Below are 57,671 nucleotides of genomic sequence, written 5' to 3' on the forward strand. Positions count from 1 at the left end.
AGGGAAGGGTCTCTTCCTGGGTGTGCACGGACATTACTTTCCTCCTCCGAGTACGGGTGCCGAGGCAAGCAGCGGGCCGCCCCACTTCTGCTCCAGCAGGCCTTCGAGTGCCGCGCCGGCACGGTAGAGACGCACATCTTCGCGGGCCGGAGCCAGGAACTGGATGCCCACCGGCAGCCCGTCCGCCAGGCCGCCGGGGATGGAGATGCCGGGAACGCCGGCCATGTTGGCCGGGATGGTGGCGACGTCGTTCAGGTACATTGCCAGCGGATCGTCCAGCTTCTCCCCCAGCTTGAACGCGGTGTTCGGCGAGGTCGGGGAGATCAGCACGTCAGCCTGGGCGAACGCGGCGTTGAAGTCGCGCTGGATCAGGGTGCGGACCTTCTGGGCCGAGCCGTAGTAGGCGTCGTAGTAGCCGGCGGAGAGGGCGTAGGTGCCCAGGATGATGCGGCGCTTGACCTCGTCGCCGAAACCGGCGGCACGGGTGGCGCCCATGACGCGCTCGATGGTGAGCGGCGGGTCGGCGGGCAGGCGGCGCATGCCGTAACGGACGCCGTCGTACTTCGCCAGGTTGGAGGATGCCTCCGAGGGCATGATCAGGTAGTAGGCGCCCAGGGCGTACTTGAAGTTGGGGCAGGAAACCTCAACGATTTCAGCTCCCGCGTCCTTGAGCAGTTCCAGCGACTCGTCAAAGCGGGCCTGTACGCCGGGCTGGTAGCCCTCGCCCTGCAGTTCCCTGATGACGCCGATGCGCATGCCTGCGACGCTGCCGTTGCGGGCGGCTTCGGCAAGGTTGCCCACGGGATCGGTCAGCGAGGTGGAGTCGCGCGGGTCGTGTCCGCCGATGACTTCCTGGAGCAGCGCGGCATCCAGTACGGTCCGGGAGACCGGGCCGATCTGGTCCAGCGATGACGCCATGGCGATGGCACCGTAGCGCGAGACGCCGCCGTAGGTGGGCTTCACACCCACGGAACCGGTGACGGACGCGGGCTGGCGGATGGAACCGCCGGTATCCGTGCCGAGGGCCAGCGGTGCCTCGAACGCAGCGACGGCAGCAGCGGAACCGCCGCCGGAGCCGCCGGGAATGCGGTCCAGGTCCCACGGGTTGCGGGTGGGGCCGTAGGCGGAGTGCTCGGTGGAGGAGCCCATCGCGAATTCATCCAGGTTGGTCTTGCCGAGCATCGGCATGCGGGCTGCCCGGATCCGGGAGACCACGGTGGCGTCGTACGGGCTCATCCAGCCTTCGAGCATCCTGGATCCGGCGGTGGTGGGCTGGCCCACCGTGACAATCAGGTCCTTGACGGCGATGGGAACGCCGGCAAGGGTGTGCAGCTCTTCCCCGGCAGCGCGGGCTTTGTCCACACCGGCGGCAACTTCGAGTGCCTCGTCGGTATTGACGTGCAGGAAGGCGTTGATCTCGCCGTCCACTTCGGCAATGCGGTCCAGGTGGGCCTGGGTGACTTCGACGGCGGAAACCTCGCGTGCGGCGAGCTTCTCCGCCAAAACGGCAGCGGGAGAGGTAATCAGTTCACTCATGGAAGTATTTACTCCTCATCCAGGATGGCAGGGACCTTGAAGCGGCCTTCGGCGTTGTCCGGAGCGCCGGACAGGGCCTGCTCATTGGTCAGCGTCTGCCCCACGACGTCCTCGCGGAACACATTCACCAGCGGGATCGGGTGGGAGGTGGCCGGGATATCCTCACCGGCAACTTCGCTTACGGACTTGATCGAATCCACGATGACGTCAAGCTCGCCGGCCATCTTGTCCAGCTCGTCATCGGTCATCTCAATGTGGGCCAGCCGCGCCAAATGCGCCACGGCCTCACGATTGATCTCAGACATGAGTCTCCCATGCGTCTTATGCAGTATTTTCGGCCTTACGCCGGTATCCGTACCAGTCTACGGCGTTTGGCCCCTCGGTTCGGGTGGCCGGGACATCCAGGGCGCGGCTCCTTCACTGCGTGCGTGAAGGCAGGGTCCGACGCCGGTGCCTGGCTATGACCGCCCGCTAGAGTTCCAGCCGGAAGACCCACAGCACGTAGTCTTCGCCCGGAACGGTCCAGTCCCTCTCGGGCACGCGCTCGAAGCCCAGAGACAGGTACATGCTGTGCGCGCCTAGCATGCTGGTCATGCTGGTGAGCGAAACGGCGTGGATTCCGTCCAGGCTCCGAGCGTGCTCCACGATCGCGGTGACCAGGGCGCGGCCCACTCCCCCGCGCTGGACTGCAGGGTCAACGGCCAGCATGCGGAATTCGAGTTCACCGTCGACGGCGATGTCCGTGTAGGGCTGCCCGGCGAACGTGACGGCGGCGGATCCTGCCACGGCGCCGTCTTTCTCCGCCACCCAGAGCTCGGCGTGCTGATCCCGGTGTTCAACGTTCTCGAGTTCCTGGACGTAGGGATTGTCAGCGTCAATGAACCCCGCCTTGAGGTACGCCTCGCGGGTGATCCGCCGGATGTCTTCATAGTCAGCCGGTGTTGCCCGCCGGACGGTAATGCTCATGGGTATTACGAATCCTTACGTGGTGGTTGATTTCCACGGATGATTCTATCGGCGCACCCGCACCTCCGTGCGCCGGTGGTGACGGCGCGCACAGCGGTTCCGGCGGCGCCGGGCGGCAGGCGGCAGGCGGCAGGCGGCAGGCGGCAGGCGGGCGACCGTCAACGGCGCCGGGCGGCAGCGGCGCAGGCAACACAAAAGCGCGCCTCGGGACGGATCTCCAGCCGGGCCTCCGGAATGGGCTCTCCGCAGCGTTGGCAGATTCCGTAGGCGCCGTCGTCGAGCCTCGCCCTGGCATCCAGCAGCTCCACCAGGGAGGCTTCGAGAGCCGCGAGCATTGCCACTTCATTTGCCCTCTCCACCGTGACGGTGGTGCCTTCTGGATCATGCTCGTCATCCGCAGGCGTGTCCTTCGCGGCCGCAGTCACTTCCCGGATGTCCGCCAGCACGGCGTCGATCTTGGCGCGGGCTGAGTCGATGTGCTCGTCGAGAATCGCGGCGAAGCGGGCAGCGTCCAGATCTTTGGGCGTTTCGGGCTTCTGTTCCCGGACATGTGCGGTGACGACTGGTGCCAGCTTGCGCGATGCCGCTTGAACTTTACGTGGCATGGTGCGTCCTTCCGGGTCCATGGATCTCGCTAAGTTCCATCCATTATCCGCGCGGGTAAGCCAAATACCCGCCCCGGGAGGGGCCGCTTTCCTCACGGCTTAAACCTCAGCCGCTGCCCCGCGGCAAAAGGGTGCGGTGGAGCTCAAGCGGCCCTTAGCTCAAGATTTGCTCAAGGCCTGCACAGGAAACCCATAATTCTTCCCCCGAGCAGAAAACGGGCACGCCAGACCCGACTTTTCCCTGCATTCTTTGGCTAGTCTCACTTCACCGTTCCTGATTGGTCTCGTAACGGAGTTCTAGTACTGGGGGTAGACATGAAGCAGGAAATCCGGCTTGCTCCGGGCATGATCGTCAGCTGCCAAAAGGGCATCAGTTCCGTGAAGCTGCGTGTCATGGGGGCCAGCCGCTGCGACGGCTGCAGCACCATGGGCGTCATTGTCCAAGTCATGGAAGACGCCGTAGTGGACAACTTCCATTACTGGAAAGGGCACGTCATTGTGATGGACCGGAACAGGATCACGGTCGACTCGAAAACCTCCGTGCCGTCCTGGACCGGCTCCTACTGAGCGGCCGCAGAGTCCCCGTGTATCCGGCCCCGCCTGGTCCCGCTTAGGTCTTCGTCAAAAGACCCGGGCAGTGGTCACCGCGGCCAGCCGCTCGGCGTCGTCCATTCTGCGGTCCGGCGAACCGGGACGGCCGACCGTCAGTCCGGCTTCCTCGGCGATGAGCGCACCGGCTGCGAAGTCGTGCTCGTTCAGGCCCCGTTCCGCATAGGCATCCAGGGTTCCGTCAGCCACCATGCACAGGTCCAGTGCCGCGGAGCCGAGCCTGCGCAGGTCCGCAAATCCGTCCATCTGCTCCCCCAGCGCGGCGTACTGTTCGGAGCGGACCTCCGGCTCGTAGGAGAAGCCCGTGCCCAGCAGCCTCCCCGTCCGTTCGGGATCCGGGCCGTGAAGCCGCCGCAGGCTGCCTTGCTCTGCCAGCCAGGCGCCATGTCCCCGCGCAGCCCAGTAGACCCGCACCAGCGCCGGTGCGTGAACCACCCCGGCCAGCCACTCGCCGTCGGCGTTCACCGCGGCCACGGACGTGGCGTAAAAGGGAATATTGCGGATGAAGTTGGTGGTCCCGTCCAGCGGGTCCACGGACCAGCGGATACCGGAGGGATCCTCCGGAACGCTGGCCTCCAGTTCCTCACCGGTCACCGCGTCAAAGGGACGCAGCCGGTTGATGACCTCCCGGACCGCGTACTCGGCCTCGGTGTCATAGGCGGTGACCCAGTCGCCGGAGGCGCCCTTGTTCTCCACGTGCAGCCCCTCCTCCGACCGTTTGGCCAGCACGGCGGCCCCGGCGGCAGCTGCCTGCCGGGCGACGTCGAGCAGTTCCAGCGGATCGGGGGCGGGTGCTTTGGTCATGGCGTGGTTTCCTTGTCCTCTGCGTTGTCTCCTGCGTTGCCTGCCGAACCTGAGTCCACCGGTCCGTTCTCCAGCAATTGGCGGAACCCGTCCTCGTCCAGTACGGGAACTCCCAGCGACTCCGCCTTATCCAGCTTGGTGCCGGCGTTCTCGCCCGCCACCAGATAATCGGTTTTTTTGGAGACGGAGCCGGAGGCCTTGCCTCCGCGGGTGATGATCGCTTCCTTGGCCTCGTCCCGGCTGAAGTTCGGCAGGGTGCCGGTGACGACGACGGTGAGGCCCTCCAGCGTGCGGGGCTGGGAGTCGTCCCGCTCGTCGGCCATGCGGACACCGGCGCGGGCCCAGGAGTCGACGATTTCAACGTGCCAGTCTTCGGCGAACCATTCCTCCAGCGCCGCAGCGATGGTCGGGCCAACGCCGTCCACGTGGGCGAGCTGCTCTTCGGTGGCTGCCCGGATGTTCTCCATGGAGCCGAACGCAGTGGCGAGGGCGCGTGCCGCCGTCGGACCCACATGCCGGATGGACAGTGCCACCAATACGCGCCACAGCGGCTGGGACTTGGCTTTCTCAAGCTCCTCGAAGAGCTTGCGGGTGTTGGCCGACGGCTCGGAGGGCTTCTTCGCGGTGCCCTTGGTATAGAAGTAGGGAACCAGTTCGGTACCCACTACTACGCCCTTGGAACGCTTGGGCCGTTCGATCCGCACCTCGGCCAGGTCTTCGATTTTCAGGTCGAATAGTCCTGCCTCGCTGGTCAGCGGCGTAGTCTCCGGTTCCGCGGGCGAGGTCAGCGCGATGGCAGCTTCCCAGCCCAGCGCTTCAATGTCGAACGCGCCGCGGCCAGCCAGGTGGAACACCCGTTCGCGCAGCTGGGACGGGCAGGACCGGGCGTTGGGGCAGCGGATGTCCACGTCCCCTTCCTTGGCCGGTTTCAGCTCGGTGCCGCAGGAGGGGCAGTGCGTGGGCATCACGAAGTCGCGTTCGCTGCCGTCGCGGAGGGCGGTCACGGGGCCGACGATTTCCGGGATGACGTCGCCTGCCTTGCGCAGGACGACGGTGTCGCCGATCTTGACGCCCTTGGCCTTCACCACGTCCTGGTTGTGCAGCGTAGCCATCTCCACGGTGGACCCGGCCACCTTGACCGGCTCCATCATGCCGAACGGGGTGACGCGCCCGGTGCGGCCCACGTTGACGCGGATGTCCAGCAGTTTGGTGTTCACTTCCTCCGGCGGGTACTTGTACGCGACGGACCAGCGCGGCACCCGGGAGGTGTGGCCGAGCGCGCGCTGCAGCGCGAAGTCATCCACCTTGACCACGATGCCGTCGATTTCGTGGGCCAGGCTGTGCCGCTGCTCGCCGTTCGCAGCGATGAACTCCAGCACCTCGTCATAGGTGTCCAGCACTTTGTAATAGGGCGAGGTGGGCAGTCCCCAGGTCTTGAGCAGCTCGTAGGTATCGGACTGGCTGGCTGCTCCCAGGCCTTCCCGGGCGCCGATGCCGTGCACGTACATGCTCAGTGGGCGCTCCGCGGTGACCTTCGGGTCCTTTTGCCGCAGCGAACCGGCAGCTGCGTTGCGCGGATTCGCGAACGGCGCCTTCCCGGCGTCGACCATTTTCTCGTTGAGCCGCGTGAACTCCCTGGAAGGAATGAACACCTCGCCGCGGATCTCGACCTCGGCGGGAAGGTTCTCCCCCTGGAGGCGGCGCGGGATGGAGGCAATCGTGAGCACGTTGTGGGTGATGTCCTCGCCGGTGGTGCCGTCGCCCCGGGTTGCCGCGCGGACCAGTTCCCCGTTGCGGTACAGCAGGTTCACCGCCAGGCCGTCGATCTTCAGTTCGGTCAGCCAGCGGACCTTCGACCCGGGTGCGATAGAGGCAATGGACGCTTCGGCTCGCTTGACCCAGGCGTCGAGTTCATCCAGCGAGAAGACATCTTCCAGGCTGTACATCCGGGACAGGTGTTCCACCGGGGCGAACGCCGCGGACACTTCGCCGCCGACTTCCTGAGTGGGGGAATCGTTGGTCACCAGTTCCGGATGGAGTGCCTCGAGTTTCTCGAGCCGGCGGTACAGCTCGTCGAACTCGGCGTCGGAGACCAGCGGGGCGTCCTCGTTGTAGTACGCGAAGCGGTACTTCCGGACCTGGTCAGAGAGAGTCTCATACTCTTCGCGCAGGCTGTCGCTGGGCGGGGTGTCCGTGCTGACGGCGTCGGCGGCTTCTTCGGGGGAGGTCTTGGCTGTGCTCACCTACCCAATCTTGCCGTATGTACGACGGCGGCGGGAGCTTTGCGGGGCCTGCCGGCTGCCGCGCGTCCCGGGCTGCCGAGGTGCTCCCCACAGGAACAACTCCGGACAGGCCGTCTGCTCCCCTGCTTTCCCTGTGATCGGTTCTTGCCCTTTCAGCGGAACACACACGGCGGGAGAGAACGCATGGACATGTTTCAGGACTTTCCCGAGTTGGTCAGGGACCACTACAGCACGTATTGGATGGGCGGAGGCCTCAGTTATTCCGGAGACTACTTGGGTAAGGACCGGCATGAACCGTTTCCGATCTACGTGTCGGCTTATCAGAGTGGAGACAGATCACAGCGGGCTTCGGATGGCGGAGAGGGAACTGGTAAACCAGCACCTTCCGGAGGGGTACGTGCTCTATCGACCTGCCCCCACTCTTGGGGTCGCAGCTCCCAATCAGTTCCCACGCCGTACGTCGATCGGTCGGCGCGCTCTGAACAAAACAATTTCTCCGCGGCTGTCGATATCCATGCAGCCCGTTCGACGGCATAGTAGGAGCAGCACGGAGCGCTCCCTCTAGAGGTCAGGAGAATGCCATGAAGTACATGATGATTATGCGGACCACCGATTCGGCCGTTGAAGCGTCCAAGGACATGCCGTTTGAAGAAATCATCAACGCCATGGGCGCCTACAACGAGTCGATGATCAACGCCGGTGTGCTGCTGGCCGGCGAAGGACTGGCCGAGGCAACGGAGGATGCCAACTTCCTGGTGGACTTTTCCGAAGACCCGCCGCTGATCACCGACGGCCCGTACGGCGAGACCCACGAGCTCTTCAACGGATTCTGGATTATCCAGGCTTCCTCAAAGGATGAGGCTGTGGAGTGGGCCAGCCGGTGCCCGCTTGGCCCCGGCGCGAAGCTGGAAGTCCGGCGGGTTACCGATGCCTCTGACTTTGAGGACTTCGCGGACAACGAGTACATCCAGAAGGAAGAAGGATGGCGGGAGCAGGCAGAGAAGCTGCGCGCGGAGAACCCCTAGCGCCATGGCGGATGCAGGCAGCGGGGTCCCCCCGGGTGAGGAGACGGCTGGTGCGGACGCTGCGGCCGCAGTCCGCCACCGGATAGACGCCGTTTGGCGGATTGACGGTGCCGGGATTGTCGCGGCCTTGGCCCGTGCCACCGGGGATCTGGGTCTGGCGGAGGACGTTGCCCAGGAAGCGGTGGCTGAGGCGCTGGCCTCCTGGCCGGCTGGGGGCGTGCCGCGGAACCCGGCTGCGTGGTTGACCTCCGTCGCCAAGCGCCGCGCGATTGATGCCTGGCGGCGGGCGGAGCGTCTCGAGGAGCATTACGCGGATCTCGGCAGGGAGCTCCGCGACGAAGCCGCCCCGGCGTGGGATCCGCTGCCAGACGACGTCCTGAAGCTGATTTTTGTGGCCTGTCATCCGGTGCTGTCCCGTGAAGCGCAGGTGGCGTTGACCCTGCGGATTGTGGGCGGACTGTCCACCAGGGAGATCGCGCGGCTGTTCCTGCTACCGGTGGCCGCGGTGCAGCAGCGGATTGTCCGGGCAAAGAAGACCCTGGCCGCCGCCCGGGTTCCTTTCGGCGTACCGGAACCGAATGAGTGGCGGGACCGGCTCGGCGGAGTGCTCGCGGTGATCTACCTCCTGTTCACGGAGGGGTACGCTGCCTCCGCAGGGCAATCGTGGTTGCGCCAGGACCTGGCGTTGGAGGCTTTGAGGTTGGGCCGGCTCTTGTCCCGCCTTGTTCCGCGGGAGCCGGAGGCGTTCGCCTTGGTGGCGCTGATGGAGTTCCAGGCATCCAGGTTCCGTGCCAGGACCCGTGTGGATGGATCACCCGTGCTGCTGACCGACCAGGACCGCACGCTGTGGGACCGCGCCCAGATTGAGCGCGGACGGGCTGCCCTGGCTCAAGCTGATGCTCTGGGGCGCGGCCGGGGAAACTACGCCTTGCAGGCCGCGATCGCGCAGTGCCATACGGTTGCGCCGAGTGTGGAGGGTACGAACTGGCAGCGGATCGTGCTGCTGTATGAGGCTTTGGGCCGGCTGGCACCGTCTCCTGTGGTGGAGCTAAACCGCGCCGTTGCGGTTTCCATGGCGACCGGTCCGGCAACGGCTCTGGAGATGGTGGACCGGCTTGCTGCCTCGGGTGCGCTCCGCGGCTCGCATCTGCTGCCCAGCGTACGGGCTGAACTGCTGTCCCGCCTCGGCCGGATCGAAGAGGCACGGACTGAATTCAGTACTGCTGCTGCGCTGGCGCGCAATGACCGGGAGCGGGAGGTTCTGAAGGGCCGCGCTGCAGGAATGCCTTAACGCGTCAGCAGATCGTGCTCGGTCAGCACGACGTCGCTGAGGTCTTCCCAGCGGAACGCTCCGTGATACTCGCCCCGTCCGGCAATAGTGATCTCAGGGATTTCTCCGCGGCGAATCTCACCTGGTCACCCCCGGAACGCCAGGGACGGCAACCGATTCTGGACCACCTGAACATCCTGCACCTGGGAGGCCGGCACCACCGTCCAATACACCCCGGCATCAGCCTTATTCAGCCCCAACGCCTCAGCCCGGTCAGCGTTATGCCCCGTATAGAACAACCGGTACAGCTGCCCGTCCTCACCCTGGGCTACATCCGTAATCCGGAACGGTTCACCCTGCCACGAACACGTCGCCAGCAGCTCATAGAAGTCCTGGATCTCCCCCAGCCCCACCGTCCGGCGCCAAACCCCCTTCGGGGTCCGCTCAAAACCCTCCACCCCGGGATCCGACGCAGCCGCCACTTCAACGGAACGGCCCTCGTTCACCAAATCAGCACGGAACACCTGCCCCTGCCACACCGCGGACCAGCCCATAATGTGCGACGGGCTATGCGCACCAGGCCGGGAAATCCCCGAGGCATCGGACACACCCCAGCCGGTCGCCACCTCAAAATAGACGGCAATCAGTTCCTCGGGCTGCCCGGCCCGGATACGCCACAGCTCGGCTCCCGGCGGAATGGCACATTCATCCAGGAAATACGACGGCACCACACCACCGGACCACGCCGCGAAACCCGTCCCCGTGAACGGCGGACGGTCCACAAACTCCGGATCCGCCGCATCGTGCACATACACGGACAACGGCACCTGGAACCGCAGCACATCAACGTACCCGGCGCCCCGGTCCCACGGCGACCCCGGGAAATCCAGGCCATGAACAGCAAACAAGTCCTCCGGCGTCCGCGCATTCACAGCATCCCCGGCGTTCACCACAAACCCCGAAACCGTATCCCGGTTACCACCTACCAGGAACTCAACCTGCGCCGGACTCAACGCCTTCTGCAAAAAAGTCATTACTACCCTTCGGTAGGTCAATCAGTCAGTGCCATATGGAATAGTTTCTACTCTGATATCCCGAACTCGGTCTGCGGGAAGCCAGCCACCGACAAATACGTGTTCCAACGGTTCATTCTCGCTAAACGGCTTGAAATTGTGGTTGTTGATGAGTTGGCGCTTGTACTGCGCAGCCATCGGGTCAATGCTTTCCACAGCCAGATTCCCATCATCATCTTCCGCGATGAGCACAAAGTTACGTCCCGGACCCATATTCCCCGTCACCTCGACGCTGTGTCGGTTGGTAACTTCGTCTGCCGGGACATCCAAGCTGTGGGCAAGGGGCGTTTTTGCAACTCGGTTCGGAAAGGTTGCAGTGTGCCATTCCGGTCCTGGCGAATCGCCGCCGTTCTGCACCAAGGTCAGATACCCTTCATATGGCTTCAGCGACCACAGCTCAAATTCTCGCCCCTTCCATGTCCCGTAATTTCCTGTGAGTTTTGTCCCGTCTTTTCTCCACATAATTACGGGCTCATCCATCCAGTTTTTTGATTAAAGACTCCCACTAATACTTCGTTTCCGTCCCTGTCGATCCGCCACATTTCCGCACCCGATTCCATTATTACACCCCTGTCGACCTTGAGTTCCGGCACCACAGGCAAAGCTTCAACCCTGCTGCTCGTGAGGCCATGACCGGTGTTCGGCCATTCCGCGCGGTCAGCAAGTGTTTCTGCTCCCCCTTCGGTATTCGCGTGTTCCCGGTAGGTTGCGACATCCTGCTCCATGAGCCGAATATCTTCGGGCGTGAGGGCTCCGTTGGCCTCTCTGACCTGCTCTGCGACCCGGTCACGGCGCAGCTCCTCGACGCGGAGATGGTTGGAATAGTCCGGGATGTGTATGGGGGCTGCGTTCTGCGCGTGGAAACGCACCGCGTACACGGCTTCGGTTTCTCCCACCTTGTAGGGCATTCCGCCGTTGTTCGGAAGGGCGTAATCCAGCCTTAGGCCGAGAATGATCTCGTCCACGGTCCGCAGTATTGCCGTGTCCGACGCCTGCGAGATGAACCCGCCCATACTGCCTGCATAGCGGTCCTGATTGGCCAGGACTATGCGGGCATCCTCAGCCCCCATGATTTTCTGGAACGGTTGGCTGATGTCCCCGCTGCCCAGCAGATGCCGGACGTCGTGGACCAGGATCGCCTGCGCATCGGTCAGGTCGTAGTAGTAGCGGGTCGGGATTCCGCGCAGTGCGTTCTCCAGCGGGCCGGCACCGGGGCGAACAGGTCCGCGGGTCTCGCCGTCGAAAGCCTTCTCCAACAGATCAGCGACCTGCGTCTCCACCACATTCGGCGGCAGCTTACCGTCCGGGCCGCGCAGCCCCTCCAGGGCCTGGAACTCCGCCGACGGAAGATGGGTCGCAAGGAAATCGTCGGTGTTCTTCCACGTCGCAGGATCCAGGGAACGCTGCAGCTGCGCAATCTGGTCGTTCCGCGTTGACACAGTATGCGTGCGGTCCCCGAGGTCCACCCTCTCTACCCGGCCCTCAGCGTCGTAGTGCACAACGGGCTTGGGCGCTGGTGCATTCGGCGCATCCGGCGCGTCCGGCGCGTCAGCTGACGCTGGCGCATCAGCGTCACCGTTCCGTGGTCCGCCGGCAGCATCGTCAACCGCTGCAGCACCAGGGCGCACATCGTCGGGATCGCCCTTCGCACCCGGTCGTGCGTCGTCGACGTCAACGTGCGCCGCTGGAGCAGAAGTATCCGTTGTCTTTCCTGACGGCGTGCGGTCCTCCGGCACGGCATGCCCGGGCCTGCCTGACGGCGGCTCAGCACCAGTTCCGTTGCCGCGCACCGGGGCATCCGGTGCAGATGACCGGCCGTTGCCGGAGGGCTCAGGAACGTTCGTACGCACCGGGGCATCCGGCGTCGTCGTGGAATGCGGGACCGTGGAGCCGGTACCCGAACCGCCGCCGGTACGGGCCGGCGGAGTATCCGGGGTGAAGGCCACGACGCGGGGGCCTGCCCCGCCGGCACCGACGGGCGCAGGCGTGCCAAAGCGGCCGTGGCCGGCGTTGGCCAGCGCGGCATCCACCTTGTTCACAGCCGCCCGGCCCGAGTCGATCAGGAACTGATCCGCTGCCTGCCACGCAGCGCCGACCTTCCCCACGGTCACGCGGGAGGTATCCACCACCGTGGTGATCGCATTGATCTTGAACGCCTGTGCGGCGTCGGTAACCTTCACCGTCACCCCGGCTACCTTCCCGATACCGGCGGCATTCACCACGGCCGAGACCTTGCCGGAGGCATTGGCTACATCGCCGATCTTCCCCGCCACGGAACCGACCTTCGCCGTGGCACCTGCACCGGCCGTCAGCAGGATCGTAGCCAGGTCGAACGACGTCGCTCCGGCGGCGTACGCGGGATCGGTCTGCCACTCATCCCAGTGGATGGCGGCCTTGCCAACCGCCAGCAGTTCATCCCGCGCCTGCTGAACACGGTCACTGTTGCCGCTGGCGTGCAGGGCAACCTGGACTACGGGGCTGGTCATGATGGCGACATTCACCGCCAGGTTCCCCAGTCCCTTCCAGGTTTGTTCGAAGGCCTCCGCGCCGCCGAGACCAACCATGTTGCCGAGCCCGGTGACGGTGCCGGTGACACCGCTCCAAACACCCTTTCCAAAGGAGGCCACGCCGTCCCAGGCGTCCCGGTACCAGGGTTTGTCCCATTCGGTGGGCTGCCCCCAGGGAACGTTGCCTTCCACCGCAGCGGCATCGAGCTGTTCTCCGCTGAAGCCGAACTCCACTTCGCCTGTTCCGGCGCCTTCTTCAGTGGTCCGCACATACTTCGGGCCGCCGTAGATGGCACTGATCGCGTTGGCGCAGACGCGCTGGGCTTCCTGAAGGTCCGAGTACAGCCGGTTCAGGTCGCCGATTATGTTCTGCTCGGCTTGGATTAGTCCTTCGTCGTCGTCCCAGTCGTCCTGGCTGCGTCCACGGATCCGGGAGAAAAAGTTGGCGGCGTCTGCCTTCACCGCGTCCAGCCGCACTTTCAGGGCATCCACGGTATCCGCGTAGGCCAGCACCGCTTTGTCGACGGTACCGACGTCCGCATCGAGATCGGCGGCGGAGGACGTAACCGGCCGGAAGGCGTTGAACACCACCTCGGAACCGGCAATGTCATACACGTCCGGTGACTGCAGGTGTCCCCACGCAGCGGCGGACTCCTCAGCGGTTCCTACGACGTCGCCGACCGCGCTGACCAGCGCGGCAGCCGCGGCGCGGATCACTTCCGGATCCGGCAGCACAGCCTCGAACGCTGCGATGTCGATGCTCAATGGTTTCCCCCGGGTTTGAACTGGATACGAGTGCTGGTTGGGCCTGCGGCCGGCTTAGAGGGGCTGCGGTCCCGGCCCGTAGTGGGCGGCAGGTTCAGGAGCCGGAGGCGGATCGTCCGCCGCGGACTGGGCGGCACGCATGGACGCTTCGCGGGCATCACTGGCCATCTGCCCGTCTGATTCGAGCAGGATAGCCAAGACGTTGTTGACCGCGTTCACAGCGTTCGAGGAGCGTCCGGCAATGTTGGTGAAAGCCGGGTTGATCAGCTTCTCGGTGAGGGAACCCAGTTCGGTTGCCACCGGCTCAGCCATGCAGGCCGTGGCCAGCTCGCTGATCTTCTCCCCCACGGCAGCAAATTCGGTACCGTATTCCTCCAGCAGGGGTGCCACCTGCTGGAGGACTCCGGACACGGCGCCGGGGTTGACGTTGTAGCTCACCGGCTAGCCAATGTTCTGGACAGCGCTCCTGGCACGGGAGCCCGCGCTGGACGCCGTCTGGTCATTCAGGTTAAGCGTCTGCTTGACCAGTGCGATGATGTTGCGGGTCTCGTTGGCGGCATTGCGGAAGCGGTTCTCCACCGCCTGGTACTCCTCGGAGACGCCGTCCGCCTGGAAGTCGGACATAGCCGCGTTCACGGCTTTCTCGCGTTCGCCGATCAGGGACTCAAGCCGGGCAACAATGGCCTGGATGTCTCCCTGCACGGCAGCGGAAGTATCGGTGTCATAGCTCAAACGGTCCTGGGACATGGCAATTCCTTCTCTAAGACTGTGGAAAGGGGGACGGAGTTAGCGCGAGGAGCCAAAGCGTGCGGCGTCAAAGCTGGCCGCGCCCTGCTGCTGGGCTGCGTTGTCCGCGGACTCCTGGTCGCCCATCTGGAAGGAACGGTCCATTTCCGACTGGCCCATGAGAATCGCCGACAGGGAGCTGTTGAGCTCATTGGCGATCTCATCGGTGCGGGCCTTGAACTCATCGAAGCGCACCCGGCCCTGGCCGTTGAACTTGCCCTGGAGCGGGGTGACGGCGTCCATAAGGTTGCGGACCAGCTGGCCCAGGTCCTCATTGGAGTGTCCCGTCTGCTGCGTCAGTGTGCCCAGGGTCGAGGACCCCATATCAAATTTCATTCGTCTACCACCTCCGGCACCTGCGTGCCATTCGTCCGGTCATTCCCCCCGCTGCCGGTGCTCCGGCCGTCCAGGCCACACAGAGTGGCCTGGCTTCCGCGCGGTACCCCCTCATACAAGCCGCACTTCCTCCGACCCGCAATGGGGAGAACTACCCATGTGGATAACCGCCCGGCCGCGCCGGTAATCGGCCCGGGGCATGTAAGGATATGTAGCGTACTTGTGATTGAGGGGACATGCATCATGGCAAGCGACTACGACAACCAGCTCATTGAGTCTGTTGCCGTCCGCCGAAACCGGCTGCTTACAGCCCTGCTCTACGGGGGAAACCCCAACGAACGCCGCTGGGCGGACACCGTGAAGCTGTTCCTCTTCAGCGTTGCCGTGGCCGCCCTTATTGCAGCCGTCTGCGTAGGCTACTCGTTCGTCACGAACCTGCTTGAGCAGAACCGCGCCAAGCAGGAACAGCAGCAGCAAAGCACCGCAGCAGGTCCATGGCACGACGGCGGAAGTGCAGCGGGACCGGCCGCCGGCGGTTCGGGACCCCAAGACACACGCAATGAACACCTGAGCCACGAGACAGGAGCCTGGCAGCCATGGCGCATGCCTACACACGGGTAACGCTGGTAGGCCGGCAGCGCCATCTGGATCTGCTGCTGCCCTCGGACCAGCCGGTTGCGGCTCTCCTGCCGCAGGTACTGGATCTCCTGGGCGACGAGCCTGCCGAGGACGTAGCCGCCAAGGTCCTCGTCACCCCGGACGGCTCCGAACTCACTCCCACAGACACCCTTGCCCAGGCCGAGGTGCTGGATGGCACTGCACTTGCGCTGTGCAATGCGTCCGAAGCCCCGCCAGCGCCGGTCGTCTACGACGTCACTGACCTGGTGGTCGCCGAAACCGAGGCAGTTCGCGGACGATGGACCAGGACCTGGAAAAACACCACCGCCGGTGTGTTCGCAGCAGGCGGTCTCTGGGCCGGTGCCGAACTAATCATCGCAGCGACCGCTCCGGAGGCGGCCTGGTGGCTGCTCGCCGCCCTCGCCGTTCTGGCTGCCGGAGCAGGAATCCTGGTCTGCCGGCGCAGCCCCTCATCTCCAGCCGGACCCGCCGCCCTCGGAGCCGGCTGGCTGGTCGGGCTGGGAGCCTCCCTCCACGCAGCGGGATTCATCGGCGGGGCCGACGGCGACTACGCGCGCGCCGGTCTGCTTCTTGCCGGGTCCACCGCGGCAACACTCCTGGCCCTCGGCGCAGCAAACCACCGCCCCAGGGCCATGTACAGCGGCGCGCTGGTAACGGCTCTGACCGCAGCATTCTGGAGTGCCTCGGTGGTCCTCACCGGTACCGCCGTCCAGGCTGCTGCCCTCGCCGGGATCGCCAGCGTACTGCTGCTCGGCCTGCTTCCGGGCCTGGCTCTGGCCGCCTCCGGACTGGCGGCACTGGATGACCGCCGGGCCAAGGGCGGCCAGGTGGGACGCCCCGACGCCCTCGAGGCCATCGCTTCGGCGCACGGCGGACTGGTGGCCGGCACCGCAGCCGCCGCCGCTTCCGCTGCCCTCGCGCTGTGGATCCTCGGTACGGATACAACCCAGCAGGCCTGGTCGCTGCCGCTGCTCGCGGTGCTGACGCTGGCGGTGTTCCTGCGGGCCCGGGCCTTCCCGCTGGCGCCGGAACGGCTGGCACTCTACGCCGCCACCGCCGTCGGGCTGGCCGCACTCGCGGCCGGGGGCAGCCGTTGGTTCACGGACCAGCCCTGGGCAACCGGGGTCATTGTGCTGGTGCTCGCCGCCGCCGTTTGGGTCGCGTTGTCCCTGGACCTTCCGGACCATGCCCAGGCGAGGTTCCGGCTGGCCGCAAAGCGGCTGGAGACCCTCGCAATCCTCGCGTCCGTCCCGCTCGCGGCCGGAATGTTCGGTATCTTCGCGCAACTGCTGGAGAGCTTCTAGATGACACAGATAACTCCCGGGAACGGTTTCGGGGCGCCTGCCACCGCCCAGGGCGACGGCTTCGAATCCACGCCCCAGCGCCTCCGGCGCACGCTGCGCACCCGCCCGGCGGAAGGGCCAGCACGCCGCCTGCTGCAGCAGACTGCGGACATGTTCCGCGGAGACGACTATCCTCAGTCCCTGGCAGAAGCCGCCGCGGGCGTGCAGCGTCCTGTGACAACCGGCCGGCGGATCGCGGTGACGGGTTTCCGCGGGGGTGCCGGGCGGAGCACGGCCGCTGCCCTGCTGGCACGAACCTACTCCTCCCTGCGCGCCGACGCCGCTGCCGCTGTTGACCTCTCCGAAGCCGGAACGCTCGCGCTGCGCCTCGCAGCGCCGGATGCACCTTCCCTGGACGCCGCCGCATCCAGGCTGGCACGCACCATCCCGGGTTCGCTCGCCGAAGTGCGGAACATCGTGGCATCCCCCGGTCCGGAAAACCTGCTGGTCACCGGGCGGCGGTCTGCGGCGGGAGCCGGGAAAGCCACGCACGACGACGCCACCCACCTCTCCCGGGTACTGTCCCGGTACTGCCCGGTCACACTCTTCGACTGCCCGGCGGGCCTCGGATCCGACGCCGTGCAGTGGGCCCTGGCCGACTCCCACCTGGCCCTTTTCGTCACCCCGGCCAGCGTGGCCGGAATCGACGATGCGGTGCAGGCCGCGGAGCTTTGGCGCAGGAACCCGGCACTGGGACAGGTGCCGCTGCTGGTGCTGCTCACCCGTCCCGCCCGCAGCCCGTTCAAACCCGCCGCCGAGGCCCGCAGGCTGGCCCGTTCCGGGATAGACGCCGCAGTGCTGGACTATGACGCCCACCTGGCCGCAGGCGTGGAGATCCAGCCCCGCCTGCTGTCCCGCGCCGCCCGGCTGCAGGCCGCCGAACTGGCCGCCCGGGTACTCGCGGCTGCATCTTCCGCGCCCGGCCGGCCCGGAAAGCCAGCCGCAGCCAGGCAAGCGGAGAACAGTTCCGGGAGGAGGGCCCGGGTATGAGCGTGAAACTGCTGCACCGCCCCGCCCGCACTACCCCGCCGGCACGCAGCATGGAAGCATTCACCCTGGACGCGCCGCCGCAGATCGAGGGCGGAAAAGGCGGCATGAATATGATGTCGCTGGTGCCGCTGCTCGGTGCCGGCGTCTCCATGACCGTGATGATGCTCTTCCGCGGCTCGCCGCTCGCCGCCGTCGGTGCGCTCATGATGATCGTGACCATCCTCGCCTCGATCGTGATGATGGTCAGCCAGCGCGGAAAACAGGGACGCGCCCGCCGGGAACAGCGGGAAAACTACCTCGAGTACCTTGAGCGCTGCCGCACCACTCTGCGGGTCCAGGAACAGGAGGCAGCAGCCGTCGCGCGCGCAGCCAATCCGCCGCCCGAGGCGCTGTTCGACATCATCCGCAACCACCGCCGGGTCTGGGAACGCCGCCGGCACAACGAAGATTTCCTCCGCACCAGGATTGGCACCGGCACCCGGAACAACCGGCAGATCACGGTGATGGATTCGGGGTCTGCGCTTGCCCGCGACGACACTTTCATGACCGCAGAACTGCAGATCCTCAAGAGGCGCTATGAGGCCAGTCCCGACCTGCCGGTAACGGTTCCGCTGGACGGCGCCGGATCGGTGAGCGTGGTGGGCTCCCGGGAATTCGTGCTCCGGGTCGCGCGCCTGCTGGTACTCCAGTCTGCGGCGTTCTCCTCACCCGAAGACCTGCACCTGGCAGTGGTCTCCCCTGAGCAGACGCGCGCGGACTGGGAGTGGGCATCCTGGCTGCCTCACCTGGCGGACCAGGACAGAACCCACCCCACCGGTCCCGTCCGCCGGATCGCGCCCAGCATGGATTCGCTGGCCGACCTGGTCCAGGACGACCTTTCCCGCCGCTCCAACCTGGCCGCCGAGGCCCGGAAGAATTTCCTGCGCGGCGGAATCGGCTCAGCTCTTCCGCGCCTGCTGGTGGTTTCGGACAGTTACGGCGTGCTGCCGTCCGAACTGACGTTGCCGGACCGGCAGGCCGCTCCGGGCCAGCTGGGCATCACTACCCTCTACCTTGCAGCGGACCGAGGGCAGGAGCCGGGCGAGGTGGCTGTCCGCATTTCCGAAACCGACTCGGGGTTCCTGCTGGAGAACTACCGCGAGGATCCGGTCCAGCCGCGCCTGGACAGCGGCACGCTGGACTCCCTTCCCGTGGAGCTCGCCGAATCCCTCGCCCGGAGCCTGGCTCCGCTGCGGCTCTCCCCCGATTCCCTGGAACATGAGAGCACCGGCAGCTCCGAAGGGTTCCTGGACATGCTCGGCCTCTCTCCACGGCTGGATGAGGCAGATATCCGCAGGCTCTGGCAGCCGCGCAGCGAGGTGGACTTCCTCCGGGTACCGCTCGGGGCTGACGACCGCGGCCGTCCGGCGCTGCTTGACCTCAAGGAATCAGCACAGTTTGGCCATGGCCCGCACGGCCTTTGCGTTGGCGCCACCGGATCCGGCAAGTCCGAAATGCTGCGCTCCCTGGTGGTCGGCCTGCTGGCCACGCATCCGCCGGAACTGCTGGCCATGGTCCTGGTGGACTATAAGGGCGGAGCCACCTTCGCACCGTTCGCCGACGCGCCGCAGGTCACCGGCGTCATCACCAACCTTTCCGATGACGTCAGCCTGATCGAACGCGTCTATGCCAGCCTGTCCGGCGAAATCCAGCGCCGCCAGGAAGTGCTCAAGGACGCCGGCAACCTGGCTAACATCACCGATTACCAGCTGCACCGCAAACACCGCCAGGGCCAGGGCGAGGACCTCCCGCCGCTCCCTCATCTGGTGGTCATCATCGACGAATTCGGTGAACTGCTCACCGCACGCCCCGATTTCATTGAGCTCTTCCTTTCCATTGGCCGCATCGGGCGGTCCATCGGCGTGCACCTGCTGCTCTCCAGCCAGCGGATCGAGGGCGGCAAACTGCGCGGCCTGGACACGTACCTCTCCTACCGGATCGGCCTGCGGACCCTCTCCGAATCCGAGTCCAGAACTGTCCTGGACACGCCGGATGCCTTCCACCTTCCGCCCGTGCCGGGCTTCGGCTACCTCAAGGTGGACACCACCACCTATACCCGTTTCAAGGCCGGATATGTCTCCGGCCCGCTGGAAGACGCAGCTGCCCCCGCAGAAGAGGAGGCGGATGAACAGCCGCCGGTCCTCGAAGTTCCCCGCTACGCGGCTTCGCTGGAGTCTCCCGGGGACCGCGGCGCTCCCGCGCCTGCCTCGGCGTCGTCAGCCAAACGCACCACCGGGCCTACCGTGCTCTCCACCCTCATGGACACCCTGGCCCGTTTCCCGCGCGCCGTGGACCCCATCTGGCTGCCGCCGCTGCCCCGCGGCCTGGCGCTGGACACCGCTGCCGGCGGAGTGCTCACCACCAGCCAGGGGCTGCGGCTGAACGCCGGCGGTAACCTGTCCATCCCGATCGGCCTGCTGGATGACCCGGCCAAGCAGTGGCAGGGCATCTGGAGCCTGGACCTGGCCGCCAACGGCGGGAACGCCGCCATAGTGGGCGGGCCTTCCACCGGCAAGAGCACCGCCCTGCGCACTCTTGCGGCGTCGCTCGCCCTGACCCACACACCGTCCGAAGCGGGGATCTATGCGGTGGACCTGCTCGGCAGTTCACTGCTCCCGCTGGAAGGACTCCCCCACGTAGGCGGCGTGGCAGTGCGCACCAACCGGGAAGTCGTCCGCCGGACCGTGGACGAGGTACTGGGTATGTTGAACCAGCGCGAGCGGATCTTCGAGAAGTACCAGATCGATTCGCTCGGCACGCTCCGAACCCTGCATGCCCAGGGCAGGATTCCCGAGCTTTCCAGCGCGGACATCGTGCTGCTGGTCGACGGATACGGACAACTGTCAGACGAGTTCGAGGATATTGAAAAGTCCGTCCATGCCCTGATCTCCCGCGGCGGCGGCTACGGCATCCACGTGGTGGTCACCTGCTCGCGCATGAATGAAATCCGGATTGCTCAGCAGAGCTTCTTTGGCAACCGGATCGAGCTGCGACTGGCCGATCCCGGCGAGTCCGCGCACGGCCGCAAGCTGGCCGAAGCCCTGAGCCCCGGCACCCCGGGCCGGGCACTGACAGACCGCAAACTGCAGGGCCACATCGCCCTGCCGCGCATTGACGGGAACCCGGATGACGGGTCCGCAATCCAGGGAACGCGGGACCTGGTGGCTGCCGTCGCCGCGTCCACCGACGGCCGGGCGATGGCGGTCCGTGTGCTGCCTGCCGTGGCACCGGCGGATCCCGCAGCGGTGCCGTCCGTGCCGGGCCTGGTGCCGCTGGGACTGCGGGAAACCGATCTGGGGACCGAGAACCTGGACTTCCAGGGCCGTGAGCACCACCTGGTGGTCATGGGCGATGATGCCTCGGGCAAATCCAACGTGCTTCGGAGCGTGGTCCGAACCCTCGCCGCCCAGCACACCGCCGAGAACATCGTCTTTGCTGTCTTCGATCCCCGCCGGGCACTCGCCGGCGAGGTGCAGGAGGACTATCTGGGCGGCTACGCAACCAGCGCGGCGCTGGCCGAGAAGCTGGCGGCCGCCGTCGGATCCGAGCTCGAGAAACGCGTGGGTGCCTCCCCCGAGGAAATCGCGGCAGCCCCCCGTGTGGTCCTGGTGATCGACGACTATGACGTGCTGACGGCCGGCGGTTCCTCACCGCTCGCACGCCTCACGCCGTACCTTCCGCTGGCACCGGAGATCGGACTGCACGCAGTGCTCTCGCGCAGGGTGCGGGGCGCCAGCCGCGGCATGTATGAATCCTTTTTCACCGCTCTGCGGGACTCCGGCAGCGCGGCCCTCATCCTCTCCGGCGACCGGACCGAGGGAGGCCTGATCAACGGTGTCCGGGCCCGTACGCTGCCTCCCGGACGCGCCCAGCTGATCCAGCCCGGACGTCCGGTGCAGATGATCCAGCTGTTCCTCAATGATCCGGCCGGCGACGTGGCACCCGTGGGTGGCCAGTGAGTGCGCGGTGGGTGGTGGTCAGCACCGGCGAACCGGACCGCCGAACCGTGGTCCAGGCCTTCGCCGAGACCATGCCGGAGAAGAGCATGCGCGAAGCCGCGGCCGGTCAGGTCCTGGAAATACTGGACGCAGACAGTGTCCCCCTGGTCCTGGAGCTCCCCCGCCTCATCCGGCTGCCGGGCGAAGTGCTGCGGCTGCACTCCGGCGCAGACGTCAGCGCACCGGCAGGATCCGCGGTTCCGGAGTTCTTCACCGCCGAGGGCACCGGGTCCGCGGCACCGTTGTGGTGGCTCGAGATTCATGCCACCGGCGGGGTGCCCGACGGCGGCAGGCTGGCTGACGCGCTCAGCCACACATTGGCGCGGCTAACCGGCGGCGTGGTCCTCCTCCCTGACGGGGCGCGTTCCTGATGCACGATTCTGCGTACGACTTCCTCACCGCGTCCACTGCGATGGTCTTCTGCGACCAGCCGGTGGCCGGCCTGAGTCCCTGGCTCGCCCGGGCCCACGCCGGAGCGGTGGAGTCCGGCCGCCGGTTCGTGCTGCTGACTCCCTCCGCGTCCGCCCTCACGCTTCCGCTGTCCGCCCTGTTCAACGGCGACAGCGCGTCCTGGATGGCCACCGGTTCCGACGGCGGGTTCTTCGACGCCGTGACAGGCCGGGCCCAGACCTGGGACGGCGGCGCCCTGCAGCCCGCCGGCACCGTGGCGGACGATTTCCTCGCCGCGGAACGGAGCCCCAGCGCCTACTTCCACGTCCGCGCGGCCGTGGTGCACCCGGCGTCGCTCTCCACCCGGGCCGGAACGTTCACCGAACGCGTCTTTGAAGCCGTCACCGGATCATCGCCCGTGGGCTGGGGACTGTACGAGCCGGCGAGCGAAACGTGGGACGCCGCTGCCTTCTCCGACTACTGCTACGGCCGGGCCCCGCTGCCCAGCCGGCTGGTGGTCCTTGGTTCCGCCCCGGGTTCGGTGTCCGGTCCGGGGGAAGCTGCCGGCTCGATTGCCGTGGTCACCGTGGAGCGGACCCGCACCGGTGTAGTGGAGAGCGTCGAGCTGCTGGCCGGTGCCCGGGCTCCGCTGGATGACGCCGGGCTGGATGAATTCCTGTGGGCCATGCACAGCGCCCGGGCACGCACTGCCGTGCTGGCTTACGGCCTCGGATACCGCGATCTGCTGCGGCCTGCCCGGTTCACCGGTACGGCCGTTCCCGGTGCAGCCCTCTTCGGTCCGGAGGCCCTTGCCGGTCGGCCGGCATCGTCCGCGCTGGCCTCCGCGGGCCCTCGTGCGGACCTTATTGGCACGGCCCCCGCCCAGTCCCTGGGTGTGCGCTACGCCTCCGAACAGGTTCCGGGAGAACCCCATCCGCTGGAGGCCTACGCCTGCTTGGCGGCGGAGCTGGCTCCCGAGCCGCGCCCCTGACGGGATTGGTGGGCTGACTGCAAAGGGGCGGCGAAATGCCCCGCCGAAGGTCTAGCCGACGGTAAAGTGGCGGTCGCCAAAGTAGACCGTACTGCCCGACGGCGCGAGCACGGGACTGTGCGGCGCCAAGGCCTCGTGCCGGCCGTCCGGAGCCACGATCGAGCTGCCGTTGGTGGACCCGCGGTCAGTAATCCAGAGCCCGGTTGAACCGTCCGACTGCAGATGCAGGTGGGTTTTGGACACGGAACGGCCCATGTCCGCGAAGTCGATCAGCTGATTCACTGTCTCGCCGATGGCCGCCGCGGGGTTCCGGCCCAGCAGGGCGGTGCCGGTGACCCGGACGGCGGCGCCGTCGTCGAACACCAACCGGCATCCGGCCCCCTGCCCGCGGGACACGATGCGGGTCAGCTCAACGTCCTCTTCCTCCTCCAGTTCCACGGCAGGGATGCCCACAGCGGTCTGCGTTGCGGCCGCGGCTGCTTCAGTCGTGCCGCGGGCCCCGGGTACGCTGCTGATTGGCTCAGCCGGCCCGGCCGGCGCCGCGGGCGGCGGCGCCGAAGGCCCCGGCGTCGTCGAAGGCTCCGGCACCCACCCGGTGGCCGGTGCGGCGGCGGGGACCGGCCCCGGCGCTGCGGCCCCGGCCCAGCGTCCGCCGGTCAGGAGCGGGTCCCGGCCGGCCCGGATATCGACAACGAGGGTACGGGCCGCCTTGTCATGCCAGCCCTGGCGGCGGGTGGGATGGTCCCACAGGTTGGAGACGGTCATGATCCAGGGGCCGGCCACGGTAACGGCTGAGACAGTCAGGAGCAGGTTGCGGACCAGGACAGCGGTAAAGCCCGGAGCCAGGCCGTCTTCGTTAACCGTACGCAGCCCCAGGACCCGGTTGCCTGGAGTCTGTCCGCTGCGTGCTTCCCACAGCCAGGTCCAGGCCAGGTAACCGGCAGCGGCGGCAGCGCTCAGGAAGAGGGCCGGCTGGCCCGGAACGAGCGCTGCGACCAGCACAAGAACCACCAGGGGCACGCTGTCCACCGCGCGGGCGGCCAGTCTCTGGCCCGCCGTGGCGTTCACAAGATTCGGGTTGGTCACCATTGCCTCTTCGTTCCTAGCGTCATTTCTCTCCGCGTGCCCGGGTGGGAACAGCTTCCGTCCTAGCCCTCCGCGTCAGCGGAGACCTGGTCCAGCAGGACGAGGTCCGCCGACGTCACCAGCTGCGAGGTCACGGCGTGCTCCACCAGGCGTGCCCTGCGGTTCACCGCCAGTTTTCCAGGCCCGCCGCGCAGCCCGGCGACTCCCACCCGGTCCAGCTTGTCGCACACGTTGTCCAGCTTGCGGTTGAACCGGGTCTGGGACCACCCCAGCCGTGCCGCAGCGTCCGCCGAGGTAGGCAGTGCACTGTAGCCGGTGCCGTCGCGGCGCAGCATTGGTTCGGCAAGCGCTACGATCACGGCGCGCTGCGACTCGGTGAACATTACCGGGCCGATCGTGGTCTCCCCCGATCCGGATCCATCCAGCGGGTCCGGCCGGAATGACGGTGTTTTGAGGTGGACATCGAACTCATAGGTGGTGGGACCGGCGGTAAAGATGACCCGGGTCTGCTCGAACACCAGTGGTATCCGGGCGCCCGGCGACACCCAGGCCTGCATGCCGCCCTTCGAATCGGAGATCGTCGCTGAAATCCGGCTTCCAATATTTGTCAGCCACCAGATGCCGTGTTCCTGCGAAATCGTGAGGAACTGCCGGTGCAGGTACGGGTTGTCATCGACGGCGAGGTCCCCCTCGCGTCCGATCCGGAACACAGCCCCGTCACCGGGCTCGTGCCACTCCCCGCTAAAATCGATCGCCAGATCCCCCAAGATCCCTCTCCTTCGTAGCGGCCCCGGCGCATGTCCTGCTGCGGAAGCCTTGCCTGGGCCGCACGGTGTTGGCGCTCCCCAACGGCTTATTATGTCCTATCTGCGGCCCATCCTGGCGCCGCTGCTCCCGGCGCACGGTATGTGCGCTAGCCGGTGCACACCGCTGCAGGCTCCGAGGCGCGGCCGTTGGCCCGGGCCACCTGGACCTCAATGCAGGTTTGAGCCGTGGTCGCCGGGATCTCGGCCCCGGCCTCGGAGGTGCGGACGAGCTCGCCCTTGCTCGTGGCGGTGACGGTTCGCCAAAGGTAGATGTCCCCTTCCTGCGGGTCGGGGTTATCCCAGCGGAACACCGCGCTGTCCGCCTCCCGTACACCGGTGAGGTCCGACGGCGGCGCCACCGAACCTTCCAGCCCGCCCAGTGCGTTCGACGGCGGCTGGGACGGCTGCGCAGCCTCCGGGCGTGGTTCCGGGTCCGGGGCCAGTACTGCTGCTGCCGCGACGGCAGCCACCAGCGCAGCTCCGGCAAGTCCGGCGATCAGGCGTCCCCGCAGAGCACGTTTCCGGGCAGCCGTTTGGCCTGCGTCGGGATCCTGCGGGACGGGCCGACCCGCAGCTGCGCGGGACGGTGTGCTGTCCGTTCCTGAGCGCGGCTGGGTTCCTCCCGGCACCGCCGCCCCGGGCGGGGCTGCGGTCTGTGTTCCGCCCGCGTCCACGCCGGCGTTCCCCGGCTGCGTGCCGGCAGGCAGCACGGCCGGGGCGCGGAGGACGGTTCCGTCGGCGGTGTCCTCGTTCGTTGCCGGAGCCAGGCTCGTGCGGCCCCGCAAGGTCGGCGGGAACGTGGTTGCCGCCGGATCGATCGATACGACCCGGCGCACCCGGGTGCGTTCGCCGTCGTCCTGTGCAGGTTCCTGGCGGCCGGCTTCGTCCAGCACCGCGAACTCCGTGACGGACAGGTTAAGTTCCGCCTGGATCCGCTGCAGCGCCAGGGCGAAGGCGTAGGCGGATGAATACCGGGATTCGGGGCTCTTCGCCATGGCTGTGGCGAGCGCCAGTTCCAGGGATTCCGGCACGTCGCTGCGGCCGGTGGGGGTCAGCTGCTCGGAAATGATCCGGTCCACCAGATCCCGCGGTGCGTTGCTCCGCCCGGGGCGCAGGTACGGTGATCTGCCGGCCAGCAGTGTGTACAGGGTGGCGCCAAGGGAATACACGTCGGCGCGAATGCCGTCCACGCGGGCGCCGGACAGGGCTTCCGGAGGCGACCAGGGAATGGACATTCCAACATCGCCGTCCTCATCGCCGTCCATCGTCCCGGATATGCCGAAGTCCGTCAGCGCGGGCCGGTTGTAGTCCGTGGTGAGGATGTTCGCCGGTTTGATGTCACGGTGCGCGATTCCTGCCCGGTGCGCGGTCTCAACGGCCGATGCCACCTGCACACCGACGGCCAGGACCTCAGCCAGCGGGAGCCCGCCCTGGCGGTATCTGGCATCGAGGCTTGGGCGGGAACAGTATTCCATGGCCAGGTAGGAACGGCCTTCGGCGGTTGTGTCCGCCTCGTAGATCGTGACGATGTACGGATGGGAGGAGAGCTGCGCCATAAGGTTCGCCTCTGCCTCGAACCCTGCCCGTGCGGAGTCGCCCCGCAGGTCGGACAGCAGGACCTTGACGGCCACTCGGCGGCGCGGGCGGTCCTGTTCGTACAGGTAGACGTCGGCAAAGCCGCCCGATCCCAGGTGTTCCAGGAAACGGAAACCGTGGATGGCGGGCGGCGGCGCGGGCGGCCGCTTTTTCATGCGAGCCCTTCGAAGCGGAGCGTGACGCCGTCACCCAGCTCGGCGACGTCGCCGTCCAGCAGGATCGCCGTTTCACCCTGCGCCAGGCGCCGGGGCAACGCACCTTCCCGGATCAGCACCGTCCCGTTCGTCGAGAACAGGTCCCGGAGCATCACGTGCCAGCCTTCCAGCCGGACCTCGGCGTGGGAGCGGGAAATATCTCCGCTGTCGCTGGGCACCTGCACCATCCGCGGCAGCTGTGCTCCGGCTACGCGCGACGCCGACGGCTGGCGTCCGATGATGATGTTCCGGTCCAGCTCGTACACGGCACCGGTGGACAGACGCATGAGTCCAAGGCTGGGACGGGCCTCGGGCTGCGGATCCCCGGACAGCTCCGCTCCGCAGAAACGGCAGGCGGCAGCGGTTGGGGGGTTCACGTGGCCCTGGCTGCAGGTACGGGCCAGCACGGTGGGTCCAGTGTCCGGGCCGGGCGCCGTTCCTGCCGACGCGCTGGCTGGCCGCGGCCCCGCCGGAGCGGAACGGATGGTCTCGTCGTCGTACTCCTCAGGCGCTTCCGCGGCTTCCGCGGTTCCAGGATCCGGGGAAGGCGTGCCGGGCAGCGGTGTGCCGGGTACCGCCGTGCCGGGCTGGGGCCTGAACCCCATGACCGTGTTGCCGTCATGGTCCATGGGGGGAAGGGTTTCCGTGGGTTCCCCGCCGTCCGGAGCGGCTTCGGTTTCCTGGGTCAGCGCGGCGGCGTCCGGGGACAGGGGAGGCGGCGTGAGGTTCAGCCAGGGAACAGCGGCACTGAGGTCGGGGCCTGCTGCGGGGGCAGGTTCGGCCGGCTCGGGTTCGGCTGTATCAGGTTCGGCTGCGTCGGGCTCAGCCGGGACCGGTGCCGGTCCAGCCGCGGCAGGCAGTTCGGCGGGTACAGGTTCGGAGGGAGCGGGCGGCGGCTCCGCCGGGACGGGCGGAATATCCACGGAAGCCGCGTCTCCGTGGCCTGCGGCGGCAGGCCGGGACGATGCGGGGGCCGGGGCAGGCGCCAGGTCGATTTCGATGCCCTGCACTGGCGCCATACCCTCACGCAGCTGCAGTAGCGGCGACGCCGGTTCCTGTCCCTGGCTCCCGGCCGGGCGCAGCACCAGCCTGCCGGAAGCGGGAAAGACCTGCTCGCTCCAGGTACGGAGGTTGCTGCCGGAGGCGGCCGGTACACCGTCGATGTCCAGCTCCAGCGGGCCGCGCAGCAGGACGGTCACCTGGCTGTCCACCGAGACCAGCCCGAAGGATGGCAGCCTGCTCAGTGAACCCGCCAGTCCGCCTGTGACGGCGTCGAAGACTTCCTCCACCGGCGCGCTGCCCTGCAGCGACGCCCATACTCCATCCAGCCTTTCCTGGCTGGTCTCCGCCGGCAGCAACACCACACGGGTGCCGCGCACCAGCACCAGCCAGGCCGCGCCGGGGTGCTGCCGATACCGCAGTCCGTCCATCAGCTAATCACTGCCTGTTTTCTGCCGGCTCCGCCGCATGGGATGCCGGTGTGCTGTCCGCCGGGGCCGGTGCTGCGAGACCGGGCAGCGTGATCGCCCCTGAATCGGGGTTCGACGCTCCGGAGTGCGCATCGATAACCAGTACGGTGATGTTGTCCCGGCCACCGGCCCTCAGGGCTGCCTGCACCAGCGCCGCGCAGGCGTCCTGGGGATTGCTCACGGAGGAAAGGATTTGGAAGATATGCCCGTCGCTGACTTCACCGGTGAGTCCGTCGGAGCAGACCATCAGCCGGTCCCCCGGCTCAACCGGAATCAGCCAGAAATCGGCGTTTGTGTCGTTGCCCGTTCCCAGAGCACGCGTGACGACGTGCCGGCGTGGATGAACCAGCGCCTCGTCCGGGGTGATCTGTCCAAGGTCTACCAGTTCCTGCACTTCACTGTGGTCAACGGTGACCTGTTCCAGCGCACCGTTGGAGAGCCGGTAGGTGCGGGAGTCCCCAACATTGAAGACCAGCCAGTACGGACGGGATTCTTCCTGTACCAGCACGGCACCGGAAAGCGTGGTTCCTGCACGGCCTCCGGTGGCCTCGCGGATCTGGCGGTCTGCCTTGGCCAGCAGCTCCTCGATCTCCGCAGCCGGGACCTCGGGCAGGTGCTCTCCCACCAGCCGCGAATCCCCCAGGGTGCGGACACAGATGCTGCTGGCGATCTCGCCGGCTTCATGCCCGCCCATGCCGTCTGCCACGGCAAACACCGGATCTGCCGCGATCAGCGAGTCTTCGTTCAGCTCCCGCCGCAGTCCGCGGTCTGAGGCATAGCCAAAGACCGCTTCTAGTTCCAGGGGCTCAGATGTCTTTTCGTTGGAGTTCATTCATGCCCTATCCGGAAGCGCTCACTGTAGTGATCTGTCTTACCTGTTCTCTCCATTACCCTAACGGACCCCGGGGATCTTGAGCAGCGCCGGTGCGGCGGGTCACCGTCGATGCTCCTCCCCGCAGCCGCCGAAGCAATCCTCTGAGCCGTTCCCGGCCCGCGCCGGAACGGGACGCCAGCTCGGATTCAAGCCGGAGGGAACGCAGCGAAAAGCGGGCACGCTGGCGCTGCCAAAAGCCTGCGGTGCCGGTCAGGGACGCACGGACCTTTTCGACGTCCTGCCAGTAGGCCCCCACCTCTTCCTCAGTGGGGTCACCCGGACCGAAGACGCCGGCGTCGGCCCGCCGGGCCAGTGCGGCAGTCGTTTCCGCGCCGAGCGGGAAGGCCCGGCCCAGGGCAGCGGCGTCCTGCCGGCGGGTACGCCGGCCGCTGACCATGACGCCCAGGTCCGCTGCGGCACCCAGCACTTCCCGCCAGCCTCCGGCGACCCGCTGGGCGGTGCCTCCCCTAGTTCGGCGCCTGATGCGCAGCCTGCGCTTGACCGCCCAGATCAGCAGCAGCGGGCCGAACAGGATAACCAGGGGCAGGGATGCCAATGCCAGGATGCGCAGGAACCCTGAAACGCTCTGCCAGAGATCCTCCTCCTTCTCATCGGCGTCCTGCGGGTCCGCTGCCGTGTCCGGCGGCAGTTCAGCGGGTTCCTGCGGCGGGGGCGGCGGCTGCAGAACCTGCGGCTTGGGCGTGGACTTGGGCTGCTGCTGCGGCGGGACGGGTTCATTGTCCTCATCCGGGGTGGGGAAAAACGGCACCCAGCCCACCCGCTCGAATTCAACTTCCACCCAGGCATGGACGTCATCACCGGTGATCTCGATGCTCTCCGGTGTTCCTTCGAGCTCTTCCCAGTCCGGATAGAAACCCATGACCACGCGCGCCGGAATTCCCAGCTTCCGGGCCATCAGGGCCATGGCAACCGCGTACTGCTCGTCGTCCCCGACCATCTGCTCGGCGTCGAGCAGGCTGACCATTCGGGCGGCACCGTGTCCCGGCAGTGAGGGAGTCTGTCCGTCCTTGCCGTTGCTGAAGTATCCCTCGGTGGCAAGGATCTGCTGCAGCTGCCGGACCCGCTGAACGGGCGTGGTTTCCTCGCCGGCGAACTCCGCTGCCTTGGCCCCGATAATCGGCGGGTCCTGCTGCAGCCGCGGCAGCGCGGTCTGGGCAAAACCGTACTGGGTCAGCTGCGCGTCGTCGTATTCCTCAGGGAACACCACGGCCGTCTCGTAGCTGTCTCCGGACTGGACGCCGGCGGTGGCGAGCATCGTGCCGGTCCCGGCGTCGTAATACAGTCCGGCAGCGATGTCCCGCGCGCGGTCGCCGCCGGGGCGCAGGGCCCGGATGTCTCCGCCTGAGGGAAGCCAGGCGCCGTTGTAGTCACGGATTTCGAACTGCAGGGTTGCCGCTTCGCCGTCCTCGGCGCCGCCGCCAAGCGTGCCTGCGTCGCCCACGCGGGCGAAACCGCCTGCCGCCTGGCCGCTGACGTTGTACACCACGCCGTCGTAGGCATCCATCGCCGCGAGACGGACCCGCTGGCCTTCCGGAAGGCCCTGGACGGTGAACAGCGTGGTTTCCGCGTTGTCCTTTACATAGCGCCGGAAGTCGGTCAGAGGGCTGGGGAAATTGAACAGGTCGACCGGAGGTTCCACCGTGTCGCGGAGGACTTTACGGTCCAGCTCCGTCCCGAGCAGCGGTGCCGCTGCCAGCGACAGCGCGGCCGCTGCGGCTAGGACTGCGGCCCCGTATACCCTGCGGCGCAGCCGGGCAGCACGTGCCGGCGCCGAACTCAGGGCAGCCTTCGGTGCTGCGGAAACGGATTGCGCGCGGGCGCGGCGGTAGGACATGAAAACCAGCAGACCGGCAGCCAGCAGGAGTGCCCGCAGGCCCGGCAGCGGAACATCCTTGGTGCCAAAGGCAATGCCGGCGGCGAAGAGGGCCAGGATGGGAACGGCGGGCCAGTACGCGCCGCGGAGGCGCCACGTGAGCAGCCCGGCGGCAAGTGCGGCCAGGAGGCTGAGCAGGAACGGGACCACCAGCATGCCGCCTGCCGTTCCTACCGGCGGAGCGACGGTCAGCAGGTCCTTCCAGGCGAAGACCAGGCCGAGCATCAGCACCCGCAGCGATCCGGGGGTTGGCAGCACTCCGGCGGCTGCTTCGACCGGTGCCGCCAGGGCGGACCCAAAGATGAGGTAGGTTCCGCCGGCAGCTCCGGCGATGGCCCATCCGCCCCACCGGCGGGCAGCGGCAGCTGCGGCCAGGCCAAGCCCGAGCGCTGCTCCGCCCAGTCCGGCAACGAGGTAGCGGGCGTCCCCGCCGAAGCTCGGGCCGAAACCCAGCAAGCCGGCGGTCAGCAGCAGCGCCAGCGCAGCCGCTTCGAGGCTCCGCCGCCTTGCCTCGGGGCTGGGCAGTTGCTTGCCGGCCGCCCGGCCGGGGCTCGGCCGGTTGCGTTCGCGGGGCCGCAGGGGTGTTTCGGTGCTCACGCCGTACCCTTCCGAATCAGCGCCGGAAGATCATCCAGGTTGCCGCACGCCAGCACCGTGAGGTCGGCGATGTCCCGCCGGCCCGGCGCTTCGCCCTCGGCACACCGGACCACAAGGGTACGGATACCCGGAGGGATGGCAGTCGACGCGGACCGCAGTTCTGCGGCGCCCGGAACTGAACCGGTCACCAGGATGACCACTGAAGCGTTGGGCACGGCGTCGGCCGTGAGGCCGGCCAGTTCCCGGGTTCCCTCCCGGCGGTCGGTGCTTTCAAGACGGGTCAGGCCGTCCAGGAGGATTGTTCCGCTGCCGCTGCGCATCAACCCGTCCTGGGTCAGCACGCTCAGGTCACGCTGCTCGCGCAGTGCCTGCAGGCCCAGCGATCCGGCCACTGACACCGCCAGCTCGAATTCGTCCTCGCTGCCGTAGTCCGAGCGGCGGCCGGAGAGCGCTACCGCCAGGTGGGACCGCCGGGTCTCCTCGAACTGGCGGACCATCAGCGTGCCGGTGCGTGCCGTGGTTTTCCAGTGAATGTGCCGGCGGTCGTCTCCCGGCACGTATTCCCGCAGCGCATGGAAAGACACGTCGGCGGTGCTGAGGATCCGCGTTGGCAGGCCCTCCAGGTCCTTGATGAATCCCGTGGCCGAGCCCTGCAGGTTCACGGTCCGCGGATGCACAAACAGGTCCACCGGGTCCGTCCAGCGCAGCCGGCGGCCCAGCAGGCCGAACGGGTCCCGCCGCACCGATTCCACCGGCCCCACCACAATCACTGCCCGCTTCTGCGTGGGGATCCGGAACAGTTCCTCGTGTTCGGCTCCCGGGGCCATGCGCGGCAGTTCGAAGACGGCGGTTGCTGCCCCCACGGGAAGTTCCAGCAGTGCCGGCAGCAGCAGCCGCGCACCGGGGTTGCCAACGGTCAGGGAGCCGACGGCGTCATCCCCCACGGCTACCCGGGTGCGGGTGAGGTCCAGGCGCACCGAATAGGCCTGCCGCCCCAGGACGAAGGCGAGACCTGCGGCAAGCACCAGCGACAGTGCCAGGGCAGCGATCAGTGCCTCGCGCCAGCCCAGCAGTCCGCCGGCCAGCCAGCACGCCGCGGCGAGGGCGGCAACGGTCCACCCCAGTGCCGTGACGCTGGAGAAGACAGCCTTCGGCGCGCGGAGGACGGATGCGGGAGTCCGGGGGAAACTGGGCACTTGGGCGGTCCTAGGCGTTGACGCGCTGCTGCGGCGCGGCAGTGGATGCAAGAACCTGGTCCAGCACGGCGGAGGCTGTGGCGCCGGCGAACTCTGCTTCGGGATCCATGACCAGGCGGTGGGTAAAGACGCTGGGTGCGAGCTTCAGCACGTCGTCGGGCAGTACATAGTTCCGGCCTTCGGCCGCGGCCCAGACCTTCGCGGCCCGGACCATGGCCAGGGCGCCGCGGACGCTGACACCGAGGCGGGTTTCGGGAGCATCGCGGGTGGCTGCAGCCAGGTGGGCGATGTATTCAAGCACGGAGGTGTCGGTGTGCACGGACGCGGCAAGGTCTGCCATATCCCGCACTGCGGCGGAGGTGATGACGGCGGTCAGCGCGGCCGAGCGGTCGCGGGTGGCGGACCCGGCCAGCAGCTCAACGGTGGCCGCATGATCCGGATATCCCATGGACGTCTTGATCAGGAACCGGTCCAGCTGCGCCTCCGGCAGGCGGTAGGTGCCGGCCTGCTCGATCGGGTTCTGCGTCGCGATCACCATGAAGGGGCGCTCCTGCGTGTACGTGGTGCCGTCCACGGTGACACGTGATTCTTCCATGACCTCCAGCAGTGCCGACTGGGTCTTGGGCGAGGCACGGTTGATTTCGTCCGCCAGGACCACGTTCGCGAAGATCGGGCCGCGGTGGAACTCGAAGGCCTGGGTCTTCTGGTCGTAGATGGTGATGCCGGTGACGTCGGACGGCAGCAGGTCCGGGGTGAACTGGATGCGGGACGTGGTTCCCTGCACGGTGGCGGCCAGCGCGCGGGCGAGCATGGTCTTGCCGGTGCCGGGGGCGTCTTCGAGCAGCACGTGTCCTTCAGCCAGCATGGACGTGAGGATCAGCCGCACGGCCTGCGGCTTGCCCAGCACTGCCTGGCCAACGTTGGTGACCAGTTTGGCGAAGGTCTCCGCGAACCAGGCGGCCTGTTCTTCGGTCATGGACATGGTGGTGTTCCCCTAGGTGGTGCGGATTGGGTGTGGAAAAGCCGGTTCAGCATCGGCCCATCCCGCCGGGCGGATTGTAGCCAAAGCTGGTGTGGATGCCCTTGATGTGCAGGCCATTGTTGCTGGCGTTCGGACCGCCGTGCTGGCGGTACCAGGTCTCGCCGCTGCTGCGTACGATGTAGCAGCGGGTCTCGATGCGGTCTCCGATGTAGGCCCAGTGGTTGTCCAGGCAGCGTCCGTCGCTGGTGTAGTTGGTGCTGCCCACGGGGTCCATGCAGGTGCGCCGGTCCCCGCTGTCAAGCTGGTTGCCCACGGTAAGGGTCCAGGTGGCAGGCGGCGGCTCGCTGCCGGTGCGGGCCGAGGCCTCCGCGGTTCCGCCGGCTGTTCCCTGCGAGTTCAGTACCCGCACCCGGATGCTCACCGTCTGGTCGTATCCGTTGCCGACGTCGCGGCTGCCGGAGACGCCAACGTTCTCCCACCCGCCGCCGTTGACCGAGATCTGGACCTGCGCGACATCGCGCGCGTTCTGGTTGGGCGGGGCCCAGGACAGCCTGGCCGTGCGGCTGCCCTGCCCGCCGTTTGAGCCCGACGCCGACGGAGTGCCCGGGCTGCCGAAGACCTTCACACCGGCGGAAGCTGCCGAGGCGGCGCTGTCGTAGGAAGAACCGTCAGAATTCACGACGGCGGTCAGCCGCGCAGTGATCGTGGCACCGTTGCTGAAGCCGGTGATTTCCTGGCCGCTGCTCACCGTCATTGAACGGCCGTCGCTGAAGCTTGCCCGGTAGCTGATTTCCTCTGCGCGTGCGCCGTTGCGGGCGCCCTGGGCCAGCGGAGTGAAGGTAATGGTGACCGCCCGGCCTTCGGCTCCGGTACGCGAAGCTGCCAGTGCGGGCGCGGCAGGCGCATCCGGAACTCCGACGGCACGGCGCGGCGCGGAGGTTGGGCCCCACTCGCTCCAGCCCGCCTTGTTGTAGGCGCGGGCGGAGTACGAATAGTTCTGCTCGGAGTTGTCCACCCGGACCGTCATGGCGGACGCAGCGCCGGCTTCCAGGGTCCGCACCAGGGTTGAGCCGCGGTATTCGCGCAGCTCATAGGCGGTGACGTCCGCTCCGTTGGGGGCGGCGTCGGACCAGTCGACGGTGAGCTGGCTCTGCACGCCCACCGAGTTGGCCTTGGCCGTGGTGGGTGTTCCGGGAGCGGAAGGCACTCCGGCAGGGATCTCCGGAGAGGAATATTCGCTGAACCCTGACGGCTCCGGGGCAGCGTTGCGTGCCTGGACCCGCACCCGGTAGCTGGTGCCGTTGGCCAGGCCCGTCCAGGTGGTGCGGGTCATGGATGCGGGAACGGTTTTCTGTGCCGTGCCGCCGGGCGGTGCCGGAGAGATCTGCAGGTCATAGCTCTCGATGGGAGAGCCGTCGTTTGCCGGTGCCGTCCAGGAGATATCCAGCTGCCGGTCGCCGAATGCCAGGACCGGCGGGGCAGGCTGGGCGGGCTGGGTGTCCGGCCGGGCCGCAGCCGACTGCGGGGACGGGTCCGAGGTGCCGTTGGCGTTCGTTGCCGTCACGGCGAACGTGTACTCGACATTGTTCGTCAGGCCGGCCAGGGTGCAGGTGGTGGCCGGGCAGGCCTGGCTGAAACCGCTGCTCCCGGTGACCGTGTAGCCGGTGATCGGTGAACCGTTGGCTGCCGGCGGGTCCCAGGAAAGGACAACCGTGCGGCTGCGGGTACTTTCCACTACGGGCGTGGACGGCGAGTCAGGGCGTCCCTGCACTGAAAGCCGGATCTGCGCGGAAGCCTGCCGGTCTGCCTGCCGGGTCTTGTCCTCCACCCGGTACTGCACGCTCATGCTGCCAACGAAGTCCGGGTTGGGCGTCACCACAATCGAGTCGCCGCTGACCTGCGCCGTGCCGTTGCCGTCGGCTGTCGTCTCCAGGATCCGCAGCGGCGTGTCCGGGAACGGATTGTCATCATTGGCCAGCACGTCCACCGTGACGGGTTTGCCCTGCACTGCGTCCTCCACTGAATCGTCTGCTGCAACCGGCAGCGGCCGGGTGGAAGCGAGCACTGCCAGGTCAACGCGTCCGGGCGCCGGGTCGCTGCGTCCGTCCGTCACGGAAACTGCAAGCTGGCCCAGTGTTCCTACGGCGGCGCTGTCAGCAGCGGCGACCTCCAGGATGGTGCCTCGAAGCGTCGCTTCGAAGCCCTCCGGCACCGGGCCGGCCAGGGCGAACTCGAGGCGGTCAGCGTCCTCGGGGTTGGGATCTGACGCCAGCGGTGCCAGGTCCAGCCTGACCGGTTCCTCCCCCTTGGCCGCTTCCAGCGACCCGGGGTTCATCACCGGCGGGAGGTTCTGCTCCGGCAGCGGGATCACGTTGATCAGGACGGTGAGCGTGGCCTTCAGGCCTTCCGGATCGTCCGGGCCGGAGCCGTCAGTTACTTCGAAGGTGATCGCACCCAGCCCGGCGTAGTCCTCGTCCGCAGTGTAGGCAAGGGTGTCCTCGTCTGTGACCCACGTGTCCCGGTTGGAGGATCCGATAGCGCTGACCTTGGCGGTCTCGGTGATGCGGGGCGTCCTGTCATCGCGGACCTCCACGAGATCCCCCAGCTCGAGGTCGAGGGTGTCCCCCGCCTGCACCTCCTGGACCGCGGAGGTGCGCAGCGTCGGATACTGCGCGCTCAGGCCCGGCACCCAAATCACCGCTGCTGCCGTCCCGCCGTCCATGTCCTGGACCGTGTACGGGATGGCCTGCGCTTCTTCTGTCAGTTCCACCCGCACCTTGTCGCCCACTACCGAGGCGGTAGTGCGCAGGGGGTCCACCGAAACTTCAAGGTCCTCGGCAACGCCGTCGGGGTCCTCGTCATTCTCAAGCACCGCCACGTCAACCGCGGTGCGGCCCCGGATCTCGGCGACCTCCACCCGGTCATCGCGGGCGATCGGTGCCAGCAGTTCGGCGTTGGGGTCCGAGACAACGGCAACATTGCCGTTCGCTGAACCACCGCGATTGTCCTCCACGGCGTAGCGGACGTTGTAGGTTCCGGGCTCGTCCGGGACAGTGAAGCGCACCCGGGGACCGTCGGCGCGGGCGTCCATGGACGGTTCCTGGGCGCTCACGCCGTCAGGGTCCAGCGAGATTGGATCGCCGTCGGGGTCTGAATCGTTGGCGAGGACCGGAACGGCAACCTCACGTCCCGGACGCACGGTGACGGCGTCGTTCACGGCCACCGGCTTCTGGTTCGCTTCCGCCGCCGGAGCAATACCCACCCGCACGGTGCCGGAGTTCACCAGGCCCAGGCGGTCCCGCACGGTGTACGTGAACGAATCGGTTCCGCGTCCGGACGCGGAGGCGGTGTAGTCGATGTAGTCAGGTCCCGGAACTGCGGCACCGAGTGCCGGGGCGGCGGCTATGCCGTCCAGGTAGACCGAGTCGCCGTCGGCGTCCAGCCCGTTGAGCGGAACCGGTATCCGCACCGTGGTCCCGGCAATCGCCCGGCCCTCCAGGTTGCGGGGAACCGGCGGGGTGTTCTTTTCGTCGTCCCGCGGCAGGATGTTGATGCGTACCTGGGCCGAATCGCTCTGCCCGCTGGAGTCGCGGACCTCATAGATCGCGTAAACGGTCTTGGCCGTGTCTCCCGCAACGAAGCGCAGGATATTTTCGGAGACGAACAGCTGCCCGTCTGCAGGGTCGACGCCCTGCGGGAGCACCGGGTTAAGGGTGAGTTCGTCGCCGGTGGGTGAAGTGTCGTTTTCAAGCACCGGAATGTCCACCACGTCACCTACGCGGACGGTGGCGGTGTCAGCGGACGCGGCGGGCGGGAGCAGGGTGTCCGGCGGTTCCACCGGAAGCACGCTCACCTCGCCGCTGGCGCTGGCCGAACCGTTGGACACCGTGTAGCGGAGAACCCCCTGTTCCTGCATGCCCCGCACGTCATGGATCTGAAGGATGTTGTGGTCCAGTACCTCCACGTCAAGAGGGGAACTGGCGCCGGTGTTGACCGACTGGACTACCAGCACTCCCCCGGTGGGATCGGTGTCATTGCCCAGCACGTCCACCAGCACGCTTCCGCCCCGGGGCAGCAGCGCGACGTCGCGGACTGCCACCGGCGCTCCCTGCCGTCCGGATTCCTGCGCATCCACGCGGATCAGGCCGGCAGCGCTCTGCGGCCCGTTGGTCACCAGGTACTCGAGGTAATAGGTCGACGCCGACGCGGGGGTGAAGGAAACAGCGCCCGTCTCATAGTTCGGCACCAGTGCGGAGCCGTCTTCCTGCTCCTGCTCCACCCGGGCCAGGCTGAGCTGGCCGCCGGCAGGGTCCAGGTCATTCTGCAGCGGGTAGAGGGTGACGGCCTCGCCGACGGTCGCGGTGAAGTGGTCGAAATTGGTCACCGGCGGAAGCACTCCCGCCGGGCGGACGTCGAAGGTGACGGTGCCGGTGGAGGTTTCGGTGCCGTCCGAAACGGTGACGGCAACGTCCTTGACGCCCTGTGTCTTGCCGATGTCACGGAAAGTCAGCAGGCCGTCGGAGCGGGTGCGCACCTGGTCGCCGTCAGCGGTTGGTTCCGCGGCGAGCAGGACCAGGTCGTCCCCGTCCGGGTCCATCCAGTCGTTCAGGATGTTCTGGCTGACGGATTTGCCCTGTTCCACCAGGATGCGGGTGGAGCGCCTGGGTTCGGGCGGAGCGTTCTCCCCCGCACCGCGGACCTGGACCGTAGCCGTGGCCGAAGCGGTTCCGCCCCGCCCGTCGCTGACTTCATACGTGAACGTGCTCGTGCCCGAGGCATCGGCCGGCACCACGATCTGCAGGCCAGCGCCGTTGTAGATTTCCTGGACGACCCCGGCGGCGGGCTGGTCCCCCGTCAGCCTGACGGTCAGCAGGTCGCCGTCCGGATCGGTGTCGTTGTCCAGGACGTTCAGGATGGTGGTCCGGCCGGCCCGCACGCCGAAGCGGTCGTCGGAGGCGACCGGCGGCCGGTTCTCCCCGGTTCGGTCCGGAAGGGTATTCACCGGATTCTCGCTGGCGGATTCCTCTTCGTCATCGCTTGAATCCTGCTTGGGCGGGATCACGTCGCCCCAGTTGTCCACCAGCTGCATGTTTTCAAGGACCAGCCACACGTTGCCGCCGTTGATGTCATTGAGGACCACAACGGAGCGGTTGACCCGGAACACCAGGTCCGAGGAAGCCCCGATGCCGGGGATCTCCTCGCGGAGGTTGTCCGCCTCCTGCTCACAGTTCCGCACATAGGTTCCGGCTCCGGACCAGGCGGCGTGGACACAGCCGTCCACCAGCACCGGTGGGGCCGGTGTCCCGGATCCTTCGACCTCGGTAACCGTCGCCGCGGACCCGTTCAGCGGCTGCTCGATGAGCGCGGTGGCGGTAGCCAGCGCAACGACGTCGGCCTCCGGACCTGAATCCTGCAGCTGGGCGCCGCGCGTGTTTTCAAACTCCACCGTGCGCCCGCCGGGCAGCACCAGGGTCCCCGATTCGGCGTCGAACGCCACCGGCCTGCTGCCTACGGCAGCCACCTGGACGTCGCCGAATCCCCTGAGTTCCTCCGCTTCGGTTACGGACGGCTCGCCGTAGCTTCCGTCCTCGGCAACCTGGTAGCTGTAGATCCGGCCGCCGCGCGGGTCGGCAATCACCGCGGTGCCCTCAGGAGAAACGTCGGCGGCGGCTCCGGGTGCGTTCTGCACTGCGGGTTCCTGCTCGGTGTCACTGAAGAAGGGAAGGGAACCGGTGCTGGTCAGCCAGACGTTTCCTGCAGCCGGATCAGTCACGGCTACTGCGTTTCCACCCTGGCTGAGCACGGCCGACGCCGGGAGCTGGACTTCGGTGCCCCGGGCCACGTTGGCCACGTCCACCGGTGACACCTTGGACTGGTCCGTGTTGGCGTGGAACACGGTGCTTTCGTGCTGCGTGACGTTGAAGCGGTCGCTGTTGGCCGCGTAGGCGCCGTCGAGCATTCGGGAGGGGTAGTTGAGGTGGCCGACCATGCCCTGGGTCTGGTTGGTAACCCATACGCCGCCGTCGTTGAGATCCACGTCCGCGCGGGCAAAACCGGGGTACAGGATGGCCGTGGCCACCAGTGCTCCAGCAGCTGCCACGGCGGCGCCGGCCGAGATGGCTTTTCGGTGCGTGCGCAGACGCGCAGGCACAGCCCCCCTCAATGCTGACACGTGGTTCCCCCTGTTGCGTTCCCCAATAGCCATGCCGGTTCCGCGCTCCTCCTCGGATGCGGTGTCCAGTCGCAGGGCGGCAGAACGGCAGGCAGACGGACTTAGTGTCGCATATTGCTAAGGCTCCTGCCCAAAACGTTAAGGGTGCTGTCGACAGTGGACTGTCCCGGGCCGGGTCCGCTGCGGCGCAGCGCGGACACCCGGCCACGGGTTCCCCCGAGACTCAGAGTGGGACGCCTAGTCCAGGACCAGTCCCGGCCCGGTCCCCCGGGCGAGCGTGACCGGATGGATTTCGCCGAAACCACGCACGTTGCGCGGCGAATGCGGGATGAGGATGAACCGTTCGTTGCTGCGCAGGGCGGCCGCCGTAGAAGCATCGGTCAGGACCGTTCCGGGCTCAGCGAGCGAGGTCAGGCGGGACGCCAGGTTCACCGTGGGTCCGTAGATGTCCCCGAGCCGGGAAAGGACGCGGCCCCACACCATGGCCACCCGGGCGGAAGGCAGCAGCTCATCCTCCGTAAACGCCTTGGCCAGGGCCAGCGAAATCTCCGCGCCCGCCTCCGGGGTCTCGGCGTTGAACAGGACTTCGTCGCCGATCGTTTTCACCAGCCGGCCGCCGCCCACTGAGATGATCTCGGAGCACTTGTGTTCAAAGCGCTGAACCATCTGTGCCAGCGTCTTCTCATTCATCTGCCGGGAGAGGCTGGTGTAGGAGACCAGGTCCGCAAAGCCGACGGCGCGTGCCAGCGGCAGCGGGTTGTCGTCCGTTTCCCCTTCGTGGCTGGCAAGGCCGGCCTCGGCCCGCAGGGCGAGCCGCTGGATCGCAGCATTCAGCTGCCGCTTCCAGGCGTAGACCAGCGTCTTCTCCAGCGGTTCGATCAAGTCCGGCAGGGCGGCGACCAGCCGCTTGCGTGCCTCGGCGTCGGTAATCCCGCGCTGGACCACCATTTCCTCGACCAGCGCTTCGATCTGCCACACGACCATCCGGTCCGTCATTTGGCCGATCGAACGCATGATGGAAATCGCCGCTTCCTCCGTCAGCCGTTCCTCGCGGACCAGCTCAATCACGGTGCTCAGCGCGTCCTTGTCCGCCTCCGTGAAAAACACGGCGTCGTCGTCGAGGTTTGGAAAACCCATGGCGCGCCATAGCTTGCGCGCGGAGAGCAGGGACACGCCCGCCCCCGCGGCGGCCTCGCGCCGCCTGAGTGTCCGGGGGCCGCCGATCAGCTGCGCCTCAAGCCGGCGGACGTCTTCGCGGTCAATCGATCCGGACGAGCCCGGGATCACGGGTTTCTCCGGCATGGGCACAGCGTTCATCGACAGTGTCAGCGGCTCGGGCTCGGCGGCACCGTCCGGTGCGTCCTGGCCCTGCTCACTCATCGCTGCTCCATTCGTCGTCGTAGACCGCGCTTCCTTCAATATCTACACCATCGAACATTACGGTCATTGGCAGGTCTTCTATGGTGGCCAACACAATCGATTTGAACCGGTGCACTTCCGGAACCGACGGATAATCGATGACCCGCCCCCGGCCCAGATCCACGCGCAGGGTTCCGGCACGCTGCATGCGTTGCAGTATCCCCTGCCTCGCTTCCAGCTGGTAGATGGAGGCGAGGGGAAGGTCGTGTTCGCGCCGCCTCAGCACGCCGCGGCGGTGGATCATCCTGCGGTTGCTGAGCACGTAGCGTGTCGCGTTCCAGCGCAGCACGGCAGGGAGGCAGAAACGCAGCAGGATCAAGAGCACCAGAACGACGACGGCGGGAACCAGCACCGGTGTCCAGTCCAGCAGCTCCGCGGGGGCGCTGTCCCGGCCCAGGTAACCCAGCGCAAAACCTCCGGCAGCGCAGGCCAGCGCAGCAAGCAGGACAGGGCCAGCCAGCGGCCCCGCGTGCGGCCGAGCCGAAACGATCACCTGCTCGCCGGGCTCCAGCCTCATCCGCACCTGAATCCGGGGAATCGGACACTCATGCTTCCGACGGCCTCAGGTGGATGACGTCCGCAGCGGTGATGGTCTGCCGCGCTCCGGTTTCAGGATCAACCACCACCAGTCCGCCGTCGGCAGCGAGTTCAACGGCACGGCCCACTATCTCCCCGCCGCCGGGCAGGTGCGCGCGGACCGTCTGGCCCAGGGTCACCATCCGCTCGGCAATGTTCGCACGCAGGGATCCACCGCCTGTCCAGGGTGCCAGGGCGTTGCCGTCCACCGCGCAGAAAGCTCGGTAATCCAGGTTCAGCTGGAGCAGGAAATCCTGCAGCAGGATGTTCCGGTCCGTGGTCGAGGCATACTCCATCAGCAGGCTCGTGGCGGTAGGTACCGGCTGGTCCTCGTCCGTCAGCGAGACGTTCAGGCCCGTACCGACGACGACGGCGGGCGGGTTTCCGGAGCTGTCCGGAACAAGCTGGGCCAGGATTCCGGCCAGTTTACGGCCGTCAACCAGGACGTCGTTGGGCCACTTCAGGCGGGGTTCGACGCCGGTGCGCGCTGCCACGGACTTGGTCAGCGACAGCGCTGCCAGCAGGGAGAGCCACCCGTAGGACTGCGTAGGCAGCGGCCGTCCGGCGGGGTTGACCGGACGCAGCAGCACACTGACAAACAGCGAGGACCGTTCCGGTGCCTGCCAGGAACGTCCCAGCCGCCCGCGGCCGGCGGTCTGCAGCTCCGCCGTCAGCACGGACAAATCCGGATACATTGAGGGCACCAGCCGTGCGGAGTTCGCCAGGTCCGTGTTGGTGGAGCCGGTTTCGGCTACCACGTCCAGTCGCGCCAGCGGGCCCGCAGGTGCTACGAGGCTTGCCCGGAGACGCTCCGGCTCCAGGGGCGGGCGCTCCATGCTGGAGTAGTGCAGGTGCATGTTTCCGATCTTACGCGCCACTTCCCCCGGCTTCCCCGTGGACCCGCGGGCGGCCCGCCGGACTAGAGGAAGAAATCGGCCATCAGCTTGTCTTCGGGAGCACCGAGGCTGTACTTCGTGAAGTCAGTGACGCCTTCCTGCCGCAGCACCTCTTCATCCGTATAGAAGTTGCCGGTTGCCTCGCGGGACGGACGCGTCAGGATCGCATGGGCGGCGTCGGCCATGATGTCAGCGCTGCGGGATACCCGTGCCAGCTCGGATCCGCCGGGCATGTTGCGGATGGCCGCGGTGTCAATGGAAGTGCACGGCCACAGCGAGTTCACGCCAATCCCGTCCTTCCTAAGTTCTTCCGCCAGGCCCAGGGTGGTCAGCGACATGCCGTATTTGGCCATCGTGTAGGCGAGATAGCCGCCAGCCCACTTGGGGTCCAGGTTCAGCGGCGGGGAGAGGGTAAGGATGTGTGCGTTGTCCGATTCGCGCAGGGCGGGCAGCGCGGTCTTCGACAGCAGGAACGTGCCGCGGGCGTTGATGTCCTGCATCAGGTCATAGCTCTTCATCGTCACATCGTCCGTGTTGCGCAGGTCGATCGCGGACGCGTTGTTGAGCACGATGTCGATGCCCCCGAAATGCTCAACCGTAGCTGCCACGGCGCCGGCAACGTCTTCGTCGCGGCGCACGTCGCCGATGATCGGCAGGGCCTTGCCGCCGGCGGTTTCGAGCTGTTCGGCTGCCGTGTAGACCGTGCCTTCCAGCTTCGGGTGCGGTTCTGCGGTCTTGGCGAGCATCGCGATGTTGGCGCCGTCGGCAGCGGCCCGGAGGGCAATTGCCAGGCCGATTCCCCGGCTTCCGCCGGACATGAGGATGGTGCGGCCGGCCAGCGAACGCGGTGAAGAGGATGCTGTGTTCGAAGTCATACGGACACAGTAATGCACCCGCCGGAAAAATGTTACTGGCCAGTAACATGCGGATGCATCCGACGCATGGCACCGAAGACGTCGGCCGCAGGCGGAGTCCGGTTGTCAACCCGAAGGACACTTTCAGGCTGCCCAAGGCACGCAGACACAAATTGTAGGTTTCCTACACCCTGCCCGCGTGTGGCTGCTCACTAGACTGGGTGAATCGCCCGCACGCTTGTACGAAACCTACTGAACCGGCTGTGCGGCCCCCGGGGTGGCGATCCACCAGCCATCCGTTCGACCCAGCACCGGAGAGTAAATGAGCCTCGACCAGGACATCGATCTGCAGACGACCGCCGGGAAGATCGCCGACTTCCGGCGCCGCCAGGCCCGGGCACTGGTGCCCTCCGGCGAGGCAGCAGTCGAAAAGCAGCATGCCCGCGGCAAGCACACCGCCCGCGAGCGCATCGATCTGCTCCTGGATGAAGGCTCGTTCGTTGAGTTCGACGCCCTCGCCGTCCACCGCTCCACCGCATTCGGCATGGAAAAGAAGAAACCGCTCGGCGACGGCCTGGTTTCCGGCTACGGCACCGTGGACGGACGCACGGTTGCGGTCTACAGCCAGGACTTCACCGTCTACGGCGGTTCCCTGAGCCAGGTCAACGGCGAAAAGATCGTCAAGGTCCAGGAGTTCGCGCTGCGCAACGGCTGCCCCGTCGTCGGCATCCTGGACGGCGGCGGAGCCCGTATCCAGGAGGGTGTTGCTTCTCTGGCGATGTTCGCCGATATCTTCCGCAACAATGTCCACGCCTCCGGCGTCGTTCCCCAGATCTCGCTGATCATGGGTCCCTCCGCCGGCGGGGCCGCGTATTCCCCCGCCCTCACGGACTACGTGGTGATGGTGGACAAGACCTCCCACATGTTCATCACCGGCCCGGACGTCATCAAGACCGTCACCGGTGAGGACGTGGACATGGAAACCCTCGGCGGCGCCCGGCAGCACAACGCCACCACGGGCACCTCCACGTACCTGGCCTCCGATGAGGAAGACGCCGTGGACTTTGTCCGCGAACTGCTGGACTTCCTGCCCAGCAACAACCTCGCCGAGGCCCCGCTGGTCCCGTTCGACCAGGACCCGGAAACCAACGACGGCGACCTGGCCCTGGACGCGCTCATCCCGGACTCCGCCAACCAGCCCTATGACATGCGCACCGTGATCGAGCAGGTGGTAGATGACGGGCATTTCCTGGAGATGCAGGCCCTCTACGCGCCGAACGTGATCATCGGCTACGGCCGGCTGGAAGGGCACACCGTTGGCATCGTGGCCAACCAGCCCATGCAGTTCGCCGGAACCCTGGACATTGCCGCGTCGGAGAAGGCAGCCCGGTTTGTCCGCAACTGCGACGCGTTCAACGTCCCCATCCTGACCTTCGTGGACGTGCCCGGCTTCCTGCCCGGCAAGGACCAGGAGTTCAACGGCATCATCCGCCGCGGTGCCAAGCTGCTCTACGCCTACGCCGAGGCCACGGTCCCCAAGCTGACCGTGATCACCCGCAAAGCGTACGGCGGAGCGTACATCGTCATGGGATCCAAGAAGCTCGGCGCGGACCTGAACCTGGCCTGGCCCACCGCCCAGATCGGCGTTATGGGAGCCCAGGGAGCGGTGAACATCCTGTACCGCAGCCAGCTGGCAGCCGCAGCAGCCGAAGGCCGGGACGTCGAAGAAGTCCGTCAGGACTACATCACCGCGTACGAAGAGGAACTGCTCAACCCGTACCAGTCCGCTGAACTCGGCTACGTGGACGCCGTCATTGCCCCCTCCGAAACCCGGCTCCAGCTGATCCGCGGACTGCGGGCGCTGCGCGAAAAGCGCGCGGCCCTCCCGCACAAGAAGCACGGAAACATTCCGCTGTGAGCGCCGTCGATTTCGGTTCCGAAGCTGCGCGCCCGGCCGCTCCGGCCGAGCCGTTCCTCCAGGTTGTCTCCGGCAACCCGACGGACGAGGAGCTGGCGGCGCTTACCGCCGTCGTTATTGGCCTGGGGGCCGCTTCCCCGGAGGCGGACCCGGCACACGGCACGTCCCCGGAGAGGGACCCGGCACGCACCCGCAGGGCGTGGACCCGGCGCCGGGCGCTGAGCCTTCAGCCTCTGCCAGGACCGGGCTCGTGGCGGCGCAGCTACCGCTGACACGCTACGCTCGGACGTGTGACTGAACAGACAACCACATCAGATAACCTGTCCAACGCCGGTTCGCGCACCCCCACTGCGATTGACGCCGTCGCCGAAGCTTTCACGCAGAATCTGCTCACGCTGGATCCGTCATTTGCCACGACGCTGGGAATTCCGGGCCACGAAACCGAGTACGCCGACTACTCGCCCGCCGGCCTTGAATCCATGGCCGAGGCAATGCGGGAGACCCTTGAGCGCCTTGAGGACCTGCAGCCGGTGGACGACGTGGACCGCGTCACCCTGGACGCCATGCGTGAGCGCCTGGGCCTGGCGCTGGAAATCCACGAATCCGGCTGGGACCTGGCTGACCTGAACAACATCGCCTCCCCGGCGCAGGACATCCGCGCCATTTTCGACCTCATGCCCACGGACACCGTGGAAGCCTGGGAACACATCTCCGGCCGCCTGCATAACGTTCCCGACGCCGTCGCCGGGTACATCACCTCGCTGCGCCACGGCGCCGAGCAGGACCGGGTAGCTGCCCGCCGCCAGGTCAAAATCGTCATGGAGCAGGCCGCGAAGTACGCCGAAGACGGCGGATTCTTCGATTCCTTCACCTCCGGTGCCGCCCTTCCGGACGGCGCTGCGCTGCCTGAGCAGCTGCGCGCGTCCCTGAAGGAAAATTCCGACGCCGCCCGCGGAGCCTACCGCTCGCTGGTCAGCTTCCTCGAAACCGAACTGCTGCCCGCGGCACCTGAAAAGGACGCCGTCGGAGCCGAACGCTACGCACTGTTCTCCCGCCAGTTCCTCGGCTCCGCCGTTGACCTGGAAGAGACCTACGCCTGGGGCGTGGCGGAGCTGGACCGCATCATCGCCGAACAGGAGAAGGTCGCCGGCCAGATCAAGGAAGGCGCCTCCGTCCGCGAGGCCATGGACCTGCTCGACGCCGACCCGGAGCGCCAGCTGCACGGCACCGCCGAGCTGCAGGCCTGGATGCAGGATCTCTCCGACCGCGCGGTCAACGAGCTATCCGAGACGCACTTCGAGATCACCGGCCCCATGCGCCGGCTCGAGTGCATGATCGCGCCTACCAACGAGGGCGGCATCTACTACACCGGCCCGTCGGAGGACTTCTCCCGCCCCGGCCGCATGTGGTGGTCCGTTCCCGAAGGCGAAGACACCTTCACCACGTGGAAGGAAACCACCACGGTCTACCACGAGGGCGTTCCGGGCCACCACCTGCAGATCGCAACGGCAACCGCCGCCAGTGACACCCTCAACAGCTGGCGCCGGAACGTCTGCTGGGTTTCCGGACACGGCGAGGGCTGGGCCCTGTACGCCGAGCGGCTGATGGAGGAACTGGGCTACCTCTCCGATCCCGGAGACCGGATGGGCATGCTTGACGCCCAGCGCATGCGTGCCGCACGCGTGGTCTTCGACATCGGTGTCCATCTGGAGCTGGAGGTCCCCGAGCGCTGGGGAACCGGCACCTGGACCCCGGAAAAGGGCTACGACTTCCTGAAGCAGAACATCGCCATCTCCGAAGGCCAGCTGAACTTCGAGTTCACCCGCTACCTCGGCTGGCCGGGACAGGCACCGGCCTACAAGCTCGGCCAGCGCCTCTGGGAGCAGATCCGCGACGAAGTCCGCTCCCGCGAAGGCGACGCCTACGACGCGCGGACCTTCCACACCCGGGCCCTGCGGCTGGGCTCGGTAGGCTTGGACACCCTGCGCCGGGCACTGCTGGAAAACTAGCGCTCCACCCGAACGCCCGGCCGGTCCTCCGGCCGGGCGTTTCTGCTTTCCGGGCGTCGCAGCGGGCGTCCGGCAATGGGACAATCCTCACAACCGCAGCCGGGAATAGAAGCCGGCATCTGCGGCCCGGCGCCACAGAACCGGCTCCCTCCCCCGCATGCCAAGGGCACCCGCAGGCAGCGTCCGTAACATTTCGCAATCTCAAAACGGCTCTGCTAAAGAATCACGTCTAGCATCGACGGGTGACATCACCAAAGACCTCCCCACAGTCCCCCGCCGCAGCCGAGACCCGGCGCCGGCTTCCGCGCTGGGCCACCTCGTTTGGCCCGCAGATCATCGCAGCCCTGCTGGTCGGCCTCGGCCTGGGGCTGCTGGCCAAGAACATGGGCACCGTTGACGGTGAGCCCAACTGGCTGACCACTACGCTGTCCACCATCGGCTCGAGCTACGTCTCGCTGCTGAAGGCCGCCGTCGTGCCCCTGATCTTCACCGCCGTCGTCAGCTCCATCGCCAACCTGCGCCAGGTCTCGAATGCCGCTCGCCTGGCCTGGCAGACGCTGCTCTGGTTCGCCATCACCGCGCTCATCGCCGTTGCTATCGGCATAGTGCTCGGGGTCGTCATGCAGCCTGGCGCAAACGCCGATGCCACCGCACCGGACGGATACGACGGCGGCACCGGCAGCTGGGTCGGCTTCCTCACCGGCCTGATCCCGGGCAACTTCCTGGGCCTCACCGCCTCCACCACGGAGACGCTCACCACCTCGCTGAACTTCAACGTGCTGCAGGTCCTGGTGATCGCGATCGCCGTCGGTATTGCTGCGCTGAAGGTGGGCAAGCCCGCCGCCCCGTTCCTGGCCCTGATCGCCTCCGCCCTGGCCGTCATCCAAAAGGTCCTGTGGTGGATCATCCGCCTGGCTCCGCTGGGTACCGTCGGCCTGATCGGCCGCGCCGTTGCCACCTACGGCTGGGACACCATCGGCTCCCTGGGCACGTTCACCCTGGCCGTCTACGTGGGCCTGGCCATCGTCCTGTTCGTGGTGTACCCGGTGCTGATCAAGTTCCACGGCCTCTCGGTCCGCCAATGGTTCTCCGGCGCCTGGCCCGCCATCCAGCTGGCCTTCGTCTCCCGCTCCTCCGTGGGCACGCTCCCGCTGACCCAGCGCGTGACCGAGCGCAACCTCGGTGTGCCCCGGGCGTACGCATCCTTCGCCGTACCGCTGGGTGCCACCACCAAGATGGACGGCTGCGCCGCGATCTACCCGGCGATTTCCGCGATCTTCGTGGCGCAGTTCTTCGGCATTGACCTCAGCATCGGCCAGTACCTGCTTATCGCTGTCGTCGCCGTCCTGGGCTCCGCGGCAACTGCCGGAACCACCGGCGCCGTCGTGATGCTGACCCTGACTCTCTCCACCTTGGGACTGCCGCTCGAAGGCGTGGCCCTGCTGCTCGCCGTCGACCCCATCCTGGACATGGGCCGCACCGCCGTGAACGTTGCCGGACAGACCGTGGTCCCGACCATCGTAGCCAAGCGCAACGGAATGCTGGAGCCGGAGCTCTACGACGCAGAGCGCAACGGTGATCCCTTTGCCGACGATTCGGTGGAATCGGACACACCTGAGACGGATTCGGCAGAACTTCCGTCACAGGAGAGCACATCCGCTTCATCCGCTACCGTGGAGCCGGCGAACAGAGGGTAAGGTTTTCCTGCTCGCACTTATCTGAGAACGGCCGTCCCACTGCGGGGACGGCCGTTCTTCGTTTTAGCGGCGATCCTGCCGAGCACTAGGCTTGGGGGCGTGACTGAACTAATTCTTGCCTCCGCGTCCCCGGCCCGCACCAAGCTCCTGGCAAACGCCGGCATTGCCCACCGCGTGCTGGTTTCCGACGTCGACGAGGACGCGGTGACCGCCCGCTACGGACTCACCGACCCGCAAGACACCGCGCTCCTGCTGGCCCGGACCAAGGCCGAAGCCGTGGCGTCGCTGCCCGAGTCCGAGGGTGCCCTGGTTCTCGGCTGTGACTCGGTGTTCGAGTTCCAGGGCGAGGCGCACGGCAAGCCATGGGAGCCCGACGTCGCCCGCGAACGGATCCGCCGGATGAGCGGAAACGCCGGGGTGCTTCATACCGGCCACTGGCTGGTTGACTGCCGCGCCACCGACGAGGACGGCTCCGGCGCAACCCTCGGTGCTGTCAGCTCCGCCGAGGTGCACTTCGCGAAGCTGCTTGATGACGAGATCGAGGCCTACGTCGCCACCGGCGAACCGCTGCAGGTCGCCGGTTCCTTCACCATCGACTCCCTGGGCGGTGCCTTCATCGAGAAGGTCGTCGGGGATCCGCATGCCGTGGTTGGCCTCTCTGTTTCCACGCTGCGCCACCTGCTGGCCAGTGCCGGTGTTGGTGTGACCTCGCTCTGGAGGTAGGTTTCTGGGCTCGGCGGGGCGGGCTGGTGCCGGCGGGGTCCGAGGCTGTGGGCTGCTGGGGCCGGCGGGCCGCTCTGGGCTCGCGGTGAGAAGGTGAGAGGGGCAGCTCCGGGCCGCGAGGCGCGGGCGATGCTTCAGTCCGCTCGGTGACCCGGTGTTCGCAAGGCGGACCTTGTATCACCAGGTCATGCCCTGCGACTCGTCCTCTGTCGCAATATCGCTGCTCAGCCTCACCGCCCCGCGTCCTCTGTCGCAATAACGCTGCTTCATCCCCTCTAAGGGACGGCTACGCGACACAGGATTTCGCAACGCCTTCCAGAACGACGTTATTGCAACACTAAACGCCTTAGGCCGCCGAGAGTCACCCACCCGGAGCCCAACCCCCCAGCTTCAGTCCACGCGCAACCTTCCCAGCTACCCATCCAGCACCCCGCCGCATATCCAGGGCAGAGACCTTCACCTGGTGCCAGCCCAGCTCGCGCACCAGCAGGTCACGGTTGTGGTCCCGGAGCTGCTGCTCGCGGGTCAAATGGTGTTCGCCGTCGTACTCCACACAGGTGCGGAACTCGGGACACCCAAGATCGCACCACACCACCGGCCGTCCCGCACTGTCCAACAGCGGAAGGTTCGGACCGAATTCCGGCAGCCCGGCGTCGTGCAGCAACAACCTCAGGCGTGTCTCCGGCACGGAGTCCACGCCCACCCGCGCCAGGTCCACCGCGTCGCGAGCAGTCCGGATACCCGGAACCCAGCGGATGCCATGCACGTAACTGCGCAAAGCAGCCAACTGCACCACGGCCCGTCGCGCCTGCCCGTAGCTCCGCTCATGCTCGCTAACCAGCCAGTCACCTGCGGCCACCAAATCCGGCAACGGCAGCATACCGGCGAGATCTACAAAGGTCCGTGCCGGAGAGGTAGCCCGGATGCCCACCGATGGACGGACAACGTCTACCTCCGTCAATTTCAACCGGTGGCACCGGACGTGCCGTCGGTTCGTGACAGAAGCATTCGGCTCGCGCGCCAGATGCAGCACCGCCTCATGCCGGTACGACCCCGGCAGTGGAATCCCGTGCAGCCGCGCGGCCGTCGTATGGCTCAGGACCGCATCCGGCAGCAGGTCCAGGTACGGGCGCACCCGAACGGCCAAGTCCCCCGCGCTGCCGTCGGGTAACCGCGGAACCCGGATGCCCCGGGAAGGAATCCGCAGATCGGAGGCCCGGAGCCGACCCTCGGTGAGCCCCGCCTGCAGCGCGTCAGCAGCAAGGAACGGGTTCGAGAACGACGGCGGAAGCGGCTTAGGCGTACGCATCCACCAGTTCTACCCGCGGTTCAGCGTGGCTGCCGCAGTTATCCACAGATCCGCACGAGTCCCGCTTTGCAACACCCTTTGTAGGGTCCCCACAACTAAAGGCGGCGCCCCACGCAGAAAGAGCACGGTTTATAGCGGGACACCACAAAATCGCGCTACGCTCCCAAGAGATCAAAGGAGCCAGTGCATTTCATGAGCCAGAACACCCCCGCCCCGCTGGGCAAGGTCCTGATTGCCAACCGCGGCGAGATCGCCGTCCGGATCATCCGGGCCGCCCGCGACGAAGGTATCGGCACAGTCGCCGTCTACGCGGACCCGGACAGGGACGCACTCCACGTCCGGCTGGCCGACGAAGCCTACGCCCTTGGCGGCAGCACCGCCGCCGATTCCTACCTCGACATGGACAAGGTCCTGGCCGCCGCGGCGCGTGCCGGGGCCGACGCCGTTCACCCGGGGTATGGCTTCCTCTCCGAGAACGCCGAGTTCGCCCGCCGCGTGATCGGCGCCGGACTCACCTGGATCGGCCCCTCCCCCGACGCCATCGAACAGCTTGGCGACAAAGTCCGTGCCCGCCACCTGGCCGCGAAGGTCGGTGCTCCGCTGGTTCCGGGCACCTCGGATCCGGTGTCCAGCGCCGACGAAGTCCTGGCGTTCGCCTCCGAACACGGCCTGCCTGTTGCCATCAAGGCGGCGTTCGGCGGTGGTGGACGCGGCATCAAGGTTGCCCGCACGCTCGAAGAAATCCCCGAACTCTACGACTCGGCCGTCCGCGAAGCCACCGCGGCGTTCGGACGCGGCGAGTGCTTCATCGAGCGGTTCCTGGACTCCCCCCGCCACGTTGAGACCCAGTGCCTGGCAGACGCGCACGGCAACGTCGTCGTCGTTTCAACCCGCGACTGCTCGCTCCAGCGCCGAAACCAGAAGCTTGTTGAAGAAGCTCCCGCTCCCTTCCTGACCGAGGACCAGACCCGCAGGCTCTACGAATCCTCCAAGGCCCTGCTGCGCGAAGCCGGCTACCAGGGGGCCGGAACCTGCGAGTTCCTGGTCGGCACCGACGGCACCATCTCCTTCCTCGAGGTGAACACCCGGCTTCAGGTGGAGCACCCGGTCTCCGAGGAAGTCACCGGCCTGGATCTGGTCCGCGAGCAGTTCCGGATTGCCCGCGGCGAAGAGCTCGGCTACACCGACCCCGAGATCCGCGGCCACTCCATCGAGTTCCGCATCAACGGCGAGGACGCCGGACGCGGGTTCATTCCCTCCCCCGGCACCGTCGACACCCTGCGCCTGCCCACCGGCCCCGGAGTGCGCGTCGACTCCGGCATCGAAGCGGGTGAAACCGTCGGCGGAAACTTCGACTCGATGCTTGCCAAGCTGATCGTCACCGGCGCCACCCGCACCCAGGCGCTCCAGCGGGCCCGGCGTGCGCTGCAGGAGTTCGAAATCTCCGGCCTGCCGACCGTGCTTCCCTTCCACGCCGCCGTCGTCGCGGATCCCGCCTTCGCCCCGGAGCAGGGCCCGTTCAGCGTTCACACCCGCTGGATTGAAACCGAATTCAACAACACGATCGCACCGTTCAGCGGCGAACCGGCAAACGGGAACGACGACGACGCCTCCCGCCAGCGCCTCACCGTTGAGGTGGGCGGCAAGCGCCTTGAGGTCGTCCTGCCCGCCGGGATGGCCCAGCTGGCCGGCCGCGGCGGCGCAGCCTCCAACGGCAAGCAGCGCAAGGGCCGCTCACGCTCCGCCACGGCGGCAGCTACCGGCAATGACCTCACTTCCCCCATGCAGGGAACCATCGTGAAGGTGGCCGTCGAGGACGGTGCCCAGGTTGCCGAGGGCGACCTGATCGTGGTCCTCGAAGCGATGAAGATGGAACAGCCGCTCACCGCGCACAAAGCAGGCACGGTCAGCGGCCTTTCTTCGGCCGTAGGAGCAACGGTGACCGCCGGTGCAGTGATTGCGACCATCCTGGACTAGGTCCGGTCAGTTCTTCGGTCCTCGGTTCTGCGGGGCCGCTGCCCACTGCGGGCGGCGGCCCTGTCTGCATTCCCGGGCAGGTTCCCACTGGGGTTTGACGGTTCCCACTGGGGTTTGACGGGGTTTGGGTCCTCGTAAGCGTCCGGCACGAGCGGTTACCGCCGGGTTTGGGCGGGCGACGGCTCCGGCACGAGCAGTTACCGCCGGGGCCTCTGCCCATTGTCGGCGCCATCGACCCGGGCACGGCTTCTACCCTGCGGGCCATCGGACATCATCCTGTGTCGCGATAACGTCCTTCCGGAACACCCCGCGTCATCCTGTGCTGCAATAACGTCCCTCTGCGTGCTTCATTGGAACGTTATTGCAGCAGAAGATTCCAGATGTGGGTCCTAGACCACGTTATTGCGACACAGGACGTACACCGGCTGACCCGGGCAGAACTGACGTGTCGCTTCCGGTCTCGCCGCACCCCGAGGCGTCACTTCTGCCGCGCTGCCCAGCCCACGCAACCCACCCGCACACCACGCACCAGCCAACGCACCAGGCGGACCGCAACGCACCACGCGCACACCACGCCCCAGCCCATGCACCACCCGCACACCAAGCTCCCCGCCCACGCAACCCACCCGCACACCAAGCGCCGGCACCACACAACTAGCCCGCCAACAGCAAGAGGCCCGGATCCACTCGGATCCGGGCCTCTCCGCGTTCCAGCGGGGCGAACTAGCTGGAGTGGTTTACGTAGTCCACGTCCTTGGTTTCGCGGGTTACCCACAGCGCGATGAACGTCAGCACGGCCATCGAGGAGAGGTAGACACCCACCAGCCACGGGCTGCCGTCAGCTGCCTGCCACAGGGCCACGGCGATGAACGGAGCGACAGCCGCACCCAGGATCGAGGAGACGTTGTAGGCGATCGCCGAACCGGTGTACCGGACATTCGTCGGGAACAGTTCGGGCAGTACGGCGCCCATCGGGCCGAAGGTCAGGCCCATGAGCGTGAAGCCGATGATCAGCAGCGCCATGGTGCCCACGAAGCCGCCGCCGAACAGCGGATCGAACGCGAAGCCGAAAGCAAAGATGGCGGCGGTGACCCAGAGCAGGGTCTTGCGGCGTCCGTGCTTTTCGGCCAGCGGGCCGGCAACCATGGTGAAAATGCCGAAGAAGACGACGCCGACAATCAGCATGATCAGGAAGTCATTTCGTGCGTAGCCCAGGCCGGAGGCGAAGGCATCCGGATCGAATGCCTTGCCCGCCGCTTCGGCCTTGGCAGCAGCTTCCTCCTCGGTCTTGGCGGCAGTGCCGTAGGAGAGGGTGAAGGTGGTCATCAGGTAGAAGAGCACGTAGGTGGCCAGCATGATGAAGGTGCCGGCGATCATCGGGCGCCAGGAGAACTTGAATGCAGCAGCCAGGGGCAGCTTGCTCACTTCGCCGGAGTCCACAACCTTCTGGAAGGCCGGAGTCTCCACGAGCTTCAGGCGGACGTACAGGCCAATGATGACCATGACGGCGCTGGCCAGGAACGGGACACGCCAGCCCCAGGACATGAACGCTTCCTCGGAGAGGTTGAAGCTCAGGATCAGGAACAGGCCGTTGGCCAGGATGAAGCCGATCGGAGCGCCCAGCTGCGGGAATGTGCCGTAGATGGCGCGCTTGTTGGCCGGGGCGTTCTCGGTGGCCAGCAGGGCTGCACCGGACCATTCGCCGCCGAGGGCGAGACCCTGGGCGAAGCGCATGACAACCAGCAGGGCCGGCGCCCAGAAGGTCCAGCCGGGCATGTCTGCGGTCGGCAGGCAGCCGATCAGGAAGGTGGCAATACCCATGGTGAGCAGTGAGGCCACCAGGGTGCCCTTGCGGCCCACCTTGTCTCCGAAATGCCCAAAGACGATTGATCCAAGCGGACGGGCGATGAATGCCACGCCAAACACGGCAAAGGAACTCAGCAGCGCGGTAACGCCCTCTGCGTTCGGGAAGAAGAGGATCGGGAAGACCAGGACTGCGGCCGTCGCGTAGACATAGAAGTCGTAGAACTCTATGGAGGTTCCGACCAGCGACGCTACGATCACGCGACCGCGCGAGTTTGCGGGTGCCTTTTCGGTCTCGGCACTTGGTGTGTTTGTTGACATGGCAAGTCTTTCGGGTGCGGTGGGAAAGTAGGATTATCGTAAAACCCAGCGTCCGCCATTCGGACATTGGTCCACAATGTGGACGTAACGTTGGACAAAGCCCTAAATTCCGTGCTGGAAGCCCGTGCCCGGACGTGTTCTCGCCGCGGCGCGGACCCTCCACCCCCTCGAGATTACAGAAACTGCCCGTATCAGGGCTGATACGGGCAGTTTCTGTAATCTCGTGGGGCGAGCGGGGTACCGCTAGATGTGTACGTGCAGCCGGCGCGCAGCTTCGGAAATGGAACCGGTCAGCGAGGGGTAGACGGTGAAGGTGTTGGCGACGTCGTCCACGTGCAGCTTCTGGGTGACGGCCAGGGCGATCGGGAAGATGAGTTCCGAGGCACGGGGCCCGACGACGACGCCGCCGATCACCGTTCCGGACCCCTTCCGGGCAATGATCTTCACGAAGCCCTCCTTGACGTCCATCATCTTGGCCCGCGCGTTGGTGTGCAGCGAGAGCTTGATGACGTCGCCCTGGTAGCGGCCGGCGTCGACGTCGGCTTCCGAGACGCCCACGGAGGCAATCTCCGGTGAGGTGAAGATGTTCGAGGCCACGTGCTTGAGCTTCAGCGGCTTCACGCTGTCCCCCATCAGGTGGGCAATCGCGATGCGTCCCTGCATCGCAGCAACGGACGCCAGGTTGAAAACGCCCGTGCAGTCACCGGCGGCGTAGACATTGGGTGCAGTGGTGCGGGAAACGCCGTCGACCTTGATCTGTCCGTACTCGTCCAGGGCGATTCCGGCCTCTTCGAGCCCGATGTCCTGCGTATTGGGGATGGCACCGACGGCGACGAGGCAGTGCGAGCCCTCGACCGTGCGTCCGTCGGAGAGCGTGACGAGCACGCCCTCGCCGGTGTTCTTCACTGAATCTGCGCGGGAGCGGGACAGGACGGTCATGCCGCGGGCCTGGAACACGTCTTCCAGCACCCGGGCGGCGTCCGCGTCCTCTCCGGGCAGCACCCGGTCCCGGCTGGAGATCAGCGTGACCCGGGACCCCAGGCCGTTGTAGGCCGAGGCAAACTCCGCACCGGTAACGCCGGAGCCGATGACGATCAGGTGCTCGGGAACTTCGGTGAGGTTGTAGATCTGCTTCCAGGTGAAGATCCGCTCGCCGTCGGGCATGGACGTTTCCAGTTCGCGGGGGTTCGCGCCGGTGGAGAGCAGCAGCGCTTCGGCTTCGACCGTGGTGACGGTGCCGTCGTCGACGGTGACTTCAAGGGTGTGGTTGTCCAGCAGGCGGCCTTCGCCGATCACCACGTTCACGCCCATGCGCTCCAGGGTGCGGCGGATGTCGTTGGACTGCTCGCGGGCCAGCGCCAGCAGGCGGTGGTTGACCATCTTCAGGTCCGCTGACGCCGGCTTGGAGTCACCGAAGTCAACGCCCAGGCCGGACGCCGCGTTCAAACGCGTCATCACGTCTGCGGTGGCAATAAGGGTCTTGGAAGGTACGACGTCGGTCAGGACGGCTGAGCCGCCCAGGCCGTTGCGCTCCACAATAGTGACGTCCGCCCCCAGCGATGCTGCCACCATGGCGGCTTCATATCCGCCGGGGCCGCCGCCGAGGATTGCGATTTTTCGGGCTGTGAAATCTAGTTGGCTCGTCACAACTGTCCATTCTGTCGCATCCGGGGATGCCGCTCAAACGGGACCTGGAAAGCGGGCAGGAGCAGTGCTGTCCAACACACGGTAAGTTGTACGGGTGAGCAACGACGAACCCTTTGAACTTGCCCGGCACGCCGCAGCGTACATTGCCGAGAAAACCGGTGTACCCAGCCATGACATCGCCCTGGTCCTGGGCAGCGGATGGGGTGAGGCAGCCGAACTGATCGGTGAAACCACCGCGACCATCCCGGCGTCGGAAATCCCCGGATTCTCCGCACCCGCAGTGCAGGGCCACGTTGGAACCATCCGTTCCGTCCTGACCTCCGGCGGAAAACGTGCCCTCATCCTGGGCGCGCGCACGCACTACTACGAGGGCAAGGGTGTCCGAGCGGTGGTCCACGGCGTGCGCACCGCGGCCGCCGCCGGCGCCAAGGTGATGGTGCTGACCAATGGCTGCGGCGGGTTGAACCTGGACTGGAAACCCGGCACGCCCGTGCTGATCAGCGACCACCTGAACCTCACGGCAGCCTCGCCGCTGGAAGGTGCCACGTTCGTAGACCTGACGGACCTCTACTCTCCGCGCCTGCGCGAGCTCGCGCGCACCATTGACCCGAGCCTGGCGGAGGGTGTGTACGCCCAGTTCCCCGGCCCGCACTATGAGACCCCGGCCGAGGTCCGGTACGCCAAAACCATCGGCGCCGATCTCGTGGGCATGTCCACCGCTCTGGAGGCCATTGCCGCCCG

The 57,671-nt window shown here is 67.0% G+C and carries 45 protein-coding genes (2 of these 45 only partly in view); 16 read left to right on the plus strand and 29 right to left on the minus strand.

The window, feature by feature from the left end:
* The 5 genes from gatB to ITX31_RS02245 form a co-directional block, all read right to left on the minus strand.
* Positions 1-34: the start of an Asp-tRNA(Asn)/Glu-tRNA(Gln) amidotransferase subunit GatB gene (gatB, locus tag ITX31_RS02225; RefSeq protein WP_194781859.1), read on the minus strand. It extends 1,484 nt beyond the left edge of the window; only the first 34 of its 1,518 coding nucleotides appear in the window; the start codon lies at positions 32-34; its stop codon lies off the left edge, out of view.
* Positions 34-1,536, minus strand: a complete 1,503-nt coding sequence (gene gatA, locus ITX31_RS02230; protein WP_194781860.1) for an Asp-tRNA(Asn)/Glu-tRNA(Gln) amidotransferase subunit GatA — start codon at positions 1,534-1,536, stop codon at positions 34-36. The genes gatB and gatA overlap by 1 nt, the downstream gene beginning before the upstream one ends.
* 8 nt (positions 1,537-1,544) lie before the next feature.
* On the minus strand, positions 1,545-1,841 hold the full coding sequence (gatC, locus tag ITX31_RS02235; protein WP_055240369.1) for an Asp-tRNA(Asn)/Glu-tRNA(Gln) amidotransferase subunit GatC: 297 nt from the start codon (positions 1,839-1,841) through the stop codon (positions 1,545-1,547).
* 166 nt (positions 1,842-2,007) lie between these two features.
* Positions 2,008-2,502, minus strand: coding sequence for a GNAT family N-acetyltransferase (locus ITX31_RS02240; RefSeq protein WP_194781861.1), 495 nt, complete (start codon positions 2,500-2,502; stop codon positions 2,008-2,010).
* A gap of 158 nt (positions 2,503-2,660) precedes the next feature.
* Positions 2,661-3,107 carry a TraR/DksA family transcriptional regulator gene (locus ITX31_RS02245; RefSeq protein ID WP_194781862.1) on the minus strand — a complete coding sequence of 149 codons (447 nt, stop codon included), beginning with the start codon at positions 3,105-3,107 and terminating at the stop codon, positions 2,661-2,663.
* A gap of 315 nt (positions 3,108-3,422) precedes the next feature.
* Between ITX31_RS02245 and ITX31_RS02250 the strand changes: the two genes are divergently transcribed.
* Complete coding sequence (locus ITX31_RS02250) at positions 3,423-3,674, plus strand: hypothetical protein (protein ID WP_194781863.1); 252 nt, start codon at positions 3,423-3,425, stop codon at positions 3,672-3,674.
* A gap of 54 nt (positions 3,675-3,728) precedes the next feature.
* Here the strand turns inward: ITX31_RS02250 and ITX31_RS02255 are convergent, their stop codons facing one another.
* Positions 3,729-4,520 (minus strand): inositol monophosphatase family protein, encoded by a 792-nt coding sequence (locus tag ITX31_RS02255; RefSeq protein WP_194781864.1) that lies wholly within the window; start codon positions 4,518-4,520, stop codon positions 3,729-3,731.
* Entirely contained in the window at positions 4,517-6,763 is a 2,247-nt protein-coding gene (gene ligA, locus ITX31_RS02260) for an NAD-dependent DNA ligase LigA (RefSeq protein WP_194781865.1), read from the minus strand. Before ligA ends, ITX31_RS02255 begins: the two co-directional genes overlap by 4 nt.
* 581 nt (positions 6,764-7,344) lie before the next feature.
* Between ligA and ITX31_RS02265 the strand changes: the two genes are divergently transcribed.
* Both ITX31_RS02265 and ITX31_RS02270 read left to right on the plus strand, forming a co-directional pair.
* The gene (locus ITX31_RS02265) at positions 7,345-7,788 is read left to right on the plus strand and encodes a YciI family protein (protein ID WP_194781866.1); all 444 of its coding nucleotides are present in this window, start codon (positions 7,345-7,347) and stop codon (positions 7,786-7,788) included.
* Between the two features lie 4 nt (positions 7,789-7,792).
* Positions 7,793-9,079, plus strand: a complete 1,287-nt coding sequence (locus ITX31_RS02270; protein WP_194781867.1) for an RNA polymerase sigma factor — start codon at positions 7,793-7,795, stop codon at positions 9,077-9,079.
* Positions 9,080-9,204: 125 nt separating this feature from the next.
* Here ITX31_RS02270 and ITX31_RS02275 read toward each other — a convergent pair whose 3' ends face one another.
* Genes ITX31_RS02275 through ITX31_RS02300 form a run of 6 tightly spaced genes read right to left on the minus strand, consistent with a single transcriptional unit; the run spans position 9,205 to position 14,525 of the window.
* Positions 9,205-10,092: a hypothetical protein gene (locus ITX31_RS02275; RefSeq protein ID WP_194781868.1), complete on the minus strand. Its 888-nt coding sequence runs from the start codon at positions 10,090-10,092 to the stop codon at positions 9,205-9,207.
* Between the two features lie 21 nt (positions 10,093-10,113).
* The gene (locus ITX31_RS02280) at positions 10,114-10,611 is read right to left on the minus strand and encodes a hypothetical protein (protein ID WP_194781869.1); all 498 of its coding nucleotides are present in this window, start codon (positions 10,609-10,611) and stop codon (positions 10,114-10,116) included.
* Positions 10,596-13,403: a hypothetical protein gene (locus ITX31_RS02285; protein ID WP_194781870.1), complete on the minus strand. Its 2,808-nt coding sequence runs from the start codon at positions 13,401-13,403 to the stop codon at positions 10,596-10,598. The genes ITX31_RS02280 and ITX31_RS02285 overlap by 16 nt, the downstream gene beginning before the upstream one ends.
* Positions 13,404-13,457: 54 nt before the next feature.
* Positions 13,458-13,841: a DUF6507 family protein gene (locus ITX31_RS02290; RefSeq protein ID WP_194781871.1), complete on the minus strand. Its 384-nt coding sequence runs from the start codon at positions 13,839-13,841 to the stop codon at positions 13,458-13,460.
* 3 nt (positions 13,842-13,844) lie between these two features.
* Positions 13,845-14,150, minus strand: coding sequence for a pore-forming ESAT-6 family protein (locus ITX31_RS02295; protein ID WP_055240354.1), 306 nt, complete (start codon positions 14,148-14,150; stop codon positions 13,845-13,847).
* 39 nt (positions 14,151-14,189) lie between these two features.
* On the minus strand, positions 14,190-14,525 hold the full coding sequence (locus ITX31_RS02300; protein ID WP_055240353.1) for a hypothetical protein: 336 nt from the start codon (positions 14,523-14,525) through the stop codon (positions 14,190-14,192).
* 243 nt (positions 14,526-14,768) lie between these two features.
* Here ITX31_RS02300 and ITX31_RS02305 point away from each other — a divergent pair, with 243 nt between their 5' ends.
* Genes ITX31_RS02305 through ITX31_RS02330 form a run of 6 tightly spaced genes read left to right on the plus strand, consistent with a single transcriptional unit; the run spans position 14,769 to position 22,915 of the window.
* A complete protein-coding gene (locus ITX31_RS02305; protein ID WP_194781872.1) occupies positions 14,769-15,146 on the plus strand; it encodes a hypothetical protein in 378 nt (125 codons plus the stop codon).
* Positions 15,122-16,468: a type VII secretion integral membrane protein EccD gene (gene eccD / locus ITX31_RS02310; RefSeq protein WP_194781873.1), complete on the plus strand. Its 1,347-nt coding sequence runs from the start codon at positions 15,122-15,124 to the stop codon at positions 16,466-16,468. The genes ITX31_RS02305 and eccD overlap by 25 nt, the downstream gene beginning before the upstream one ends.
* Entirely contained in the window at positions 16,469-17,497 is a 1,029-nt protein-coding gene (locus ITX31_RS02315; RefSeq protein WP_194781874.1) for a hypothetical protein, read from the plus strand.
* The gene (eccCa, locus tag ITX31_RS02320; RefSeq protein WP_194781875.1) at positions 17,494-21,495 is read left to right on the plus strand and encodes a type VII secretion protein EccCa; all 4,002 of its coding nucleotides are present in this window, start codon (positions 17,494-17,496) and stop codon (positions 21,493-21,495) included. The genes ITX31_RS02315 and eccCa overlap by 4 nt, the downstream gene beginning before the upstream one ends.
* On the plus strand, positions 21,492-21,905 hold the full coding sequence (locus ITX31_RS02325) for a hypothetical protein (protein WP_194781876.1): 414 nt from the start codon (positions 21,492-21,494) through the stop codon (positions 21,903-21,905). Before eccCa ends, ITX31_RS02325 begins: the two co-directional genes overlap by 4 nt.
* The gene (locus ITX31_RS02330) at positions 21,905-22,915 is read left to right on the plus strand and encodes a DUF6177 family protein (protein WP_194781877.1); all 1,011 of its coding nucleotides are present in this window, start codon (positions 21,905-21,907) and stop codon (positions 22,913-22,915) included. Before ITX31_RS02325 ends, ITX31_RS02330 begins: the two co-directional genes overlap by 1 nt.
* A 51-nt stretch (positions 22,916-22,966) precedes the next feature.
* Here ITX31_RS02330 and ITX31_RS02335 read toward each other — a convergent pair whose 3' ends face one another.
* The 13 genes from ITX31_RS02335 to ITX31_RS02395 all read right to left on the minus strand — a co-directional run bounded on the left by ITX31_RS02335 (position 22,967) and on the right by ITX31_RS02395 (position 43,547).
* The gene (locus tag ITX31_RS02335) at positions 22,967-24,004 is read right to left on the minus strand and encodes an RDD family protein (RefSeq protein WP_194781878.1); all 1,038 of its coding nucleotides are present in this window, start codon (positions 24,002-24,004) and stop codon (positions 22,967-22,969) included.
* Positions 24,005-24,063: 59 nt separating this feature from the next.
* Entirely contained in the window at positions 24,064-24,768 is a 705-nt protein-coding gene (locus ITX31_RS02340) for a hypothetical protein (protein ID WP_194781879.1), read from the minus strand.
* Between the two features lie 146 nt (positions 24,769-24,914).
* A complete protein-coding gene (locus tag ITX31_RS02345) occupies positions 24,915-26,558 on the minus strand; it encodes a serine/threonine-protein kinase (RefSeq protein WP_194781880.1) in 1,644 nt (547 codons plus the stop codon).
* Positions 26,555-28,027, minus strand: coding sequence for an FHA domain-containing protein (locus ITX31_RS02350; protein WP_194781881.1), 1,473 nt, complete (start codon positions 28,025-28,027; stop codon positions 26,555-26,557). Before ITX31_RS02350 ends, ITX31_RS02345 begins: the two co-directional genes overlap by 4 nt.
* 7 nt (positions 28,028-28,034) lie before the next feature.
* Complete coding sequence (locus ITX31_RS02355) at positions 28,035-28,898, minus strand: PP2C family protein-serine/threonine phosphatase (protein WP_194781882.1); 864 nt, start codon at positions 28,896-28,898, stop codon at positions 28,035-28,037.
* Positions 28,899-28,953: 55 nt separating this feature from the next.
* The gene (locus ITX31_RS02360; protein WP_323745551.1) at positions 28,954-31,431 is read right to left on the minus strand and encodes a transglutaminase-like domain-containing protein; all 2,478 of its coding nucleotides are present in this window, start codon (positions 31,429-31,431) and stop codon (positions 28,954-28,956) included.
* Positions 31,428-32,627: a DUF58 domain-containing protein gene (locus ITX31_RS02365; RefSeq protein ID WP_323745552.1), complete on the minus strand. Its 1,200-nt coding sequence runs from the start codon at positions 32,625-32,627 to the stop codon at positions 31,428-31,430. The genes ITX31_RS02360 and ITX31_RS02365 overlap by 4 nt, the downstream gene beginning before the upstream one ends.
* Positions 32,628-32,637: 10 nt before the next feature.
* Positions 32,638-33,609: an AAA family ATPase gene (locus ITX31_RS02370; protein WP_194781883.1), complete on the minus strand. Its 972-nt coding sequence runs from the start codon at positions 33,607-33,609 to the stop codon at positions 32,638-32,640.
* A gap of 46 nt (positions 33,610-33,655) precedes the next feature.
* Positions 33,656-39,760, minus strand: coding sequence for an Ig-like domain-containing protein (locus ITX31_RS02375; protein WP_194781884.1), 6,105 nt, complete (start codon positions 39,758-39,760; stop codon positions 33,656-33,658).
* Positions 39,761-40,018: 258 nt separating this feature from the next.
* On the minus strand, positions 40,019-41,161 hold the full coding sequence (locus ITX31_RS02380; RefSeq protein WP_194781885.1) for an adenylate/guanylate cyclase domain-containing protein: 1,143 nt from the start codon (positions 41,159-41,161) through the stop codon (positions 40,019-40,021).
* Complete coding sequence (locus ITX31_RS02385) at positions 41,154-41,717, minus strand: PH domain-containing protein (protein WP_194781886.1); 564 nt, start codon at positions 41,715-41,717, stop codon at positions 41,154-41,156. The genes ITX31_RS02380 and ITX31_RS02385 overlap by 8 nt, the downstream gene beginning before the upstream one ends.
* A gap of 28 nt (positions 41,718-41,745) precedes the next feature.
* Positions 41,746-42,633, minus strand: coding sequence for a biotin--[acetyl-CoA-carboxylase] ligase (locus tag ITX31_RS02390; protein ID WP_194781887.1), 888 nt, complete (start codon positions 42,631-42,633; stop codon positions 41,746-41,748).
* A 62-nt stretch (positions 42,634-42,695) separates the two neighbouring features.
* Positions 42,696-43,547, minus strand: a complete 852-nt coding sequence (locus ITX31_RS02395; protein ID WP_194781888.1) for an SDR family oxidoreductase — start codon at positions 43,545-43,547, stop codon at positions 42,696-42,698.
* A 301-nt stretch (positions 43,548-43,848) separates the two neighbouring features.
* Between ITX31_RS02395 and ITX31_RS02400 the strand changes: the two genes are divergently transcribed.
* From ITX31_RS02400 to ITX31_RS02420, 5 genes are all read left to right on the plus strand, one after another.
* Positions 43,849-45,444, plus strand: coding sequence for an acyl-CoA carboxylase subunit beta (locus tag ITX31_RS02400; RefSeq protein WP_194781889.1), 1,596 nt, complete (start codon positions 43,849-43,851; stop codon positions 45,442-45,444).
* Positions 45,441-45,716 carry an acyl-CoA carboxylase subunit epsilon gene (locus ITX31_RS02405; RefSeq protein WP_194781890.1) on the plus strand — a complete coding sequence of 92 codons (276 nt, stop codon included), beginning with the start codon at positions 45,441-45,443 and terminating at the stop codon, positions 45,714-45,716. Before ITX31_RS02400 ends, ITX31_RS02405 begins: the two co-directional genes overlap by 4 nt.
* Before the next feature lie 18 nt (positions 45,717-45,734).
* Positions 45,735-47,453 (plus strand): DUF885 domain-containing protein, encoded by a 1,719-nt coding sequence (locus tag ITX31_RS02410; RefSeq protein WP_323745553.1) that lies wholly within the window; start codon positions 45,735-45,737, stop codon positions 47,451-47,453.
* A gap of 242 nt (positions 47,454-47,695) precedes the next feature.
* Positions 47,696-49,150 (plus strand): dicarboxylate/amino acid:cation symporter, encoded by a 1,455-nt coding sequence (locus ITX31_RS02415; protein ID WP_194781891.1) that lies wholly within the window; start codon positions 47,696-47,698, stop codon positions 49,148-49,150.
* A gap of 99 nt (positions 49,151-49,249) precedes the next feature.
* Positions 49,250-49,873: a Maf family protein gene (locus tag ITX31_RS02420; protein WP_194781892.1), complete on the plus strand. Its 624-nt coding sequence runs from the start codon at positions 49,250-49,252 to the stop codon at positions 49,871-49,873.
* 361 nt (positions 49,874-50,234) lie between these two features.
* Here the strand turns inward: ITX31_RS02420 and ITX31_RS15700 are convergent, their stop codons facing one another.
* The gene (locus tag ITX31_RS15700) at positions 50,235-51,182 is read right to left on the minus strand and encodes an endonuclease domain-containing protein (protein ID WP_228528910.1); all 948 of its coding nucleotides are present in this window, start codon (positions 51,180-51,182) and stop codon (positions 50,235-50,237) included.
* A gap of 192 nt (positions 51,183-51,374) precedes the next feature.
* Between ITX31_RS15700 and ITX31_RS02430 the strand changes: the two genes are divergently transcribed.
* Entirely contained in the window at positions 51,375-53,159 is a 1,785-nt protein-coding gene (locus tag ITX31_RS02430) for an acetyl/propionyl/methylcrotonyl-CoA carboxylase subunit alpha (RefSeq protein WP_194781893.1), read from the plus strand.
* Positions 53,160-53,882: 723 nt separating this feature from the next.
* Here the strand turns inward: ITX31_RS02430 and ITX31_RS02435 are convergent.
* Together ITX31_RS02435 and ITX31_RS02440 are read right to left on the minus strand one after the other, a co-directional pair.
* Positions 53,883-55,283, minus strand: a complete 1,401-nt coding sequence (locus ITX31_RS02435) for an MFS transporter (protein ID WP_194781894.1) — start codon at positions 55,281-55,283, stop codon at positions 53,883-53,885.
* A 243-nt stretch (positions 55,284-55,526) separates the two neighbouring features.
* Positions 55,527-56,930, minus strand: a complete 1,404-nt coding sequence (locus ITX31_RS02440; protein WP_194781895.1) for an NAD(P)H-quinone dehydrogenase — start codon at positions 56,928-56,930, stop codon at positions 55,527-55,529.
* 94 nt (positions 56,931-57,024) lie between these two features.
* Here ITX31_RS02440 and ITX31_RS02445 point away from each other — a divergent pair, with 94 nt between their 5' ends.
* Positions 57,025-57,671 carry the 5' portion of a purine-nucleoside phosphorylase gene (locus tag ITX31_RS02445; protein WP_194781896.1) on the plus strand. 157 nt of this gene lie beyond the right edge of the window, so 647 of the gene's 804 nt are visible here — the first part of the coding sequence; its start codon is at positions 57,025-57,027; the stop codon falls past the right edge of the window.

This window comes from Arthrobacter gandavensis (assembly GCF_015355785.1).
Classification (GTDB): Bacteria; Actinomycetota; Actinomycetes; order Actinomycetales; family Micrococcaceae; genus Arthrobacter_B; species Arthrobacter_B gandavensis_A.

Excerpts from the sequence above, each read along its gene's own strand:
- ITX31_RS15700 (WP_228528910.1), bottom strand. The coding sequence starts at position 51,182 with ATGCGTACGCCTAAGCCGCTTCCGCCGTCGTTCTCGAACCCGTTCCTT.
- ITX31_RS02380 (WP_194781885.1), bottom strand. The coding sequence starts at position 41,161 with ATGAGTGAGCAGGGCCAGGACGCACCGGACGGTGCCGCCGAGCCCGAG.
- ITX31_RS02300 (WP_055240353.1), bottom strand. The coding sequence starts at position 14,525 with ATGAAATTTGATATGGGGTCCTCGACCCTGGGCACACTGACGCAGCAG.
- ITX31_RS02435 (WP_194781894.1), bottom strand. The coding sequence starts at position 55,283 with ATGTCAACAAACACACCAAGTGCCGAGACCGAAAAGGCACCCGCAAAC.
- ITX31_RS02390 (WP_194781887.1), bottom strand. The coding sequence starts at position 42,633 with ATGCACCTGCACTACTCCAGCATGGAGCGCCCGCCCCTGGAGCCGGAG.
- ITX31_RS02265 (WP_194781866.1), top strand. The coding sequence starts at position 7,345 with ATGAAGTACATGATGATTATGCGGACCACCGATTCGGCCGTTGAAGCG.
- gatC (WP_055240369.1), bottom strand. The coding sequence starts at position 1,841 with ATGTCTGAGATCAATCGTGAGGCCGTGGCGCATTTGGCGCGGCTGGCC.
- ITX31_RS02345 (WP_194781880.1), bottom strand. The coding sequence starts at position 26,558 with ATGAAAAAGCGGCCGCCCGCGCCGCCGCCCGCCATCCACGGTTTCCGT.
- ITX31_RS02240 (WP_194781861.1), bottom strand. The coding sequence starts at position 2,502 with ATGAGCATTACCGTCCGGCGGGCAACACCGGCTGACTATGAAGACATC.
- ITX31_RS02295 (WP_055240354.1), bottom strand. The coding sequence starts at position 14,150 with ATGTCCCAGGACCGTTTGAGCTATGACACCGATACTTCCGCTGCCGTG.
- gatA (WP_194781860.1), bottom strand. The coding sequence starts at position 1,536 with ATGAGTGAACTGATTACCTCTCCCGCTGCCGTTTTGGCGGAGAAGCTC.
- ITX31_RS02305 (WP_194781872.1), top strand. The coding sequence starts at position 14,769 with ATGGCAAGCGACTACGACAACCAGCTCATTGAGTCTGTTGCCGTCCGC.
- eccCa (WP_194781875.1), top strand. The coding sequence starts at position 17,494 with ATGAGCGTGAAACTGCTGCACCGCCCCGCCCGCACTACCCCGCCGGCA.
- ITX31_RS02395 (WP_194781888.1), bottom strand. The coding sequence starts at position 43,547 with ATGACTTCGAACACAGCATCCTCTTCACCGCGTTCGCTGGCCGGCCGC.
- ITX31_RS02315 (WP_194781874.1), top strand. The coding sequence starts at position 16,469 with ATGACACAGATAACTCCCGGGAACGGTTTCGGGGCGCCTGCCACCGCC.
- ITX31_RS02350 (WP_194781881.1), bottom strand. The coding sequence starts at position 28,027 with ATGGACGGACTGCGGTATCGGCAGCACCCCGGCGCGGCCTGGCTGGTG.
- eccD (WP_194781873.1), top strand. The coding sequence starts at position 15,122 with ATGGCGCATGCCTACACACGGGTAACGCTGGTAGGCCGGCAGCGCCAT.
- ITX31_RS02370 (WP_194781883.1), bottom strand. The coding sequence starts at position 33,609 with ATGTCCATGACCGAAGAACAGGCCGCCTGGTTCGCGGAGACCTTCGCC.
- ITX31_RS02330 (WP_194781877.1), top strand. The coding sequence starts at position 21,905 with ATGCACGATTCTGCGTACGACTTCCTCACCGCGTCCACTGCGATGGTC.
- ITX31_RS02280 (WP_194781869.1), bottom strand. The coding sequence starts at position 10,611 with ATGGATGAGCCCGTAATTATGTGGAGAAAAGACGGGACAAAACTCACA.
- ITX31_RS02250 (WP_194781863.1), top strand. The coding sequence starts at position 3,423 with ATGAAGCAGGAAATCCGGCTTGCTCCGGGCATGATCGTCAGCTGCCAA.
- ITX31_RS02430 (WP_194781893.1), top strand. The coding sequence starts at position 51,375 with ATGAGCCAGAACACCCCCGCCCCGCTGGGCAAGGTCCTGATTGCCAAC.
- ITX31_RS02270 (WP_194781867.1), top strand. The coding sequence starts at position 7,793 with ATGGCGGATGCAGGCAGCGGGGTCCCCCCGGGTGAGGAGACGGCTGGT.
- ITX31_RS02335 (WP_194781878.1), bottom strand. The coding sequence starts at position 24,004 with ATGGTGACCAACCCGAATCTTGTGAACGCCACGGCGGGCCAGAGACTG.
- ITX31_RS02255 (WP_194781864.1), bottom strand. The coding sequence starts at position 4,520 with ATGACCAAAGCACCCGCCCCCGATCCGCTGGAACTGCTCGACGTCGCC.
- ITX31_RS02275 (WP_194781868.1), bottom strand. The coding sequence starts at position 10,092 with ATGACTTTTTTGCAGAAGGCGTTGAGTCCGGCGCAGGTTGAGTTCCTG.
- ITX31_RS02355 (WP_194781882.1), bottom strand. The coding sequence starts at position 28,898 with ATGAACTCCAACGAAAAGACATCTGAGCCCCTGGAACTAGAAGCGGTC.
- ITX31_RS02400 (WP_194781889.1), top strand. The coding sequence starts at position 43,849 with ATGAGCCTCGACCAGGACATCGATCTGCAGACGACCGCCGGGAAGATC.
- ITX31_RS02385 (WP_194781886.1), bottom strand. The coding sequence starts at position 41,717 with ATGAGGCTGGAGCCCGGCGAGCAGGTGATCGTTTCGGCTCGGCCGCAC.
- ITX31_RS02245 (WP_194781862.1), bottom strand. The coding sequence starts at position 3,107 with ATGCCACGTAAAGTTCAAGCGGCATCGCGCAAGCTGGCACCAGTCGTC.